This window comes from Synechococcus sp. Minos11, assembly GCF_014279855.1.
Classification (GTDB): Bacteria; Cyanobacteriota; Cyanobacteriia; order PCC-6307; family Cyanobiaceae; genus RCC307.
In genome coordinates this window covers 1,994,906-2,047,171 of the sequence record NZ_CP047953.1, presented here as the reverse complement: position 1 = coordinate 2,047,171, position 52,266 = coordinate 1,994,906, and the positions used below count along the sequence as shown (strand labels likewise).

General features: G+C 63.2%; 62 protein-coding genes and 1 pseudogene (2 of these 63 only partly in view). 29 read left to right on the top strand and 34 right to left on the bottom strand.

Annotated features, from left to right (window positions below; genetic code table 11):
- Positions 1–341 carry the 3' end of a CAF17-like 4Fe-4S cluster assembly/insertion protein YgfZ gene (ygfZ, locus tag SynMINOS11_RS11580; RefSeq protein ID WP_186548659.1) on the top strand. Its footprint begins 499 nt before the window's first position, so the window shows 341 of its 840 coding nt (coding positions 500–840); its start codon lies off the left edge, out of view; the stop codon is at positions 339–341.
- Here ygfZ and SynMINOS11_RS11575 read toward each other — a convergent pair.
- A complete protein-coding gene (locus tag SynMINOS11_RS11575) occupies positions 278–1,717 on the bottom strand; it encodes a TM0106 family RecB-like putative nuclease (protein WP_186548658.1) in 1,440 nt (479 codons plus the stop codon). The two genes, ygfZ and SynMINOS11_RS11575, sit on opposite strands and share 64 nt — an antisense overlap.
- 40 nt (positions 1,718–1,757) lie before the next feature.
- Here SynMINOS11_RS11575 and SynMINOS11_RS11570 point away from each other — a divergent pair, with 40 nt between their 5' ends.
- From SynMINOS11_RS11570 to SynMINOS11_RS11540, 7 genes are all read left to right on the top strand, one after another.
- Complete coding sequence (locus SynMINOS11_RS11570; protein ID WP_186548656.1) at positions 1,758–2,501, top strand: MBL fold metallo-hydrolase; 744 nt, start codon at positions 1,758–1,760, stop codon at positions 2,499–2,501.
- A complete protein-coding gene (locus SynMINOS11_RS11565; RefSeq protein WP_186548654.1) occupies positions 2,501–3,952 on the top strand; it encodes a phosphoglucomutase/phosphomannomutase family protein in 1,452 nt (483 codons plus the stop codon). Before SynMINOS11_RS11570 ends, SynMINOS11_RS11565 begins: the two co-directional genes overlap by 1 nt.
- Positions 3,949–4,551: an RdgB/HAM1 family non-canonical purine NTP pyrophosphatase gene (rdgB, locus tag SynMINOS11_RS11560; protein WP_186548652.1), complete on the top strand. Its 603-nt coding sequence runs from the start codon at positions 3,949–3,951 to the stop codon at positions 4,549–4,551. Before SynMINOS11_RS11565 ends, rdgB begins: the two co-directional genes overlap by 4 nt.
- A gap of 77 nt (positions 4,552–4,628) precedes the next feature.
- On the top strand, positions 4,629–5,669 hold the full coding sequence (locus SynMINOS11_RS11555; RefSeq protein WP_186550869.1) for an SAM-dependent methyltransferase: 1,041 nt from the start codon (positions 4,629–4,631) through the stop codon (positions 5,667–5,669).
- Complete coding sequence (locus SynMINOS11_RS11550) at positions 5,666–6,721, top strand: Glu/Leu/Phe/Val dehydrogenase dimerization domain-containing protein (RefSeq protein WP_186548650.1); 1,056 nt, start codon at positions 5,666–5,668, stop codon at positions 6,719–6,721. The genes SynMINOS11_RS11555 and SynMINOS11_RS11550 overlap by 4 nt, the downstream gene beginning before the upstream one ends.
- Positions 6,718–7,905: an FAD-dependent oxidoreductase gene (locus SynMINOS11_RS11545; RefSeq protein WP_186548648.1), complete on the top strand. Its 1,188-nt coding sequence runs from the start codon at positions 6,718–6,720 to the stop codon at positions 7,903–7,905. Before SynMINOS11_RS11550 ends, SynMINOS11_RS11545 begins: the two co-directional genes overlap by 4 nt.
- Complete coding sequence (locus SynMINOS11_RS11540; RefSeq protein ID WP_011936705.1) at positions 7,889–9,430, top strand: BCCT family transporter; 1,542 nt, start codon at positions 7,889–7,891, stop codon at positions 9,428–9,430. Before SynMINOS11_RS11545 ends, SynMINOS11_RS11540 begins: the two co-directional genes overlap by 17 nt.
- Here the strand turns inward: SynMINOS11_RS11540 and SynMINOS11_RS11535 are convergent, their stop codons facing one another.
- From SynMINOS11_RS11535 to fabI, 4 genes are read right to left on the bottom strand one after another with little or no spacing between them, the layout of a single operon-like run.
- Positions 9,431–10,891, bottom strand: a complete 1,461-nt coding sequence (locus SynMINOS11_RS11535) for a carotenoid oxygenase family protein (RefSeq protein WP_186548646.1) — start codon at positions 10,889–10,891, stop codon at positions 9,431–9,433.
- 22 nt (positions 10,892–10,913) lie between these two features.
- On the bottom strand, positions 10,914–11,234 hold the full coding sequence (locus tag SynMINOS11_RS11530) for a YciI family protein (RefSeq protein ID WP_186548644.1): 321 nt from the start codon (positions 11,232–11,234) through the stop codon (positions 10,914–10,916).
- 3 nt (positions 11,235–11,237) lie between these two features.
- Complete coding sequence (gene hisB / locus SynMINOS11_RS11525; RefSeq protein ID WP_011936702.1) at positions 11,238–11,849, bottom strand: imidazoleglycerol-phosphate dehydratase HisB; 612 nt, start codon at positions 11,847–11,849, stop codon at positions 11,238–11,240.
- A gap of 51 nt (positions 11,850–11,900) precedes the next feature.
- The gene (gene fabI, locus SynMINOS11_RS11520) at positions 11,901–12,683 is read right to left on the bottom strand and encodes an enoyl-ACP reductase FabI (RefSeq protein WP_011936701.1); all 783 of its coding nucleotides are present in this window, start codon (positions 12,681–12,683) and stop codon (positions 11,901–11,903) included.
- Positions 12,684–12,765: 82 nt separating this feature from the next.
- On the opposite strand from fabI, the gene SynMINOS11_RS11515 reads away from it, so the two are divergent.
- Entirely contained in the window at positions 12,766–13,632 is an 867-nt protein-coding gene (locus SynMINOS11_RS11515) for an FAD-binding domain-containing protein (protein ID WP_186550867.1), read from the top strand.
- Complete coding sequence (locus SynMINOS11_RS11510) at positions 13,632–14,066, top strand: hypothetical protein (RefSeq protein WP_186548643.1); 435 nt, start codon at positions 13,632–13,634, stop codon at positions 14,064–14,066. Before SynMINOS11_RS11515 ends, SynMINOS11_RS11510 begins: the two co-directional genes overlap by 1 nt.
- Here the strand turns inward: SynMINOS11_RS11510 and SynMINOS11_RS11505 are convergent.
- Complete coding sequence (locus SynMINOS11_RS11505; RefSeq protein ID WP_011936698.1) at positions 14,056–14,589, bottom strand: hypothetical protein; 534 nt, start codon at positions 14,587–14,589, stop codon at positions 14,056–14,058. The two genes, SynMINOS11_RS11510 and SynMINOS11_RS11505, sit on opposite strands and share 11 nt — an antisense overlap.
- 61 nt (positions 14,590–14,650) lie before the next feature.
- Here SynMINOS11_RS11505 and SynMINOS11_RS11500 point away from each other — a divergent pair, with 61 nt between their 5' ends.
- Positions 14,651–15,199 (top strand): thioredoxin family protein, encoded by a 549-nt coding sequence (locus SynMINOS11_RS11500; protein ID WP_186548641.1) that lies wholly within the window; start codon positions 14,651–14,653, stop codon positions 15,197–15,199.
- Between the two features lie 20 nt (positions 15,200–15,219).
- Positions 15,220–16,446, top strand: coding sequence for a DegT/DnrJ/EryC1/StrS family aminotransferase (locus tag SynMINOS11_RS11495; RefSeq protein WP_186548639.1), 1,227 nt, complete (start codon positions 15,220–15,222; stop codon positions 16,444–16,446).
- On the opposite strand, the gene SynMINOS11_RS11490 is transcribed toward SynMINOS11_RS11495, so the two are convergent.
- The 10 genes from SynMINOS11_RS11490 to SynMINOS11_RS11445 form a co-directional block, all read right to left on the bottom strand.
- Entirely contained in the window at positions 16,434–16,604 is a 171-nt protein-coding gene (locus SynMINOS11_RS11490) for a hypothetical protein (RefSeq protein WP_011936695.1), read from the bottom strand. The two genes, SynMINOS11_RS11495 and SynMINOS11_RS11490, sit on opposite strands and share 13 nt — an antisense overlap.
- 37 nt (positions 16,605–16,641) lie before the next feature.
- Complete coding sequence (locus SynMINOS11_RS11485) at positions 16,642–17,139, bottom strand: CYTH domain-containing protein (RefSeq protein ID WP_186548637.1); 498 nt, start codon at positions 17,137–17,139, stop codon at positions 16,642–16,644.
- Between the two features lie 3 nt (positions 17,140–17,142).
- Positions 17,143–18,090 (bottom strand): NAD(+) kinase, encoded by a 948-nt coding sequence (locus SynMINOS11_RS11480; RefSeq protein ID WP_186548635.1) that lies wholly within the window; start codon positions 18,088–18,090, stop codon positions 17,143–17,145.
- A 10-nt stretch (positions 18,091–18,100) separates the two neighbouring features.
- The gene (nuoK, locus tag SynMINOS11_RS11475; protein WP_011936692.1) at positions 18,101–18,421 is read right to left on the bottom strand and encodes an NADH-quinone oxidoreductase subunit NuoK; all 321 of its coding nucleotides are present in this window, start codon (positions 18,419–18,421) and stop codon (positions 18,101–18,103) included.
- A gap of 3 nt (positions 18,422–18,424) precedes the next feature.
- Complete coding sequence (locus tag SynMINOS11_RS11470) at positions 18,425–19,024, bottom strand: NADH-quinone oxidoreductase subunit J (protein WP_011936691.1); 600 nt, start codon at positions 19,022–19,024, stop codon at positions 18,425–18,427.
- Complete coding sequence (gene ndhI / locus SynMINOS11_RS11465) at positions 19,024–19,623, bottom strand: NAD(P)H-quinone oxidoreductase subunit I (protein ID WP_186548634.1); 600 nt, start codon at positions 19,621–19,623, stop codon at positions 19,024–19,026. Before ndhI ends, SynMINOS11_RS11470 begins: the two co-directional genes overlap by 1 nt.
- A gap of 71 nt (positions 19,624–19,694) precedes the next feature.
- A complete protein-coding gene (nuoH, locus tag SynMINOS11_RS11460; protein ID WP_186548632.1) occupies positions 19,695–20,819 on the bottom strand; it encodes an NADH-quinone oxidoreductase subunit NuoH in 1,125 nt (374 codons plus the stop codon).
- A gap of 23 nt (positions 20,820–20,842) precedes the next feature.
- Positions 20,843–22,012 (bottom strand): citrate synthase, encoded by a 1,170-nt coding sequence (locus tag SynMINOS11_RS11455; protein WP_186548630.1) that lies wholly within the window; start codon positions 22,010–22,012, stop codon positions 20,843–20,845.
- A 49-nt stretch (positions 22,013–22,061) separates the two neighbouring features.
- Positions 22,062–22,565, bottom strand: coding sequence for a SixA phosphatase family protein (locus SynMINOS11_RS11450; RefSeq protein ID WP_011936687.1), 504 nt, complete (start codon positions 22,563–22,565; stop codon positions 22,062–22,064).
- A 10-nt stretch (positions 22,566–22,575) separates the two neighbouring features.
- Entirely contained in the window at positions 22,576–24,132 is a 1,557-nt protein-coding gene (locus SynMINOS11_RS11445; protein ID WP_186548628.1) for a DUF3352 domain-containing protein, read from the bottom strand.
- A 33-nt stretch (positions 24,133–24,165) separates the two neighbouring features.
- Here SynMINOS11_RS11445 and SynMINOS11_RS11440 point away from each other — a divergent pair, with 33 nt between their 5' ends.
- Both SynMINOS11_RS11440 and SynMINOS11_RS11435 read left to right on the top strand, forming a co-directional pair.
- Positions 24,166–24,510 (top strand): rhodanese-like domain-containing protein, encoded by a 345-nt coding sequence (locus tag SynMINOS11_RS11440; protein WP_186548627.1) that lies wholly within the window; start codon positions 24,166–24,168, stop codon positions 24,508–24,510.
- Between the two features lie 33 nt (positions 24,511–24,543).
- Positions 24,544–25,536 (top strand): HrcA family transcriptional regulator, encoded by a 993-nt coding sequence (locus SynMINOS11_RS11435; protein ID WP_186548625.1) that lies wholly within the window; start codon positions 24,544–24,546, stop codon positions 25,534–25,536.
- Here the strand turns inward: SynMINOS11_RS11435 and trpB are convergent.
- The 3 genes from trpB to SynMINOS11_RS11420 are packed head-to-tail and all read right to left on the bottom strand — an operon-like array spanning position 25,517 to position 28,008.
- Positions 25,517–26,773 (bottom strand): tryptophan synthase subunit beta, encoded by a 1,257-nt coding sequence (trpB, locus tag SynMINOS11_RS11430; RefSeq protein WP_186548623.1) that lies wholly within the window; start codon positions 26,771–26,773, stop codon positions 25,517–25,519. The genes SynMINOS11_RS11435 and trpB overlap by 20 nt on opposite strands.
- A gap of 24 nt (positions 26,774–26,797) precedes the next feature.
- Entirely contained in the window at positions 26,798–26,989 is a 192-nt protein-coding gene (locus tag SynMINOS11_RS11425; protein WP_186548621.1) for a hypothetical protein, read from the bottom strand.
- 41 nt (positions 26,990–27,030) lie between these two features.
- Positions 27,031–28,008 (bottom strand): class I SAM-dependent methyltransferase, encoded by a 978-nt coding sequence (locus SynMINOS11_RS11420; protein ID WP_186548619.1) that lies wholly within the window; start codon positions 28,006–28,008, stop codon positions 27,031–27,033.
- A 28-nt stretch (positions 28,009–28,036) separates the two neighbouring features.
- Here SynMINOS11_RS11420 and SynMINOS11_RS11415 point away from each other — a divergent pair, with 28 nt between their 5' ends.
- Together SynMINOS11_RS11415 and cysC are read left to right on the top strand one after the other, a co-directional pair.
- On the top strand, positions 28,037–28,363 hold the full coding sequence (locus SynMINOS11_RS11415) for a translation initiation factor (protein ID WP_186548617.1): 327 nt from the start codon (positions 28,037–28,039) through the stop codon (positions 28,361–28,363).
- A 33-nt stretch (positions 28,364–28,396) separates the two neighbouring features.
- Positions 28,397–29,020 carry an adenylyl-sulfate kinase gene (gene cysC / locus SynMINOS11_RS11410; RefSeq protein WP_186548615.1) on the top strand — a complete coding sequence of 208 codons (624 nt, stop codon included), beginning with the start codon at positions 28,397–28,399 and terminating at the stop codon, positions 29,018–29,020.
- Here the strand turns inward: cysC and SynMINOS11_RS11405 are convergent.
- Positions 28,977–30,047: an AI-2E family transporter gene (locus SynMINOS11_RS11405; RefSeq protein WP_186548614.1), complete on the bottom strand. Its 1,071-nt coding sequence runs from the start codon at positions 30,045–30,047 to the stop codon at positions 28,977–28,979. The two genes, cysC and SynMINOS11_RS11405, sit on opposite strands and share 44 nt — an antisense overlap.
- Positions 30,047–30,565, bottom strand: coding sequence for a 5-(carboxyamino)imidazole ribonucleotide mutase (purE, locus tag SynMINOS11_RS11400; protein ID WP_011936677.1), 519 nt, complete (start codon positions 30,563–30,565; stop codon positions 30,047–30,049). The genes SynMINOS11_RS11405 and purE overlap by 1 nt, the downstream gene beginning before the upstream one ends.
- A 38-nt stretch (positions 30,566–30,603) precedes the next feature.
- Here purE and SynMINOS11_RS11395 point away from each other — a divergent pair, with 38 nt between their 5' ends.
- On the top strand, positions 30,604–31,752 hold the full coding sequence (locus tag SynMINOS11_RS11395) for an N-acetylglucosamine-6-phosphate deacetylase (RefSeq protein ID WP_186548612.1): 1,149 nt from the start codon (positions 30,604–30,606) through the stop codon (positions 31,750–31,752).
- Positions 31,753–31,778: 26 nt separating this feature from the next.
- Positions 31,779–32,489, top strand: a complete 711-nt coding sequence (gene bchM / locus SynMINOS11_RS11390) for a magnesium protoporphyrin IX methyltransferase (protein WP_186548610.1) — start codon at positions 31,779–31,781, stop codon at positions 32,487–32,489.
- Here the strand turns inward: bchM and SynMINOS11_RS11385 are convergent.
- Genes SynMINOS11_RS11385 through SynMINOS11_RS11375 form a run of 3 tightly spaced genes read right to left on the bottom strand, consistent with a single transcriptional unit; the run spans position 32,437 to position 34,723 of the window.
- Positions 32,437–33,408: a pseudouridine synthase family protein gene (locus tag SynMINOS11_RS11385; protein WP_186548608.1), complete on the bottom strand. Its 972-nt coding sequence runs from the start codon at positions 33,406–33,408 to the stop codon at positions 32,437–32,439. The two genes, bchM and SynMINOS11_RS11385, sit on opposite strands and share 53 nt — an antisense overlap.
- A 5-nt stretch (positions 33,409–33,413) precedes the next feature.
- A complete protein-coding gene (locus SynMINOS11_RS11380; RefSeq protein ID WP_011936673.1) occupies positions 33,414–34,148 on the bottom strand; it encodes a response regulator transcription factor in 735 nt (244 codons plus the stop codon).
- Between the two features lie 29 nt (positions 34,149–34,177).
- Positions 34,178–34,723, bottom strand: a complete 546-nt coding sequence (locus tag SynMINOS11_RS11375) for a hypothetical protein (RefSeq protein ID WP_186548606.1) — start codon at positions 34,721–34,723, stop codon at positions 34,178–34,180.
- Between the two features lie 3 nt (positions 34,724–34,726).
- Here SynMINOS11_RS11375 and SynMINOS11_RS11370 point away from each other — a divergent pair, with 3 nt between their 5' ends.
- Positions 34,727–35,893, top strand: a complete 1,167-nt coding sequence (locus SynMINOS11_RS11370; protein ID WP_186548604.1) for a cysteine desulfurase family protein — start codon at positions 34,727–34,729, stop codon at positions 35,891–35,893.
- Here the strand turns inward: SynMINOS11_RS11370 and rsmH are convergent.
- Positions 35,865–36,764, bottom strand: a complete 900-nt coding sequence (gene rsmH, locus SynMINOS11_RS11365; protein ID WP_186548602.1) for a 16S rRNA (cytosine(1402)-N(4))-methyltransferase RsmH — start codon at positions 36,762–36,764, stop codon at positions 35,865–35,867. The two genes, SynMINOS11_RS11370 and rsmH, sit on opposite strands and share 29 nt — an antisense overlap.
- Before the next feature lie 62 nt (positions 36,765–36,826).
- On the opposite strand from rsmH, the gene SynMINOS11_RS11360 reads away from it, so the two are divergent.
- Both SynMINOS11_RS11360 and SynMINOS11_RS11355 read left to right on the top strand, forming a co-directional pair.
- Positions 36,827–38,011: an NAD(P)H-quinone oxidoreductase subunit H gene (locus SynMINOS11_RS11360; protein ID WP_011936669.1), complete on the top strand. Its 1,185-nt coding sequence runs from the start codon at positions 36,827–36,829 to the stop codon at positions 38,009–38,011.
- Entirely contained in the window at positions 38,008–38,439 is a 432-nt protein-coding gene (locus tag SynMINOS11_RS11355) for an acyl-CoA thioesterase (protein ID WP_186550864.1), read from the top strand. The genes SynMINOS11_RS11360 and SynMINOS11_RS11355 overlap by 4 nt, the downstream gene beginning before the upstream one ends.
- Here the strand turns inward: SynMINOS11_RS11355 and SynMINOS11_RS11350 are convergent.
- Genes SynMINOS11_RS11350 through menA form a run of 3 tightly spaced genes read right to left on the bottom strand, consistent with a single transcriptional unit; the run spans position 38,430 to position 41,442 of the window.
- The gene (locus tag SynMINOS11_RS11350) at positions 38,430–39,554 is read right to left on the bottom strand and encodes an AMP-binding protein (protein WP_186548600.1); all 1,125 of its coding nucleotides are present in this window, start codon (positions 39,552–39,554) and stop codon (positions 38,430–38,432) included. The two genes, SynMINOS11_RS11355 and SynMINOS11_RS11350, sit on opposite strands and share 10 nt — an antisense overlap.
- The gene (gene menC, locus SynMINOS11_RS11345) at positions 39,551–40,507 is read right to left on the bottom strand and encodes an o-succinylbenzoate synthase (protein ID WP_186548598.1); all 957 of its coding nucleotides are present in this window, start codon (positions 40,505–40,507) and stop codon (positions 39,551–39,553) included. Before menC ends, SynMINOS11_RS11350 begins: the two co-directional genes overlap by 4 nt.
- Positions 40,507–41,442 carry a 2-carboxy-1,4-naphthoquinone phytyltransferase gene (gene menA, locus SynMINOS11_RS11340; RefSeq protein ID WP_186548596.1) on the bottom strand — a complete coding sequence of 312 codons (936 nt, stop codon included), beginning with the start codon at positions 41,440–41,442 and terminating at the stop codon, positions 40,507–40,509. Before menA ends, menC begins: the two co-directional genes overlap by 1 nt.
- Before the next feature lie 61 nt (positions 41,443–41,503).
- Here menA and SynMINOS11_RS11335 point away from each other — a divergent pair, with 61 nt between their 5' ends.
- Positions 41,504–42,886: an isochorismate synthase gene (locus SynMINOS11_RS11335; protein WP_186550862.1), complete on the top strand. Its 1,383-nt coding sequence runs from the start codon at positions 41,504–41,506 to the stop codon at positions 42,884–42,886.
- On the opposite strand, the gene gshB is transcribed toward SynMINOS11_RS11335, so the two are convergent.
- On the bottom strand, positions 42,858–43,781 hold the full coding sequence (gshB, locus tag SynMINOS11_RS11330) for a glutathione synthase (protein WP_011936663.1): 924 nt from the start codon (positions 43,779–43,781) through the stop codon (positions 42,858–42,860). The two genes, SynMINOS11_RS11335 and gshB, sit on opposite strands and share 29 nt — an antisense overlap.
- Before the next feature lie 18 nt (positions 43,782–43,799).
- On the bottom strand, positions 43,800–44,057 hold the full coding sequence (gene grxC, locus SynMINOS11_RS11325) for a glutaredoxin 3 (protein ID WP_011936662.1): 258 nt from the start codon (positions 44,055–44,057) through the stop codon (positions 43,800–43,802).
- A 64-nt stretch (positions 44,058–44,121) separates the two neighbouring features.
- Here grxC and prfB point away from each other — a divergent pair.
- From prfB to SynMINOS11_RS11290, 7 genes are all read left to right on the top strand, one after another.
- Positions 44,122–45,247 (top strand): peptide chain release factor 2 gene (gene prfB / locus SynMINOS11_RS11320; protein WP_186548594.1). Its coding sequence is split into 2 segments (ribosomal slippage): positions 44,122–44,196 and positions 44,198–45,247, totalling 1,125 coding nucleotides; the frame shifts between segments, so codons are not numbered across the junction.
- On the top strand, positions 45,244–45,420 hold the full coding sequence (locus SynMINOS11_RS11315) for a DUF3285 domain-containing protein (RefSeq protein ID WP_011936660.1): 177 nt from the start codon (positions 45,244–45,246) through the stop codon (positions 45,418–45,420). The genes prfB and SynMINOS11_RS11315 overlap by 4 nt, the downstream gene beginning before the upstream one ends.
- Positions 45,417–45,899 (top strand): rRNA maturation RNase YbeY, encoded by a 483-nt coding sequence (gene ybeY, locus SynMINOS11_RS11310; protein ID WP_186548592.1) that lies wholly within the window; start codon positions 45,417–45,419, stop codon positions 45,897–45,899. Before SynMINOS11_RS11315 ends, ybeY begins: the two co-directional genes overlap by 4 nt.
- A gap of 53 nt (positions 45,900–45,952) precedes the next feature.
- Complete coding sequence (locus tag SynMINOS11_RS11305; protein WP_011936658.1) at positions 45,953–46,423, top strand: diacylglycerol kinase family protein; 471 nt, start codon at positions 45,953–45,955, stop codon at positions 46,421–46,423.
- Positions 46,423–47,016: an anthranilate synthase component II gene (locus SynMINOS11_RS11300; protein ID WP_186548590.1), complete on the top strand. Its 594-nt coding sequence runs from the start codon at positions 46,423–46,425 to the stop codon at positions 47,014–47,016. Before SynMINOS11_RS11305 ends, SynMINOS11_RS11300 begins: the two co-directional genes overlap by 1 nt.
- Before the next feature lie 48 nt (positions 47,017–47,064).
- Positions 47,065–47,784: an MBL fold metallo-hydrolase gene (locus SynMINOS11_RS11295; RefSeq protein WP_186548588.1), complete on the top strand. Its 720-nt coding sequence runs from the start codon at positions 47,065–47,067 to the stop codon at positions 47,782–47,784.
- 27 nt (positions 47,785–47,811) lie between these two features.
- Entirely contained in the window at positions 47,812–47,991 is a 180-nt protein-coding gene (locus tag SynMINOS11_RS11290; RefSeq protein WP_186548586.1) for a hypothetical protein, read from the top strand.
- Here SynMINOS11_RS11290 and SynMINOS11_RS13035 read toward each other — a convergent pair.
- The 4 genes and pseudogenes from SynMINOS11_RS13035 to argS form a co-directional block, all read right to left on the bottom strand.
- Positions 47,914–48,126, bottom strand: a pseudogene (locus SynMINOS11_RS13035) (histidinol-phosphate aminotransferase); the annotation flags it as partial. The gene SynMINOS11_RS11290 and the pseudogene SynMINOS11_RS13035 sit on opposite strands and share 78 nt — an antisense overlap.
- Before the next feature lie 37 nt (positions 48,127–48,163).
- The gene (locus tag SynMINOS11_RS11285; RefSeq protein WP_186548584.1) at positions 48,164–49,144 is read right to left on the bottom strand and encodes a hypothetical protein; all 981 of its coding nucleotides are present in this window, start codon (positions 49,142–49,144) and stop codon (positions 48,164–48,166) included.
- 260 nt (positions 49,145–49,404) lie between these two features.
- On the bottom strand, positions 49,405–50,514 hold the full coding sequence (locus SynMINOS11_RS11280; RefSeq protein ID WP_186548582.1) for a pyridoxal phosphate-dependent aminotransferase: 1,110 nt from the start codon (positions 50,512–50,514) through the stop codon (positions 49,405–49,407).
- A protein-coding gene (gene argS, locus SynMINOS11_RS11275) for an arginine--tRNA ligase (RefSeq protein ID WP_186548580.1) crosses the window boundary here: on the bottom strand, positions 50,514–52,266 show its 3' portion. 20 nt of this gene lie beyond the right edge of the window; only the last 1,753 of its 1,773 coding nucleotides appear in the window; its start codon lies beyond the right edge, outside the window; it ends in the stop codon at positions 50,514–50,516. The genes SynMINOS11_RS11280 and argS overlap by 1 nt, the downstream gene beginning before the upstream one ends.

Below are 52,266 nucleotides of genomic sequence, written 5' to 3'. Positions count from 1 at the left end.
CAGGTGCGGAACTCCGCGAAGAGTTCAACCCATTTGAGCTGGGGTTGCGTCAGCGGGTCAGCCTCGAGAAGGGCTGCTATCTGGGCCAGGAAACCCTGGCCAAGCTGCACTCACGCGATGGCCTCAAGCAGCAACTGCGGCGTTTTGTGGTGGCTGATGGAGCGGATGCACCGGAGCCAGGTCAGCAGCTGCGCACCACCAGCGGGGAGCGCGGCGCTCTGGTCACCTCAGTCCAAGGGGGGCGCGGGCTGCTGCTCTTGCATCGCCGCTGCTGGGATCAATCGGAGCTTGCTGGGCTGGAGTTGTCGTTGCCCGAGGCGGCAGCGTTCGACAGCCACTGAGCCACCGCCCAGGTGGCAAGGCAGTCGTCGCGGTTGTAGCGAAGGATTTGATCGAGTTGGTGTCGCTGGTGGCGTTCACGCCATTGGCGCCACCACAACACGCAGCGGGCCCCTTCTGCGGTGGGTTGGCTCCAGCGAAAGCCCCGCCAGCTGGCCACGGCTTTGAGGCCGTAGCTGTCGACGGGCAGCCGCCAGTGCTGCCGAACGCGCTGGTGCAAATCCACCAAGCCTTGAGGTGGTTCGCTGTTTTGGCGCTCGGCCATCCGCTTTAAGGCGATCGCTTCGGTTTCGCCGTAGTGCAGCACCGGCCAGCCCGGGTGTGCGGCAAGCAGGCGTTGCAGCCGCTGCCAGAGGCGATCTTCGCCATGCTCCCGCAAGGCCAGGATCGGCCGGTAAGGGGCGCTGCCAGCGTCTTCAAAACGGCCATCGGCTCCGCGGCTTAAGGGCAGAAAGCCATGCAGGAAATCGTCTCGAGCATCGGGATCCGATTCGATGTCGTAGAGCAACACCCCGGGTGCCCCATTGAGCTCGGGTAAGGGGTCGGGGTTGTCCGCCTGCAGCGGCTCAGCGATGCCGCGCTGCTGAACGATCGCTTGGGCAATCAGCTCGGTGGCGAGTTCCGGTTGTTGGATGCCGCGCTCCTCCAGCTGTTGCAGCAACCAGTCGCCTGGGGCATCTGCGAGGGCTTGGCGATCCGCGATTCCCAGCTCTTGCAGCAGTTCCTGGCGTTTGCCGCCAATGCCGCTCACGGTGCTCAGTTCGCCTTGTGCTTCGGCCACCGCATCACAGCTGCGGCGCCAGCTGCAGAGCGTGCATTTGCGCCGGTCGTGGGTCAGTGGCGGCGGGTTGCGGCGTTTGAGGTCCTGCTGCAGCCGCGTTAAGGCGGTTTGCATTTGGTGGTTGAGGCCGCTGTGGAGGTTGAGCCGTTGGCGTTGTCCGCGGGGATTGACCAGCCAGCCCTGGCTGGCCGCAGTGCCTTGCACCGGCTCCAGCAGCCAGCCCCATAGCGCCAGGGTGAGGCGGTGCTCCCGGGTGCCGTGGCGACCCGGTTGCAGCAGTGCGGGCTGGTAGCTGAAGGTGCCCAGCTGGCTGGGTTGCGGTTTGCGCAGCAACAAGGTGGGCCGGCCGCAGATGCCGTCCCGCCGCAGCAGCAACAAACGCACCGCTGGTTCGCCCCGTTGCAGGGCCTCCAAGCCGGTGCAGTGCTCGAGCGGCTGATCAATGCATTGCTTCAAGCGCTTCTCGCGATCGGCCAGCTGCAGAGCGCGGTGCGGGTTCCAAAGCCGCTCGGCTGGATCCCCATGGCGATCCAGCCAGGCTTTGCGCCGGCAACGCAGCCAGCTGCGCAGCAAGCGGTCACTGAGCGGATGCACCATCGATTCAAGCTAGAAGGGTGCTCCGCCTGGGCCACTCGCTATGCAGCTCACCTATTTCGGCGCCAATGGCTGGTTGCTTGAGCTCGCTGGCCAGCGCCTGTTGCTGGATCCCTGGTTGGTGGGTCCACTGCGCTTCGGTGGGGCGGGCTGGTTATTTGAAGGCACGCTGCCCCGCGAGTGGCCGATTCCAGGCGATCTCGATTGTTTGTTGCTGAGCCAGGGCCTGCCAGACCATGCCCATCCCGCCACCTTGGAGCGCTTGCCCAAGGCGCTGCCGGTGGTGGGATCTGCTGCAGCGGTGCAGCAAGCTCGCCGCTTCGGTTTCACCCAGAGCGAAACCCTGCGTCCTGGCGAACGCCTGCAGCGCGGTTCGCTTGAGATTCAGGCCACCGCTGGTGCACCGGTGCCGCAGGTGGAAAACGGGTATCTGCTGCGTGGCTCAGGGGAAAGCCTCTATGTCGAGCCCCATGGCTTCTTGGATCCGGCCTTGCCGGCCGAGCCCCTCACGGCGGTGATCACACCGGTGATGGATTTAGGCCTGCCTGTGGCAGGGGCTTTTGTGAAGGGTCGTGCGGTGGTGCCGCAGCTGCTGGAGCGGTTTACACCGGCCCACCTGCTGGCCAGCACGGCGGGCGGCGATGTGGCCTACAGCGGACTGTTGCAGCAGGTGCTGCAGGCCAAAGCCAACAGTGATCAGGAGCAAGCGCAGCTGGCTGGCCGGCACCCGCACACCCGCTTCATTGATCCCGATCCAGGACACTGCTATCAGCTCAGCGCTGACTGATGTCGTCCTCACCCCTGCACCTGGAGCCTGCAGCCATCGCCTTTGGCACCGATGGTTGGCGTGGTGTGCTCGGGGTCGACATCACCATCGAGCGCCTGTTGCCGGTGGCAGCCGCTGCCGCCGCGGAGCTTGCCCATTCCGCCCCGCCTGAGCTCGAAAGCCGCACCGTGGTGATCGGCTACGACCGCCGCTTTTTGGCGCCGGAATTGGCAGCCGCCATTGCTGCAGCGGTGCGCGGAGTTGGCTTGGAACCACTGTTGGCGCAAGAACCCTTGCCCACCCCCGCCTGCAGCTGGGTGGTGGTGGAGCGGCGTGCCCTCGGCGCTCTGGTGATCACTGCCAGCCATAACCCTCCCGAGTGGCTTGGCCTCAAGATCAAGGGCCACTTCGGCGGCTCGGTGGAAGGCGATTTCACCAAGCGGGTTGAGCGGCGCCTACAGGCTGGTGGAATCACCGTGCCCGAACCCGGGGAAACCGAATGCTTTGACGGCTGGGCTGAGTACCTCCATGGCCTGCGCGGTGCGATGGACACCAATGCGCTGCGCCATGGGCTGCAGAGCTTGGGTCTCAAGGTGATCGTGGATCCGATGCATGGCTCGGCCGCTGGTGGTCTGCCGGCGCTGCTCGGGGAGGCGGTGAGCGAAATCCGCTCGCAGCGGGATCCCCTCTTTGGCGGCCATCCACCGGAGCCGCTTGCTCCTTACCTCAGCGAGTTGATTGCCCAGGTGAAAGCCAGCACAGCCGCTGGTCAGCCTGCGGTGGGCATTGTTTTTGATGGCGATGGCGATCGCATTGCCGCCATCGACGAGCAAGGGCGTTACTGCAGTACTCAATTGCTGATGCCGCTGCTCATTGATCATTTGGCCCGGGCCAGGAATCTGCCCGGCAAGGTGATCAAGACCGTGAGCGGTTCGGATTTGATGCGGCATGTTGCTGAAGACCTTGGCCGTGAGGTGGTCGAAAAGCCGGTTGGTTTCAAATACATCGCCAGCGAAATGCTCAGCGGCCAGGTGCTGGTGGGTGGTGAGGAATCGGGGGGTGTGGGCTTTGGCATGCACTTGCCCGAGCGTGATGCTGCTTTTGCAGCGCTGCTGCTGCTGGAGGCCTTGGTGGAGGGCGGCCAGCCCTTGGGTGCGCGCCTCGAGGCATTGCAGCAGCGTTGCGGCGGCGGCAGCCATTACGACCGCTTGGATTTGCGTTTGGCCGGCATGGACAGCCGCCAGCGCCTCGAGCAGCAGTTGGCTGACGCGCCTCCCAGCAGCGTTGCTGGCCTAGCGGTGCAGGAGGTGATTCGCACCGATGGCGTCAAGCTGCGGTTGGGACCCAGCCACTGGCTGATGCTGCGGTTTTCCGGCACCGAGCCACTGCTGCGCCTCTACTGCGAAGCCCCCAATGCTGAGCGTGTGGCCGAAGTCTTGGCCTGGGCCAGAGAGTTAGCGGAAGCAGCATGAGCATTCCTCATGGCCGCAGCCGAACGCTGGTGATTGCCAGCGGTAATGCCGGCAAGGTGCGCGAATTTCGGGAGCTCCTGCAGCAGCTGCCATTGGAGCTGCAGCCCCAACCCGATGGGATGGAGGTGGAGGAAACAGGACTCACCTTTGCTGAGAATGCTCGGCTCAAAGCCTTGGCTGTCGCCGCGGCGAGTGGGGCATGGGCTTTGGCGGATGATTCCGGTCTGTGCGTGATGGCTCTTGGGGGCGCTCCTGGGGTGCATTCCGCTCGCTACGCCGCCACTGATCCAGAACGGATTGCGCGGCTCTTGAGCGAGCTGGGCGACCAGGACGATCGGCGCGCCGAATTTCGCGCTGCGCTCTGCCTTGCCGATCCATCCGGGCAGGTGCTGCTTGAAGTGGAGGGTTGCTGCGCGGGTGTGATCACCACGGCCCCGCGGGGTGATTCAGGCTTTGGCTATGACCCCATTTTTGAAGTTGAGGGCTCCGCGTTGACCTTTGCAGAAATGTCGCCGGATCGAAAGCGAGCTGTGGGTCATCGCGGCCGCGCTTTTGCCCTGCTCCAGCCTGAGCTGCACAAACTTCTTAATGATCAGTAGCGCTGATCACAAAACAAGACAGTCGGCGGCGGGATTGAGGACCAATCTTTAGGTTGGCAATTGCCGCTGACGACATCATGGCCATCGCCATGACGACGGGTTACAGCGCGCAGACCGAAGGCGCATTGCGCTGCATCGAAGCCGCTTCGGACTGGGCCTTAGCTTGCGTTGATGCTCTGCCACAGCAGAGCGCTTACACCTTGATTGATTACGGCGCGGCCGATGGGGGCACAGCCGTTGGGCTGTGGAACTCCGTGTTGGACCGCCTCCACGAGCGCCAGCCCCAGGCCCACTACACGCTGGTGGGCAATGACCTGCCCAGCAACGACAACCTTGCTCTGGCCGCCAATGTGGCGCTGCAGTTGTCGCGCCCTCCCAGCCCAACGGTGCTGGTGAGCTGCCGCAGCTTCTACGAGCCGTTGATGGCGCCCGGTTCGGTCAGCTTTGGCTTTACGGCCACCGCTATGCACTGGTTGTCTCAGTCGGCAGGCGCTCTCGATACCCACACCCACGTTCAGGCCTCTGGCGATGCTGAGGCCTTGAGTCGCTTCACGGCGCAGGCCATGCGCGACTGGAATGCCCTGTTGGAGCTGCGCTCCAAGGAACTGCAGGTGGGTGGCCGTTTGTTGACGGTGAACCTCTCCCGCGATGAAGCTGGTCTCTACTTGGGTCACAACGGCGGCCGCACCCGCAATGTGCACGACCAGTTGCATCAGATCTGGCGCGAGATGGCCGATGAAGGTCGCATCAGCGCCGATCACTACCGCGCGGCCACGGTCATGAACTTCTACAAGTCACCCGATGAGTTCATGGCTCCGCTGAAGGACAGCACTTCAGCGGCTTATCGCAACGGTCTGCGCCTCATTGATCAGCGCACGGTGTATGTGGAGTGCCCCTACCGCCGGCGCTGGAAGGAGACCGGTGATACGGCCTCCTTCGCCTCTGGCTTGATGGCCACCATCCGCAGCTGGAGTCGCCACAGCTTTGCGTCAACCGCTGGCGATGCCGCCGCTGATGAGCTCTACGGGCGCCTGGAGAAACGCATTGCTGCGGCTCCTGATGAATGGAGCCTCGATTACGTCGAGCACCATCAAATGATGGAAAAGGTGGCCGCATGAGGAGTGCCGATTCCAGCAGTCCACAGGTGCGCGTGCTGGCGGAGCACATCTCTGATCACCTCTCGGTTTTTGTGGTGGCCGAGAACACCGATGCTGAGCGGCCGGCCAATGGCGGCCTGAGGCTGCTCTCCTACGACAGCGACGCCACCTGCAAAGCCGATGGCCATCGCTTGGCCAGCTTGATGACCAACAAGCATTCCTTGTATGGCACAGGCTTTGCCGGCGGCAAAGTGGTGGCTCGCGCTGCCAATCCGGCAGCGGTGAAAGACGAGCTGATCAATGTGACCGCTGAGCTGCTGGAGTCGCTCGGTGGGGCGATGATCACCGGCTGCGATCTCAATACCAGCCTTGAGGACATGGAGCGGCTGACCGCTCTGACGCCCCATGTGTTGGCCGCTGTTGGCAGCCCCGTCGATGCCAGTAGTGCCACCGCGTTCGGCACGATTGGTGCCGTGGAAGCGGTGCTACAGGACAGCCTGGATCAGGCGCCCGCTGGTCGGGCGTTGGTGCATGGCTGCGGCGCCGTTGGCGGACCGGTGGCAAAGGCCCTCATTGCCAGCGGTTGGCAGGTCTTCACGGTGGATATGGATTCGGCTCGGGCCCAGATCAGTGGGGCGACCCCCTTGGATCCAGGCTCGGCCTGGTGGACCCAGGAGCTCGACTTGCTGCTCCCTTGCTCGATTTCTGGTCTGATCACCGCTGAGATCAGTGCTGCCTTGCAGGTGAAGTCGGTGGTCCCAGCGGCCAATGCACCCTTCGCCGATCCAGACTTGGCCGAGCAGATGCGGCTGCGGGGAGTGCGGGTGTTGCCTGATCCCTTGGTCAATGCCGGAGCGGTGATCGCTGACTCCATTGAGCGCTTTGCCCCAGAGGCTTGGAAACAGGCCAGTCCAGAGCAGGTGTACGCCTTTGTTCGCCAGGCTGTTCGCGATCGCGCTAGCGATTTCCTGGCCCAACGGGATCGGGGCCTCAGTGTTGGTGAAGCATTGATGCATGTGGCTGCCGGCAGTAGCCAGGACCCCATTGGCCTCAGTTTTGTGTTGCCCGCATGAGCACCCAATCCCTTCCCAGCCGCGCTGCGGTGGTGATCATTGGCGGTGGCATGGCTGGACTCAGCTGTGCCTCGTCCCTGGCCCAGCAAGGGGTCAATGATGTTGTGTTGCTAGAGGCCAAAACCCTGGCCCACGCCGGAGCCAGCAGTTTCGGCGAATCCCGCATGTTCCGGGAGATGTATTCAGATCCGGTGCTTTGCCGGCTGGCCCAAGAGGCCAACCGCCTCTGGCGCGAGGAGGAGCAGCGCTCAGGCGAAATCCTGCGCCAGACCCACGGCTTGCTCTTCTACGGCGAAAGCTGGGATGAGGAGACGATCGAAGGTTCGATCCCGGGGGCACGCCGGGTGATGGATGACCAGGGCATTCCCTATGAAGCCCTGACCGCTCAGCAGATTGTTGAGCGGTTCCCGCTCAAGCCCAGGGCTGATTTCAGCGGTTTGTTTGAGCCCACGGCCGGGGCTGTTCGCAGTGATCGGGTGATCGCCCACTGGACGCGGACAGCGCGCGCCGCAGGACACCAGCTGATCGAGCATTGCCCTGTTCAGGCCGTCGATCCCAGCTCAGGGCGGGTCAGCCTCCAGAGCGGTGAGCAGATCGAGGCTGACCAGGTGGTGGTGGCCTGCGGCATTTGGAGCCAGCTGCTGCTCGCTCCCCATGGCTTGGCCCCCAAGCTTGAGGTGTGGCCCATGCTGTGGGCCCACTACACCGTTGACCCGGCCCTGGCCGATCGCTATCCCCAGTGGTTCTGCTTCCAGAAGGCCCAAGGTGATGACGGAGGCCTGTATTACGGCTTCCCGGCGTTGAGCCGCACCGAGGACGGCCGCCCCAAGATCAAGGCCGGCATCGATTGGGCTCCCGAAGAGCTGCGGGTGGCCGAACCCAATGCCATGCGCAAGGACCCTCCGCCGCGGTTGGTGCAGCTGCTCGATGACTTCCTGTTCAACAACCTCAGCGGTGTGCAGGAGCGCGTTGAAACGGTGATCAGCCCCTATTCGATGGCTTCTGATGTGAATTTCGTCCTTGATCGTCTGGCGCCGCGGCTGAGTTTGTTCAGTGGCGGATCCGGTCAGGCGTTCAAGTTCGCGCCTCTGATTGGCACCTCCCTCGCCCGTCTGGCCATGGGCTTGGCCCCCACCGTTGATCTGTCCTGCTGGAGCCGAGAGCGTGATGCCGTCCGAATCTGATCGTCACTGGCTGAAGCAGCCGCCGCTGTGGGTGGGCGCTGGTCCCCTGCTGGTGTTTTTGGTGATGGCCGCGGTGGATCTCAAGCTGGCCACCGCCTTCACCGAAGGTGGTAAGGCCATCATCAGCAATTGGCTGGGCAGCACCTGGCAATGGATGGTGGCGCTGCTGTTCTTGATTGCAGCGGCTCTGGCCATTAGCCCAGTCGGCCGGCTCAAGCTGGGCGGAGCCGAGGCCAAGCCAAGCCTCAAGTTGTTTGATTGGTGCGCCGTGCTGATCTGCACGCTGCTGGCCGGTGGCGGGGTGTTTTGGTCGGCCGCGGAACCGCTGTTCCATTTCCAATCCCCGGCCCCCTATTTCGAAGGGGTGAGCGGCAGCACCGAAGCCGCCGTTGATCCAGCCCTCGCGGTGAGCTTTTTGCACTGGGGCTTTTTGGCCTGGGCGCTGGTGGCCACCACGGTCACGATCACCTTTTCGGTGCTGGAGCGCCGCGGTGAACCCCTGCGGCCCCGCAGTTTGCTGGTCCCCCTGGTGCCTCGCGGTTGGGTGGATGGGACCCTCGGCCATCTCTGCGATGGTCTCTCTGTTGTGGCGGCGATTGCAGGCACCGTCGGCCCCCTGGGTTTCCTCTCCCTGCAGCTCAGCAATGCCGCGGGGCAGTTGCCGGGCTTGGCTGATAGCGCTGGTTTGCAGTCGCTGGTGGTGCTGCTGCTGACAGCAGTGTTTGCCACCTCAACGGTGAGCGGCATCCAAAAGGGCATCAAATGGCTCTCGGAGCTCAACGTTTGGCTCACCCTCGGTTTAGGTGCGGCGTTGTTGGTGCTTGGCCCTGGGGTGTGGTTGGCTCAGCACTTCTTCAGCTCGTTTGGGCTGTACCTCAGCCGTTTGCCCCAGATGGCGCTGGCTTCCAATGACGGCAGCAGCAATTGGGTCAATGGCTGGACGGTCTTCTACTGGGGCTGGTTTTTGGGCTACGCCCCGCTGATGGGGCTGTTCACCGCGCAAGTGAGCCGCGGGCGCAGCGTGCGCGAGCTGGTGCTGGCGGTGGCGATTCTGTGCCCGCTGGTCACCAACATCTGGTTCACCTTGCTGGGTGGGAGCGGCCTCTATCTGGAGCTGGCCAATCAAGGCTCCATCACCGGACCGTTGGCGGAGAGCGGTGCTGCTGCGGCTCTGCTGGCGATCCTCACCCAGTTGCCCCTGGCCTGGTTGTTGATTCCCGCCGGGTTGTTGCTGGTGGTGCTGTTCATGGCCACCAGCGCTGATTCGATGAGCTATGCCGCTGCGATGGTGGTCAGCGGTCAGAGCCAGCCGCCTGCTGTGTTGCGCTTGTTCTGGGCGCTGATGATCGGCAGCCTCACCTTGGTTCTGCTTCGCATTGGCACCAGCCTGGGCGACAGCACCAGCATCAATGCCTTGCAGGCTTTCATCGTGATTGCGGCGGTTCCTGTCACCCCGCTGGTGCTCACCACGCTGTGGACAGCACCGCGCTTGGCTTGGCGGGAATGGCAGCGGCAGCAGGGCTGATCAGCTGGCCTGCACCCAGCTGCCGTGCAGGCCGTGGGGAATCGCTAAGGGCAGCTCGAAAACGGCCTGCTCGTTGAGTGTGCTGGCATCAAGGATCACCAGATCGCTTGCGCAGCGGGCCCCATTCCAGACCAGACACAGCACCCAGCCATCGTCTTCGGCTGTAGCGCCAGGGTTGGCCACCATGACCGGTTCACTGACAAAGCCCCGAGGGGCGGCGCTCCACACACGGCTCTCGCCGCTGGCCAAATCCAGCTTGCGAATCGCTTGCAGCGGATCGTTGCCCTGCTCGCGCTCGGCCACGGCCATCCAGCTGTAGCGAGCCTGGAGGCCCACCCGGTTGGGATTGACCATCGCAAATTCGCAGCAGCGCTCGCTGAGCCGCTCCCGCTGAGCTGTCGCCGTTTCGGTGTCGATGCGGCAACGCTCCAGCAGGCCTTCGGGGATCTGCTCAAAGTCGACTTCGCGGAAGTCGACCCCCGGTCCGATCGAGGGGAAATCGTCGTAGACGATGCTTTCGAGCACCACCGTGTTGCCCTCTTCCCATGCGTTGAGGTGATGGAAGACAAAACCTTCCGGCGCGTCGATGACCTTGGCGCTTTGGCCGGCGAAGGCTCCGCTATCGCGCGGAACCAACCAGAACTTGGCCTGTCCTTTGGGGTTGGATTCCAGGCACTGGGCGGCACCCTTTTGCCCCAAAACAAACGGCAGCGGGTTGAAGTTGATTGCGTTTTGCCAGAACACAGCCCAGTTGGGCGTGATGGCGAAATCATGCAAGAAGGCAAAGCCGTTGAAGCTGTCGCGGCGGTCATGCAGGAGGCTGCCGTCGGCCGCGAATTCCATCAGCCGCACCGTGCTGCGTGGTCCGGTTTTGACGCCGAAGGTCACCATGCGCGGATCGCCGTGGTGGCCGGGATCAAAGCGGGGATGGGCGCTGAAGGCTTCACCAGGCTTGAGCACCCCGTTGAGGCGGCTCAGGCCGCGGGTTTCCAGGCTGTCTGGATCAAGGGCATGGGGTTCGGCGGCTTCCCAGAGGGCCAACAGGTCATCGCCTAAACGCACCACACCGGTGTTGGCAATGTTTTTCAGGCGCAGATCAAAGGCATTGGCCATCACCCCGCCTGGCTTTTGGCTGCCAAATACGCCGCGGTAGAGCACCTTGCCGGCGGCTTCTTCAGCTAGCCAGCCTTCGGTGCGCACAAAGCGGTTGCTCAGCTGCAGCCGGCCACCGGCCAGTTGCAGCGCGGTGATCATGCCGTCGCCATCAAAGGGGTGATGCAGCCATTGGCCGCCACGTTCCAGCCGGCCAGGGCCATTGCGATACAGCACCCCGGCCAGCGCATCGGGGATCTGGCCGCGCGTGGGCTCCAGCACCACATCGCTGAGCTCTTGCCCCACATTGCGAAAGGCACTGGACCAGTCGCTGCGGGTGTAGCTCGGAGCTGCAGGGGCAGCGGTCATGTCGGGCCGGCGGTGGCCCCCATCATCTCGTGAAGGACTGTGAAGGTGCGTCGGTGCCCAATTGCCCCACGCTGCTGATCCATTCCTGCAGCTCCCACTCCACCCCACCACTGAGCAGCATCGGGTCATGCTGGATCAAGGTCAGCGCGGCGTCGTAGTCGCTGGCTTGCAGCAGCAGCAAGCCCCCACCGCCAGGCTTCCCCTCGCCATCGACTAGAAAGCCGCTGCTGATCTCGATTCCCTGCTGGCGGCAGTCCGCCACCCAGCGCTTGTGGGCTGCGATCGCCTGTTTGAGCTCAGCAGCTGGCCGCCGAAAGGTTTCCTGCTTGATGAACCAGCGCACGCCTCAACCTGTGGTGCCGGCTTGCTCGAGCACCCCTTTGCTGCTGGGAATTGCGCTGGCGCGGCGCGGATCGATTTCGGTGGCCATGCGCAACGCGCGGGCGAAGGCCTTGAAGCAGGCTTCAACGATGTGGTGTGAATTCACCCCATCGAGTTGGCGGATGTGCAGGGTCAGCCCAGCGTTGTTGGCCACGGCAACAAAGAATTCTTTGACCAGCTCGGTGTCGTAGCTGCCAATTTTTTGCGCTGGGATGGCCAGGGAATAACTCACGTGCGGCCGGCCGGAGCAGTCGAGCGCCACCTGCACCAAGGCCTCATCGAGGGGGGCCACAAAGTGGCCAAAGCGGTGGATGCCGCGGCGATCGGCAAGGGCTTGCCCGAGCGCTTGGCCCAAGGCAATGCCCACATCCTCATTGGTGTGGTGATCGTCGATGTGGGTGTCACCAGTGGCGCTGATCGTCAGATCAAACAGCCCATGGCTGGCCAGTTGATGGAGCATGTGATCGAGGAAGGGCACGCCGGTGCTCACCTCGCATTGGCCACTGCCATCCAGGCCGATGGCCACACGGACCTCGGTTTCTCCGGTGACGCGATGGATGTTTCCTTGCCGGCCCATGCCCGATCGCCATTCACCCCATGCTGACAGGCCTGGGCGATCGGTCCAGGCTCACATGCCGTTGACGCAGTAGCCGGCATCCACATAGATGGTTTGCCCGGAGATGCCACTGGCCAGATCACTCAGCAGGAAGGCGGCGGTGCCGCCCACTTCCATCTGGGTCACGGTGCGGCGCAGCGGAGCTTTCTCTTCCACGTTGTGGATCATGTCGAGGATGCCGCCGATGGCGGAGCTCGCCAGGGTGCGGATCGGGCCAGCGCTGATGGCGTTGACGCGCACCTGCTTTTCAGGGCCCAGTTCGGCGGCCAGATAACGGACGGACGCTTCCAGGGCGGCCTTGGCCACGCCCATGACGTTGTAGTTGGGGATCGCCCGTTCGGCCCCCAGGTAGGAGAGGGTGATCACGCCAGCTTTTTCGCTGAAGAGCGGCTTGGCGTAGGCGCAGAGCGGCGCCAAGGAGTAGGCGCTGATCTCCAGGGCCCGGGCAAATCCGGCGGCGGTGGTGGCGCTGTAGTCGCCAATCAATTCTTCTTTGCCGGCGAAGGCCAGGCAGTGCACCAGGCCATCCAGCACGCCCCACTTCTCCTTGATTTCGTTGAACACCGCCTCCATCTGGGCGGGGTCTTGCACGTTGAGTGGCAGAAACAGGCTGGGCGCTAGGGGTTCGGTGAGTTCACGAACCTTGGCCTCAAAGCGGCCCTTGTCATCGGGCAGGTAGGTGATGCCCAGCTCAGCGCCAGCGGCCTTGAGTTGCTGGGCAATGCCCCAAGCGATGGAGCGGTTATTGGCGATGCCGGTAACGAGGATCTTCTTGCCGGTGAGATCGAGCAGCATCGGGGCGGTCCTGCAGGGCGGAATCGCGCGATTCTCCCCCATGCCCCGCCAAGATCGGCGTTCAGTCGACCAGCTCGCTCCGGTGCCCGCTGCTTCTTCTTCTCTGGATCCTGGTGATCTGCCGCGCCAATTGCCCAATCGGGAGGCGCTCAACAGCCTGCTGCAGCAGGAATTTCCTGAGGCCTCAGGGGAGCTCAGCCCGATTCGTGGTGGTCGTAAAGCTGCGGAGATGCGGCTGAGCAAGGTGGACCCAGCCCGCTATGCCCGCAGCCGCAACCACTTGGAAGGAATGGTCACCGGCCTCTCGCCCTACATCCGCCATGGGGTGTTGAGCCTGGCGGAGGTGCGTGAAGCGGTGTTCCGGCGGATTCGTCACCGCGATGAGGGCGGCAAGTTGATCAATGAATTGGGCTGGCGCGATTTTTGGCAGCGCATGTGGCTTGAGCTCGGCGATGCCATTGCTGAAGACCAAGAGGAGTACAAAACCGGCCATCCGGCGTCGAGCTACAGCCGCGAATTACCGCAGGACGTGCGCGATGGCTGCACCGGGCTGGCCTGCATGGACGGGTTTCGTGAGCAGTTGGTCACCACCGGTTGGCTGCACAACCACGCCCGCATGTGGCTGGCCGCCTATGTGGTGCACTGGCGCCGGGTGCATTGGCGGGCTGGAGCCGATTGGTTCCTCGAGCATCTGCTCGATGGTGATCCTGCGAGCAACCACTTGAGTTGGCAGTGGGTGGCCAGCTGTTTCAGCCACAAGCCCTACTTCTTCAATCGCGACAACCTCGAGCGCTACAGCAATGGCCGCTACTGCCGAGCCTGCAGTTGCGCCGATCGCTGCCCCTTAGAAGGCAGCTACGAAGCCCTTGAGTCGCAGTTGTTTGCTGTCAGCCAACCAGTGCGAGCGGTGCCCGCCCGCGGCAAGAGCAAAAGCAAGAGGAAACGCTGATGGATCTCACCAATCCGATTGTTTGGGTTCACGAGGAGGCCCTTGGCCCGGCCAACCCCGCCCTGCAGGACCACCCCAAAGCCCCGGCCCTGTTTGTGTTTGATCAGGCCTGGATTGAGGCGCAGAACATCAGCCGCAAGCGTCTTGGCTTTCTGTATGAATGCGCGCTGGAGTTGCCACTCACCTTGCGCAAAGGCGATGTGGTGCAGGAGGTGTTGGCGTTTGCCCAGCGCCACGGGGCCGACGGGGTGGTCACCAGCGCGCCTGTGGCCCCGCGCTTGAACCGCTTCGCCACCCGGATCAACCGCGAACTGCCGTTGTGGATCCTCGATGGAGATCCGTTTGTGGAGCTGCCACGCACGCCCCGCTTGGGCCGTTTCAGCCGCTATTGGCGTGAGGCAGAGCCCGTGGTTTGGGAGAGCTTCAGGGGGTAGTTGGCGGCGCGTTTTGCAGCATCTGCTGTTCATCGCTGCGCAGCTGGCTGGGGTCAGGCCAGAGGTCTCTGGCCCCAAGCGGCGGGAGTTCCTCGACCACCACTTGATCGGCTTGCTTGGGCGGCTCACGCCACTGGAAGGTGGCCTTCGGCGCACGGGTTTTGCAGAGGGCTTCTGTTTCGCTGCGCAATTGGCGCATCACTTCGCCGTTGCTCACCACCTCGAAAAACTCGTCTCGACTGGCCAATCCTGAGCTGAAGGGGGCGCTGCCATTGCCGTTGAACAGGCGAGCCGGGTCGGCATTCCAGAGCGGTTGGCAGACCCCGGCTTGGCGGGTATCGGTATCAAGCCAAATGTGCACCCCATAGCCATCCGGTTGGTTCACCACCGCCAGCCCGTCGTGGGGCTGCGTGCGGCTGAGGGGATAAACCCGCATCCCTTGGCTGATGTTGGTTTGGCAGCTCACCAACGCGAGCATCAGGCCAGTGGTGGTGAGCGGGCGGAGCAGCCGCAGGGGAACCATGCGGGAGTGACCAGTCGGCTGGAGGGTTCCTCTAGCTTGCCGAGATCTGGCGATTTTGCTTGTGGCACTCACCGCTTCGACGATGCTGCCGCTGGGAACGCCGTTGCCGCCGTTCAGTCTTCCCACGGTGGAAGGAGGCACCTGGTCAACGCAGCAGCTCGATCGCCGGCCGCTGCTGGTGCTGTTCATCTGCGCCCACTGCCCCTACGTCAAACACGTGGAAGCCAGCCTCAGCGCCATGGCGCAGGACTTCAGCGCTGAGTTGCAAATGCTGGCCATCAGCAGCAACAGCGTGATCACCCATCCGCAGGATGCACCGGAGCATTTGCTGGCTCAAAAGCTACGCTGCGGCTGGGATTTTCCCTACTTGCACGATGTGGATCAGCAGGTGGCGCGGTTGTTCCAGGCCGCCTGCACCCCTGATCCCTATCTGTTCGATGGCGATAAGCGCTTGATTTATCGCGGGCAGCTGGATGCCAGTCGCCCCAGTTCGGGCCAGGCCAGCGATTGTGCGGATCTGCGGACCGCTTTGGCAGCCTGGAAGGCTGGACAGCCGCCGTTGCTGCAGCAGCATCCAGCCATGGGCTGCAATATCAAGTGGCAGCCCTAAAGCCGCTTAAGCTTTCCTGCATGACTGTCCCCCCCTTTGACCTCAGCGTCCAGCTGTCAGATCTGGGGGACGAGCTCGAACACGCCGTACTCGACGTCCTGCGCAGTGGCCAGTACATCGGTGGTCCAGTAATTCAAGGCTTTGAGAAGGCCTTCGCCAGTTTCTGCAGCAGTGAGCACGCCATTGGCTGCAACAGCGGCACCGATGCTCTGGTCTTGGCCCTCAGGGGCCTTGGCGTGGGCCCAGGCGATGAGGTCATCACCGCCTCCTTTAGCTTTTTTGCCACAGCCGAAGCCATCAGTGCTGTTGGCGCCAAGCCGGTGTTTGTGGATGTTGATCCAAAGACCTACCTGATCGATCTGGAGCAGATGGAGGCGGCCATCACGCCGGCCACCAAGGCGCTGCTGCCGGTGCATTTGTTTGGTCGTCCTGTGGACATGGAGGCGCTCAGCGCCATCGCCCGGCGCCATCAGCTGCTGGTGATTGAGGATTGCGCCCAAGCCACTGGCGCGAGCTGGGCCGGCCGGCCCGTGGGCAGCTGGGGTGATGCCGGTTGCTTCAGTTTTTTCCCCACCAAGAACCTGGGTGCCGCTGGTGATGGTGGTGCTGTGACCTGCCAGGACGCTGAGCTGGCTCAGCGCATTCGCGAGCTGGCTGTGCATGGCATGCCCCGCCGCTATCTCCACACCAACCTTGGCTACAACAGCCGCTTGGACGCTCTGCAGGCGGCGGTGTTAACCGTCAAATTGCCTCGCCTGAACGGTTGGCTCGAGCGTCGCCGCGCGGTGGCTGCGCGTTACCAAGACGCCCTTGCAACCCGGCAGGGTGTGCAGCTGCCTGATGCAGGCCCTGAGGGCCACAGCTGGAATCAGTTTGTGGTTCGGGTGCCAGCGTGTGATGCCGGCTCCGTTGCCTGTGGGGGAAGTTGCGCGCCATGTCCGTCGAGCGCTGAGCATGGCTTGCCGGAAGGCCGTTGCCGCAACTGGCTGCAGAGCGATCTGCGCGAGCGCGGGGTCAACACGATCATCTACTACCCCATTCCCATTCACCGTCAGCCCGCCTATGCGGATCTGGGGTATGCGCCCGGCAGTTTGCCGATCACCGAACATCTCGCCGCTGAGGTGTTGAGTCTGCCGATCTTCCCGGAGATCACCGCAACCCAGCAGGAGCAGGTGATTCAAGCTCTCGGCGGCGTTAGCCGCGTGATTCCTTTGGGTGCAACGGAAGACGCAGCTCAGGCGGCCTGAGCCGTTCCACTGCCGTTGCCATCGGCTTCATCCACCAAGGTGACCAGGGTGAAGTCGTTTTCCTCGAAGCCAAACAACTCGGCGTAGGCCAGGCATGCGGAAGCATCGCTGCCGGCGTAGCGCAGGACCCCCTGGTTGTCGTAGAGACCGGTGGTCACAGCCGTTGCTCAGCCAGATGTAAGGAACCACGCAATCTTAAGAGAATCTGTTGCCTCTTGAATAGGCCTCCAGCTCGCTCCACGGCCGCATGGCTAAGGCGGCATTGCTGAGCTCGCCGCGACCGGTGATTTCCTCGCCGCACCAGGACGGGATCGTCAGCTGGGCTTCGGGGTCGGAGCGTTCCACCTCGGCGATCACGAGCGGCGCATTGGCTCCGGCAAAGACATCCACAACCCAGTCACCGCCTGGGCAGTTCAGATGGTGCCGGGTTTTCTCCACCCGCCTGGGGGTGAGGGCGAGCAAGGCCTCGGCATCAGCTGCCGGGATCGTGTACTCGAACTCCTGGCGAATTTCCGGGTTGTTGGTGGGTGCTTTCAAGGTCAGCCAGGCGTGTTGTTGGCTGCGCCGCACCCGCACCACTACCGCCCCTTGGCCTTCGCTGAGGTAGCCCTGGTCGAGTTGTTCGTGCTTGACGCTCAGCTCCTGCCAGGCCTCTGAAACCACGAAAAAGCGCCGTTCGATCTCAAGGGCCATGGCTTAGTTCTGCGATGGCATGGCATCGGTGAGGCTGCCGGCCCAATGAAGCTTGCGGCTCAAATTGCTGAAGTAGGAGGGCTGTTGTTCCAAGGCCACCAGCCGGGCATGGTGATCGGCCTGCTGCACGATGCAGCGATCACCTGGCTCCAATTCGCCGGCCAGGGCTCCGTCTTTCCACAGTTTCACCCGCCGGGCGCTGTCGCCCACCGGCCAGATCGCCAGGATCGACCTAGGCGGCACCACCACCGGCCGGCTGGAGAGGCTCATCGGGCAGATCGGATTGACAACGATGGCATCGATGGCTGGGTGCAGGATTGGCCCACCCGCTGCCATGGCGTAGCCGGTGGAGCCCGTGGGTGAGGCCACGATCAAGCCATCGCCTTGGTATTGCCCCACCACTTCGCCATCGATCTCCACCTCCAAGCGGCAGGTGGGTGTGGCTTCTTCCTGGGCGGGCCGCAGATAGAAGTCGTTCAGCGCCAAATGGCAGAGCTGGCCCTGCTTGTCGTGGTGATCACCGCTATCGGGGATTCCATCGCCGCGGTCAATGCTGGCTTGCAGCATCAGCCGTTGGGTGAGGGCGTAATGGTGGTCTTCCAGGCGCTGCCATAGCCCCGAACCATCCCCACTCAACAGCGATTCCAGCAGCACGAATTCGTGGGTCAGAAAGCCCAGGTGGCCCCCCACGTTGAAGCTCAAGATCGGCACATCCAGTGCCGCCAAATACCGGGCAGCACTGAGAACTGTGCCATCGCCCCCCAGCACCAGCACCAGATCGGGAAGCCGGTCATCAGCCAATAGGCCTGGATAGGGGTTGGTCGTGAGCCCACTGGTGGCGCAGATCACCGCGCATCCGCGGGCTTCCAGCTGCTCGCGGCAGCGGCTGGCAATCCGCTGGGCGGTTTGGCTACCGCTGCGGACAATCACCCATACCCGCCGCAAGTCCATGGGTTACTGGCTACCAGCGCAGCAGGTTGAAACGCTCCATATCCACTGTGTCGCGGTTGCGGTAGAGCGACAACAAGATCGCCAAGCCAACAGCGGCTTCCGCTGCGGCAACGGTGATCACAAAAATGGCGTACACCTGGCCGCGGATTTCAGTGCCATCGAGATAGCTGGAGAAGGCCATCAAGTTGATGTTCACGCCATTGAGCATCAGCTCGATGCTCATCAGCACCCGCACCGCGTTGCGGCTGTTGATCAGACCCCAGACCCCGATGCAAAACAGGGCAGCAGCAATGGTGAGGTAGGCCTCGAGGGGGATATCAATCGACGACATGGCTTAGGGCTTCTCCATCAGTAGGGGAGTGCGGGCTTTTTCGATGAGGCCCTGATCAACGCTTTCACCGGTGCCGATATCGGTGGCCAGAACATCGCGCCGGGCCAGAACAATGGCGCCGATCATCGCCATCAACAGCAGCACCGAAGCCAGCTCAAAGGGCAGTAGGTAATCACTGAAGAAGTGCTCACCCAGTCGGATCACAGCGTCCTCGCCGATGGCAGCAGGTCCCGGTGTGGCCCAGGGGGTGCTGAAGGCCACGCGGAGCAGCAGAGCAAATAAGCCAATGCAAACCCCAGTCGAGAGCACCCTTCGCAGGCCAACGCCGGGGGATGCTCCCATGGCTTCTTTCTTGTTCACCAGCATGATCGCGAAGAGGATCAAGACGTTGACCGCTCCCACGTAGATCAGGATCTGGGCGGCAGCAATAAAGCTGGCGTTGAGCATCAAATAGAGCCCTGCCACCGAGAGGAACACCCCTCCCAACAGGAAGGCGGCGTAAACGATGTTGGGCAGCATCACCACACCCAGGGCGCCCACCACCACGGCCAAGGCCAGCACGCCGAACACGATCAGCTGGGTGATTTCAGCAAGGGGGGGCATTAGTTGGTCTCCTCCGACTTGGGTAGGTCTGCCAAGACATGCTCAGGCAGTTTGCCGGCCCGCGGGCGATTGGGGTCCACACCATGGGGGTCCATCTCGCCTTTCGGCAGGTAAGCCAACTCCCGCAGAGCCACCACAGCAGGGTCGGTGGTGACGTTGGTGGGCAAACGGCCCAGGGCAACGTTGTCGAAGTTCAGGCTGTGGCGATCAAAGGCCGCCAGCTCGTATTCCTCTGTCATGGAGAGGCAGTTGGTGGGGCAGTACTCCACGCAGTTGCCGCAGAAGATGCACACCCCGAAATCGATGGAGTAGTTGCGAAGCTCCTTTTTCTTGGTGGCCTTGTTCATCACCCAATCCACCACGGGCAGGTTGATGGGGCAGACCCGAACGCAAACCTCGCAGGCGATGCACTTGTCGAATTCGTAGTGGATCCGCCCGCGGTACCGCTCCGAGGGAATCAGCTTCTCGTAGGGGTACTGGACCGTGACCGGTCGGCGCCGCAGGTGATCAAAGGTGACCGAAAGACCGCGCGCGATGTTCTGACTCGCGCTGACGGCGTCTTTGGTGTAATCACCGACCTGCTTGAGAAAGCCGAACATGGAGGCGAGGAGGGGCGGAGCGGATAGGCGTTGGGTCAATCATGACCCGCTTTGGGCTGGCTTGAGGGCGCTTAGCCGCCAAAGACGGCAGGAAAAGCAAGTTTTAAGGCGGCGGTCACCAGCAGGTTGACCAGGGCGATCGGCAGCAGAAACTTCCAGCCGAAATCCAGCAGTTGGTCGATGCGCACGCGGGGCACGGTCCAGCGCAGCAGGATCGCGGTGAAGACCAGGACATAGGCCTTCAGCACCGTCATCACGATGCCCACCGATCCGGTGATGACTTGCACCAAGGGGGCATCAATCGGCTGACCTAGCCAGCCGGCCAGGGTTTCCACCGGCAGGGGGAAGCCCCAGCCGCCCAGATAGAGCACAGCCACCAGCAGGGCTGAGAGCACCAAGTTGATGTAGCTGCCGAGGTAAAAGAGGGCAAATTTCATGCCCGCGTACTCGGTCTGGTAGCCGGCCACCAGCTCTTCTTCCGCTTCAGGCAAGTCGAAGGGGAGGCGTTCGCATTCGGCCAGGGCGCAGATCCAGAAGATCAAAAAGCCCACCGGTTGGCGCCAGATGTTCCAACTCAAAATTCCAGCACCGGTTTGCTGATCGACGATGTCGACGGTGCTGAGCGAGTTGGTCATCATCACCACCGCCAGCACCGCCAGGGCCAGGGGGATTTCGTAGCTGATCGATTGGGCTGCAGCCCGCAGGCCGCCCAGCAGCGAATACTTGTTATTGCTCGAGTAGCCACTCATCAGCAGGCCAATGGGCTGAATGCTGCTGAGGGCCACCCAGAGGAAAATTCCAACTCCCACATTGCTGATCAGCAGGTTCTGGCCAAAAGGCACGATCAGCCAGGACAGGATCACCGGGACCACCACCAGCACCGGTCCGAGGGTGAACAGCAGGCCATCGGCCCGTGCCGGGACGATGTCTTCTTTAACCAGCAGCTTCAGGCCATCTGCCAGGGGCTGGAGGATGCCAAGGGCACCGGCGTATTCAGGGCCAATGCGCTGCTGAACCGCAGCGGAAATCTTGCGCTCCAGCCACACCGTCACCAGCACGCCAACTACGGCAGCCACCAGCACCAGCAGCATTGGCAGGGGCAGCCAGATCAGCCGGCTGAGCCCAGGGCTAACGCCGCCAGCTTCCAGCAGGCCCCGGAAGCCAGTTTCTAAATCGAGGGTGAACGCGGTGCTCATCAGCGCAGACCGTTGCAGGCAACCTACCCAGTCGGCTCGCCATTGTGCCCGCTTCTCTGCTCAGTAGGAAGCCAGCTGCGGGTTTCGAGGCCCGTATAGATCTGCGTTGGCCTGTAGATCCGGTTGGCACCCAGCTGCTCTTTCCAGTGGGCCAGCCAGCCGGCGGCCCTGGAGAGTGCAAAGACTGGCGTGAACAGGTCGGTGGGGATGCCGAGCTTGCGATAGACCAGCCCGGAATAGAAATCCACATTGGGGTAGATCCCCTTGGGGCCGAGCTTTTCGGCAGCCAGGCTCTCCAGTCGGCGCGCCACGTCGTACATGCGGTCGTGGCCAAAGCGGCTGAACAGGGTTTCGGCTAACCCCTGCAGGATCGTGGCGCGGGGGTCTTTGACCTTGTATTCCCGGTGGCCGAAGCCCATGATCTTGCTCTTCGAAGCGATGGCTTGATCGAGGTAGGCCTCGACTCGCTCTTCGCTGCCGATCTCCTCGAGCATCAGCAGCACATCCTCATTGGCTCCGCCATGCAAGGGACCGGCCAAGGTGCCCACGGCAGATGCCACCACGGCGTAGGGGTCGGTGAGGGTGCTCGCGGTGACCCGGGCGCTGAACGTGCTGGCGTTGAGGGTGTGCTCGGCATGGAGCACTAGGCAGGCATCAAAGATCCTGGCCGCCAGTGGATCGGGCTCCCGCTCGGTGAGCATGTAGAGGAAATTCGAGGCGTAGGGCAGGTCATCCCGTGGCTGGATGGGGTCCTGTCCGCGGCGAATCATGTGGAACGCCGCAAGCATCGTCGGGATCTTGGCCAGCACGCGCATCACGGCGCCGCGGATGTAGTTCTCGTCGTCGAGGGCGCGGTTGGAATAGAAGAGCCCCAGCGATGCGGCACTGGATTGCAGGGCATCCATTGGGTGCCCCCCCGAGGGGAAGCACTTGAGCATGTCGCGGATGCGGAAACTCACCCGCCGGTGCATCTGCACGTCGTGCTGGAACTCGCGGAGCGCCTCTGCACTGGGCAGTTCTCCCCAAATCAGCAGATAGGCCGTTTCCAGGAAGGTGCTGTGGGCGGCTAGATCCTCAATGCGGTAGCCGCGGTAGCTGAGGATTCCGTGCTGACCATCGATGTTGCTGATCGCCGACTGGGTGGCAGGAACCCCCTCCAATCCAGGGCGAAAACCGGTGGGAGCCTCGCTCATCGCTTTGCCGGTATTGCACACCAGATCGAGGCTACGCGGCGAGCTTCAGTCACTTTTTGCCCTCAAGCAGCACTTTGGGGCTGAGTAGCAGCTTCAGCTGGCCGTTGCCGGGCTCGAGCTGCGGCAGCCCTGGCTCCAGCTCGACGAGGGCAACCCCAGCTTTCTTGAGCTGCAGGCTGTTGGTGCTGCAACCCAGCAGATGGCACGCCAGCTGACTGAGATCGGGCTCATGGCCAAAAACCGCCACCCGTTTCCACTCCTCCGCCAGCAGTTCTTGCAGCAAGGGCAGGGGGTCTTGGCCTGGCGCCAGCTCATCGCGCACGTTGAGGGTGTCTCCCAGCCCCAGTTGCAGGGCTAATTCAGCGGTTTGCCGGGCGCGGATGAACGGGCTACTGAGCAGGCTGTCCGAGTGCAACTCCAGGCGCAGCAGCCGCTTCAACACTTGCCGTGTGCGCGCACGCCCTTCGGTGGTGAGGGCGCGTTCCTCATCGGTGGCGGTGCTGCCGCGCTCGACAGCAATGCCGTGGCGGATCAGCAGCAGTTCTCGAGCCATGGGCCCATCGTCAGTGGAACGTCAGCAGCGCATCGAGCTCCGCGCTGCTCTGATCCTGTGATAGCGCCAAGGCCGCCCCTTGGAGCGAAGGCCCCAGGCGTTGGCCAGCGAGCAGCTGCAGACCGCGCCACAGGGGCCAGGGTTTGAGCAACTCGGCGGTGCTGCGGCCATCGGCGCCCAACAGGGCAATGGCCTCACTGGTGGGATTGAGCCGCTCCAAGAGTTCGCTTGGCACTCCGCCTGAGCCATGGCCCTGCAACTGGGCGCGCAAGCCATCGAGGCTGTTGCTCCACCAGCGATTGGACTGCGCCACTCCGGTGGCGCCGGCCATGGTGGCCTGCAGTTGGCCCTGGCGATCGCTTTGGCCCGTCAGATGGCTCCACACCTGCAAACCATCGAGATTGTTGGCGTCAAAGCCTTGCTCGGCCAGCGCTTCATTGAGGCTTGCGGCTGGTGGAGCGCTCTGGCTGCTACCGATCAACCAGGCTTTGCTGTCCTGCAATTGCGCCTCCAGTAGAGGCTGCTCGCCCTCCAGCAGAGCCGGCAGCAGGATGTCGTCGCTCGCGGCTGTCAGATTGAACAGCGGGGCCAGGGGGCCGCTGGGGCGGCTGAGGCTCAGCCGCTGGACCGGCTGGTTGAGGTTGCCGAGCACTTGCTGATCCCGGCGACTCAGTGGGACGATCGCCTCCCCAGAGCTGGTTTGCAGCTGAGCAGCCAGGCGAACCCCAGCGCCATCAAGTTGCAAGCTGCCGACAAATTGCTCGATCGGTTGATCGGTGCTCCAGCTCGCTGGCAACCTCAGCAGTTGTTCGATGCCCTGGCGATCACCCCGCAGCAGGGCAATGCCCTGGCGGCCTGCATCCAGCCATTGCGCCAGCAGCGGATCTCCCGCCAGGTTCCTGGCCTCTTCCTGGGATGCATCGAGGGCATCCTCGAGTTGGCCGCGGCTGGAGGCCAGCAGCACCAGTTGATCGTTGATTAGGGCCGAAGCCAGGGGCGGGTGTTCCGCTTGTGGGCTGCTGGTGGAGGGCCGGCCCTGGCTTTGTTGGCCGCGGCTGCTGATCACTCCCAGGCCGCGGTAGCGGGTGATGTCGAGGTCCCCGCCCGCCAGGCTGCGCGATTGCCAGAAGCGCTGCAGGAATTGCCGGCCGCCATCGTCGTCGCGGCTGGAGAGGGCCAGCACCCAGCCAGGGGTGTCGCCGCTTGTCACAGCCAGAGCACTTTCATCACCCAGCCAGTCGGCCAATTCGGTGGCGTAGTCCAGCCCTGCAGCCGCGAACAGGGCATCACGCAGATGCTCCAACTGATCGGCCGCCTGACGGCGCTGACGCATGGGGGCCACCGCTCGCCCGTAATCGGGCAGACGCCCTGGGTCGGCTTCCAGGATCAACGTCAGGTTGGCGTCGGTGGGCAGAAAGCGTGTGGTGGCAGGTGTTGTGAGGCTCTGGTGTTGCAGCTTCAGCGGGCTTTGACTTTGTAGCCACCACCAGCCAGCGGCACCGAGTCCCACCAAGCTGATGGCGATCGCCACCACAGCTGCCGTCGATTGCTGCAGAAGCTTCTGCACCCAGCACTCCCTGCCGTGATTTACAAATCATCCATGGCAAACGCACCAACGTCGATCTCTGCGCCCGAGTTGCAGCGCTGGATGTCTTCCACGCAGCCGCCGCAATTGGTGGATGTCCGCGAGCAGCAGGAGCTGGAGCTGGCTGCTTTGCCCGGCGTGGTTCACCTGCCGCTGAGCGGATCACAGCAGTGGCTGCCGCAGCTCTGGGACCGCTTGGACAGGGGCCGCGATCTGGTGGTGCTCTGCCATGCCGGCATCCGCAGTTGGCAGTTCGCCACTTGGCTGATGGAAACCCAACAGGTGCCTCAGGTTTGGAACCTCGAAGGCGGCATTGATGCCTGGAGCGTGTTGGTGGATCCGGCGGTGCCCCGCTACTGAGCTTGCGTACGATCGGAGTCTTCGCCCAGGGTTGTGCTTCCTCTGCCTCGCCGCCAGCAGCAGGTGTTGCAGGCCACGGTGCAGCACTATGTCGACACGGTCGAACCGGTGGGTAGTCGCACCTTGGTGCGGCGTTTTGGCCTGGATGCCTCCCCTGCCACGGTGCGCTCGGCCATGGGAGCGCTGGAGCAGAAGGGGCTCTTGACCCAGCCGCACACCTCCGCCGGTCGTGTGCCAAGCCCGAAGGGCTATCGCCAATTTGTGGATGCCTTGCTTCCTGAGCCGGGTGCTGCGGTGGTGCAGCTGCAGCGGGAGCTGGCCGAACTGAGCCTGCAGTGGGCGGCTCTCGATGATTTGTTGCACCACTTGGCCCGCCGCTTGGCCGATCTCACCGGGCTGATGAGCATCATCACGCGCCCGCAACGGCAGGAACCCCGGCTCAAGGCCCTGCGATTGGTGCGCAGTGGGGATCGTTTGCTGGTGTTTTTGGTTGAGAGTTCGGCGGCGAGCAGCAGCCTCAATTTGCGTTTGCCGCCAGACAGCAGCGCCCAACTGCAAGCGCTGGAGCATTGGCTCAACGATCAGCTCTCCAAGAGCGCCATCAACTGGAGTGGTCTGCCGTCCCACTTGCAGAGCGTGGGTGCTCCGCTGAAGCAGGCCTTGGCCAGCCACAACCGCGGCCGCAATCGTCAGGCTGAGGGAGCGTTAACCACAGGCCTGGCCGGCTTGCTCTGTCAGCCTGAATTCCAGCTCACCACTAGCTTGAGGCCCCTGCTGCAACTGGTGGAGCAGCAGCCCTATGAATTGCTCAATCCTGCGGCCGCCACAGCCAGTGGTGGCGTTTGGATTGGCCAAGAGCATCCCCACCCCGCCTTGAGTGGCTGCGCTGTGGTGCAAGCCCCCTATGCCACCGCCTCCGGTGGTGAGGGCAGCGTGGCGTTGGTGGGGCCGATGCGGATGGCGTATGCCACGGCCTTGGCCGCCGTTGAGGCGGTGGCTGGAACCCTCAGCCGTCTGCTGGCTTGAGTTGATCGCCGAGGCGCTCGGCCACGGTGTTCACGTCTTTGTCCCCGCGGCCGGAGAGGTTGATCACCACCTCAGTGCCTGGAGCCAGAGTTGGGCACAGGCTTTCGAGCCAAGCAAAGGCATGGGCAGTTTCCAGGGCCGGGATGATCCCTTCCAGTTGGCTGAGGCGCTGCAGGGCATCGAGGGCTTGCGTGTCGGTTACCGCGGCGTACTCCGCGCGCCCGATCTCTCGCAGGTAGCTGTGCTCAGGTCCAACGCCGGGGTAATCAAGGCCAGCGCTGATGGAGTGGGCCTCCATCACCTGGCCATCGCCGTCCTGCAGCAGCAGGCTCATGGCCCCATGCAGAACGCCGGTGCGCCCTTCGGTGATCGTGGCGGCATGGCGACCACTGGCGACCCCTTCACCGGCGGCTTCAACGCCGATGAGGCGAACGCTGGTGTCGCCCACAAAGGGGTGGAAGAGCCCCATGGCATTGGAACCGCCACCCACGCAGGCCAACAACACATCAGGAAGCCGGCCAAAGGCGTCTTGGCACTGCTGGCGGGTTTCCCGGCCAATGCAGGCGTGGAAGTCGCGCACCAGCATCGGATAGGGATGCGGGCCAGCCACCGAGCCAAGGATGTAGTGGGTGCTCTCAACGTTGGTCACCCAATCGCGGATGGCTTCGCTGGTGGCGTCTTTCAAGGTGGCGGTGCCTGCTGTCACCGGTTGAACGGTGGCGCCCAACAGACGCATGCGGAAGACGTTGAGGGCCTGACGACGCATGTCTTCCGCGCCCATGTAGATGACGCACTCCAGGCCGAAGCGGGCGCAGACGGTCGCGGTGGCCACGCCGTGCTGGCCAGCGCCGGTTTCAGCAATGATCCGCTTTTTGCCCATGCGTAGCGCCAGCAGCGCTTGGCCAAGGGCGTTGTTGATCTTGTGGGCGCCGGTGTGATTGAGGTCCTCGCGCTTGAGCCAAATGCGGGGTCCGCCTTCAGCGCGGCGGTAGTGCTCGCTGAGGCGCTCGGCCTCATAGAGGGGGCTGGGCCGGCCCACGTAATCGCGCAGCAGCGCGTTTAAGCGATCGGTGAAGGCCTTGTCTTGCCAGGCTTCAGCGGCGGCGGCTTCCAGCTCAGCCAGCGCTGGCATCAGCGTTTCAGGAACGTATTGACCGCCAAAACGGCCGAAGCGGCCCAAACCGTTAGGGCGAGAGGCGGCATCCAGGGCCGCGGAGTTGGGCAGCGTGCTGGTCACCGGCGCAATTAAGTTGGCGTCAGCCTAGGGAGCCGGTGGGGCCAAGGGAGGCCAGCCGTAGGGCTCAAGGATTTGGATGCGGCCCTGCTCCCCCCGGCAGCGGTTGGCGCTGGCATCAGCCAGGTTCAGCCCCACCTCGGCGCAGGTCTGCTGGCTATGGGGATCGCTGAAGCGCACCTCCAGCATCTGCACATTCAGTGGTGGAGAGGCGTCCAAGGCAGCGGCAGCCGGTCCCACTCAGCTAAGCGTTTGGTTCTCTAGGGGCAAGGGGGCGTGGAGCGCCGGCAAGCGATCACCCGGTGCCTGGGGTCGCAGGCCGCGATCTGCAACTCCTCGAAGCCAGTAGCCGTCAGGGCTTCGGGCATGTCGAGGGCGAAATATTGCTCGATGTAGGGCTCGGTGCTCTTAAGCAACGTCGCCACTGCTGCTGGCAATCGCTGCAGCACCGCTGAGCCAGGGTCTTGATCCACCATCAACAGCACCCCGCCCGGGCGCAGCAGCCGCGCTGCTTCGCTGAGCACCTCTGCTGTGGCGCTTTGGGGCAGCTCATGGCAAACGAATTGCAGGCTGATCAGATCCAGGCTCATCGACTCCAGCCCGGTGGCCTCAGCAGCGCCATGGCGCCATTGGCTCACGAGCCCTTGCTGATCGCGCACCCGTGCCACCGCCAACATCTCCGCGGAGAGGTCAAGTCCAATCACCTCCGGTTTGGCCACACCTTCCGCCTCAGCGCGGGCATTCAGCCACTGGGCCAGCGCCTGGGTGCTGACGCCAACGGAACAGCCAATGTCCAACACCCGCTCAATGGCTTGATCCAGTAGCGGCTCGGCGCAGCGGTGGATCGCCTGACGCAGACGCTCTTGGGCTTGCTGAGGGCTGAGTTGTTCCTCGGGCCACACCCGCAGCGCCATGGCATCGGTGGCCTGCTCCGCTTCAGCCGCGGCTTGCCAGCAGAGATTGCCCTGCTCGTAGGCATGGAAGCGAACCCGGTAGTACTGCGGAATGCTCAGATCAGCTGTGCGGCTCTGCTCGAGCAGTGGTTCGGCGGCTTGCTGCAGCTGTTGGCGGCGCGCACGCCAGGGAATGCCATTGCGCTCGGCGGTGCGAATGATCAGTTGCCGCGCCTGAAAAAACAGCGGACGCCGCAGCAATCCAATGCTGATCAGCGACTCGATCAGCCGGCCCAGTCCGCGGCTGGAATCCGCCCACTGGGGCGCCTGGGAGGCGGTGTTCATCGACAATGCGGGGGATTGCGGGAGGTCCATGCCCAAGGGGGGCTGGCAGGAATTCAGTAGTGACGCCAGTTTGCAGCGCCCAGCTGCCGCTGCCTCGGAGCCAGTGCCCAAGGCCCAGCAAGTGGTGCGGGTGCAATCCACCCGGGGGGGCAAGGGCGGCAAGACCGTGACGCTGATCCGCGGTTTGGAGCTCGATGGGGCCGGCTTCAAGGCGCTGCTTAAAAAGCTCAAGACCCGCATCGGCAGCGGCGGCACGGCCAAAGATGGTGTGATTGAGCTGCAGGGTGATCAGGTGGATCTGGCCCTGGAGTTACTGGCCAATGAGGGGTATCGCCCGAAGCGGGCCGGCGGCTAGGGGACAATGGGCCCCCCACTTCACCCCGTGGTCATGACCGCAACCACCCCCAAGGCCACCAACATCGTTTGGCATGAAGCCTCGGTGGATCGTCAGGCCCGGGCCAGTCAGCGCGGTCACAGCAGCTCCATCCTCTGGTTCACCGGCCTGTCGGGATCGGGCAAAAGCACCTTGGCCAACGCGGTGAATGCGGCCCTGTTTGAGCGTGGCCTCGCCACCTACGTGCTTGATGGCGACAACATCCGCCATGGCCTCTGCAAAGACCTGGGCTTCTCGGATGCCGACCGCGAGGAGAACATCCGCCGCATCGGTGAGGTGGCCAAGCTTTTTCTTGATGCCGGCGTGATTGTGCTCACCGCCTTTGTCTCACCCTTCCGCGCCGACCGTGACAAGGCCCGCGCCCTGGTGGCCGATGGGGATTTCCTCGAGATCCACTGCGCCGCTGACCTCGCGGTGTGTGAATCCCGCGACCCCAAGGGCCTCTATGCCAAGGCCCGCGCTGGACAGATCAAGGAGTTCACCGGCATTTCCAGCCCCTACGAGGCGCCGGAGAAGCCCGAGCTTTGCCTCGACACTGGCGCCCAAAACCTGGAGCAGTGCGTGGCTGCTGTGATCAACCTGCTGGAGGAGCGGGGGGTTCTGAAGGCTGCAGCCTGATGTAGACCTCATCGAGGATGGTCTTGAGCACGCTGGCCAGCGGCACCGCGAGCAGCAAGCCCAGCAGTTGCCCGCAGCCCAGCAGCGCGCCCAGCCGTGAGCCCACCGGCAGGCTGAATAGCACCCAGGCTGGATGAAGCCCCACGATCGTGCCCACCAAGCGCGGGGCGATCACTTGATCCACCACCTGGCCCACGGAGATCGCTGCTGCCAGCACTTCCAGGCCCGTGCGCAAATCTTCCACGGTCAACACGATGCTGATCAGGGTGATCGTCAGGGCGCTGGCGTAGGGGATCAGCGTTGTGAAGCCAATCAGCAGGGCAAACAAAATCCCGTAGGGAATCTGCAGCAGCGTGAACACCACCACCTGCAGGCCGCTGAGAATCAAGGCCAGCAGCACTTGGCCGGCGAAATAGCCGCGGAAGGTGCGGTTCAAGCTGCCCACCACCAACTCGCGCCAGTCAGCGGGGACCCAGCGCGCCAAACCGGCAGAGATGGTTTCGCCGCCGAGCAGTAGGAACACCGCCAAGACCAGCACGATGATGCTGTTCACCGTGAGGCCAAGGGTGGCGCTGAGTAGGCCCAGCAGCTGCTGACTCAGGCTGCGTGCCAGGCGCGTGCTGCGGGCGAGCAGATCGTCGGTGAGTGGGCTGAGGTCGGTGGGGATGCCCCGCTCCAAGGCCTTCTCTTGCAAGACATTGAGCTGGTTTTGGGCTTGCTCCAGCCAGCCGGGGGCGGCGTTGATCAGTTCGCCGAGCTGTTCAATCAGCCGCGGCACCAGCCACAGGCCGCTGAGCACCACCACCCCAACGGTGACGCCCAGCACCAGCACCATCGTCAGCGGCCTCGGCACGCCCCGGTGCTGCAACCAGCGGCGCGGAATATCCAGCAGGAAGGCGATCAGAGCCGCGCTGATGAACAGAGCCGGAAAAGGCGCTAGGCGGAGCAGCGCCTGGCGCAGCACAAACAGGTTCAAGCCCAGTAAGGGCAGGATCAGGCTCAGGCGAAACCAGCGCGGCAGGTTCATCACTGCGCCAGATAGTTGCTGCTGCCCAACTCCTGAAGCCGGGCATCTTTGGCGGTCACCATCTCGGCCAGGCCTCGGCGGTAGTTGTGGAGTTGCTCGCGCAAGGCTGGATCACTAATGGCCAGGATTTGCAGGGCCAAGAGCCCTGCATTGGCAGCATTGCCGATGGCCACGGTGGCCACGGGGATGCCGGCGGGCATCTGCACGATCGAATAGAGCGAATCCACCCCGGAGAGCGCTTTGCTGCTCACTGGCACGCCAATCACCGGCAGGGTGGTGAGGGCCGCCACCATCCCGGGCAGGTGGGCGGCGCCGCCAGCGCCCGCAATCACCACCTGCAGGCCCCGCGCTTCGGCTTGTTGGGCGTACTCGGTCATGGCGAGCGGAGTGCGGTGGGCGGAGAGCACCCGCACTTCATGGGCTACGCCGAAGGTCTCCAGCATCTCTACAGCCTTGTGCATGCAGGGCAGGTCGGAATCGCTTCCCATCACCACTCCCACCCGTGCCGGGGCTGTCATCGGCAGACTGCAACTGCGGGCATTTTCACCACATCGGCATGCAGTGGCACACGAATCTGCGCTTGCCCGAACCGATCGGTGTGCCGGAGCGGCGCTGGCGCCTGGCTGTTGATGACGATGGCCGCATTGCGGCATTGGAGCCTTTGGAGGTCGGGACCAGCGCCCGCGGCTTGAACTGGCAGGGGGATTGGCTCTCTCCAGCGGGCGTTGATCTGCAGATCAATGGCGGCTTGGGGCTGCCCTTCCCTGAACTGCAGAGCGAGCAGTTGCCGCGTTTGCTTGAGCTGCTGGATCTGCTCTGGCGCGACGGGGTGGAGGCGATTGCCCCGACGCTGGTGACCTGCGGTGTGGAGCCCCTGCGGCAGTCGTTGGCTGTGCTGGCCGAAGCGCGCCGGCAGCACCACCCCGGGCGCTGCCTCCTGTTGGGTGCCCATTTGGAAGGCCCGTTTTTGGCGCCTGAAAAACGCGGTGCCCACCCCAGTGAGCATTTGTGTGCGCCTTCGCTTGCTGAATTGGCGCGCCGCATCAGCGGCTTTGAAGACGACATTGCTCTAGTCACCCTGGCGCCGGAGTTGCCTGGCGCTGAGGAGGTGATTGCGGCGTTACGCCAGCGCGGCGTGGTGGTGAGCCTCGGCCACAGCGCCGCTGATGAACGGACGGCGCGCTTGGCCTATCAGCAGGGCGTGGGGATGATCACCCACTGCTTCAACGCCATGGCTGGCTTGCATCACCGGGCGCCGGGTCCTGTGGGGGCCTTGCTCGGGAGCCCGCCGGTGGCCCTGGGTGTGATTGCTGATGGCATCCATATCGCACCGGCCATGGCGGCCTTGCTGCAGCGGTTGTTCCCTGAGCAGGTGGTGTTGGTGAGTGATGCCCTGGCCCCCTATGGCCTGCCGCCCGGCACCTACCCCTGGGATGAGCGCAGCATTGCGGTGGCTGATGGCACCTGCCGTTTGGAGGACGGCACCTTGGCGGGCACGACGTTGACGCTGCTAGACGGTGTTGTGCGCCTCGCCAGTTGGACCGGTGCCGTTGGTGCTGCCATTCGTTCGGCCACCGTGCTGCCCCGCCAGGTGCTCGGAGATCAACGCTTGCTCACGCAGCAGCTGTTGGGTGTGAAGTTCCAGCACACGTTGCGCTGGCACCAGAGCCCGGGTGCGCCATTGGCCTGGCAGCGGAACGGGTAAGGTCCGGGCCTGTTTCGCTGCAAGCGATGAGTGCTGCCCCGAGCCAAGACGCCGCACAGGAGAAGAGCGAGGTCAAGGGCTATTTCGAGACCACGGGCTTTGATCGCTGGAATCGGATCTACAGCGAAAGCGACGACGTCAATCGGGTGCAGCGCAACATCCGCATCGGCCACCAAAAAACGGTGGATAACGTGCTGGCTTGGCTCCGCGAAGACGGCGATGTGGCCAACCGCAGCTTCTGTGATGCCGGCTGTGGTGTGGGCAGCTTGAGCCTGCCGTTGGCTGAGCTCGGCGCGGCATCGATCGCCGCCAGTGATCTCTCAGAAGCCATGGTGGCTGAGGCCGCTCGTCGGGCGCAGAGCGCCGGCTTGAACGATGGCCGGTTGCAGTTTCAGGCCAGTGATCTGGAGCGTTTGGAAGGTCGCTTCGACACTGTGATCTGCCTGGATGTGTTCATCCACTACCCCCAGCCCCAGGCCGAGCTGATGGTGGCTCACTTGGCGGGGATGGCTGAGCAGCGCTTGATCGTGAGCTTTGCCCCCTACACGCCGCTTTTGGCGCTGCTCAAGGGGATTGGCCAGCTGTTCCCCGGCCCCAGCAAAACCACGCGTGCTTACACGCTCAAAGAGAGCGGCATCGTGGCGGCCGCCAAGGCCCATGGTTTTGTGCCCAAGCGGCGGCAGCTCAACCAAGCCCCTTTCTATTTTTCCCGTCTGATTGAGTTTGTGCGGGGTTGAAGTCCTGCGGCGGGCTTGCCATCAGCTTCAGCGTTTGCCCGTTGTGCTCAAGCCCGCTGAGCTGTTGGGCATGCAGCCGGTAACCGCCATCGCCTGGGGTGGCATGTTCAGCGATGCGCTGCTCGGCCAAATACAGCGGGTCGCCCAGCAGAGGACTGCCGATTTGAGCCAAGTGGATCCGGATCTGGTGGGGCCGGCCGGTGTGGATCACCACGTCCAGCCGGTCGCCAATGGCGGCGCGCTCTAGCAGGCGGATTTCTGAGTGGGCGCTGAGCTGCCGGCGGAGCGACTCCAGATCGTCAGCTCGTGGTCCCCAGATCCAGCCCAGGAGGGGATGTTGACGTTCGACAACGGCGGTTGTGATCGCAAGGCATTGCCCTACATCCAGAGCGGGCACGCGCTGCGCCCAGGCTTGGTAGAGCTTGCGGCAGCCGCCCCGAGGCTGCATCTGCCGGCTCAGTTGCGCCCGCGTTTCGGGCCTGCGGGCACACACTTGCAGCCCTGAGGTGAAGCGGCCTAAGCGGTGCACGGGCTTGGCGCCTGTGGGCTCCAGCAGGGCAGTGAGCGTGTGCTGCAGAAATCCACCGCCGGGCATCACCGGCAGTCCGGAGGGCTTGTTGATGACCAGCAGGTCGCCGTCATCAACGATCGTCTCCCATTGGTCGGGGATGGCGGGCTCAAGCCAAGGCGGCCGCTGCCAGAGCAGCTCATCGTCCCGTTGCAGCACCTGCTCGGCCTGCACGGGTGCGCCATTCAGTTGGCATTCACCGGCCTGCAGCCGCTGCGCCCAGGTGGCCCGATCGGAGTGCTGCCAGCGCTGCACCAATAGCTCCAGGGCAGCTTGGCCAGCTTCGGCTGGCTGCACCCGATGGCGGTAAGTCCAGCCTTGGTTCAGCGCGGCCTCTCGCCAGCTCTGCACCGCAGCTAGTGCACCAAGCCGTGCTCAAGGGCGTAGCGCACCAGCTCCGTGCGGCTCGCGGTGCCGGTCTTGGCAAACAAACGGCTCACATACTTTTCGACATTGCGGATCGATGTCTCCAGCTGGCGGGCGATTTCCTTATTCATCAGTCCTTCTGCCACCAGCTGCAGCACGCTGGCTTCCCGCGGCGTGAAGGAATGCTCCACGCTTTGGCCTGCGGCCTTGCCGGCACCGCCTTGAAGCATCGTGCGAATTTCACCGATTTGTTTGGCCATTTGGCCCAGGTCGGTATCGGCATAGCGGGCCGCTTCTTTGAGCAGGCGCTCCTGGCGCTGCACGACGTTCCGAACCCGCGCCACCAATTCATCGGGGTCAAATGGCTTGGGGATGTAGTCGTCCACCCCTGCCCGAAAGCCGGCGATGCGGTCGGCCGTCATGCCCTTGGCGGTGAGGAAGATCACCGGGGTTCCGCCCAGACGTTCGTCTTCGCGCAGCAACTTGAGCAGCCCAAAACCATCCACCCGCGGCATCATCACGTCGCTGAGCACAACGTCAGGCACTTCGCTCTGAGCCTTCTCCCAGCCCTCTTCGCCATCGGCGGCGGTGCTGACGATGAAGCCTTCATCTTCGAAGTAGGCCTGCACAGCTGTGCGCAGGCCGGGCTCGTCATCCACCAGCAACACCCGCGGCGGGGCATTCAGCAGTTCTTCGGCGTGGTCCTTCTCCTGAGAGCCATCCATGGGCAGAGATCTCACGCAGCGCCTGGACTTTATCGAGGGCGTCCAGGCAAGACATGCTGACGTTCGATCAGCAGCCCGCTGAAACCCAGCTCTTGGGCGATCGCTTGCAGGGTGTTCGGGTCGTTGCCGGTCTGCTCAGGCACGCAGGCAGCCCACCAGATCAGATGGGATTCCTCGTTGTGGGGCCCAACGGCTCCACCAGGGTTGAGCTCCAGCATCAGCATCTGGTCGCCACGGCCGGTGATCCGCATCGGCGCGGTGGTGTCGCAGCGGATGGTTTCGTTGGCGACCTTGACGTCATTGGCGCGCTCACGCCAAATCTTGATGCGCTTGCCATCAGGGATGTCCTCGGCGTCGCGAATGGCATAGATGCCCACCACTTCTTCGCCGTAGGGAACGGCGCGCTGGCTGAGGATCTTCAGGCCAGGGGGGCGGTAGTTGGCTGGGTTTTGTTGCCTGGTTTCAAACACAAAGCCCTGAGCCAGTGCCGCACTCGAGCTCAACAGACCGGCAAGTGCTGCCAGCAGCCAGGCGGGGCGCACCATCACTGAAATCCAGCGGAGTCCCGCCAGCATGGGATGGTTTGCGTTGGATGGGGAGCATCCGTGGCCGCTGCGCCGATCTACCTCGACCATCAGGCCACCACGCCCTGTGATCCGGCGGTGGTGGAGGCCATGGCGCCCTTATGGAGTGATGGCTTTGCCAATCCTTCCAGCCGCAGCCACCGTCCTGGCCTAGAGGCCGCAGCCCAGCTGACCCTCGCCCGTGAGCGTCTGGCCCGTTGCTTGGCGGTTCCTGCCGACGCGGTGGTGTTCACCAGCGGGGCCACCGAAGCCAACAACCTGGCCATCAAGGGTCTGTGTGAGGCGCGGCTCACGCGGGGGCGGCACATCGTCACGGTGGCCACCGAGCACCGGGCGGTGCTCGACCCATGCCGCTACCTGCAAAGCCTCGGCTTTGAGCTCACGGTGCTGCCGGTGCAGCCCGATGGTTTGCTCGATCTCCATGCCCTGGCGGCTGCCCTAAGGCCTGACACGGTGCTGGTGAGCGTGATGGCTGCCAACAACGAGATCGGCGTGCTGCAGCCAATCGCCGACATTTCTGCCCTGTGCCGGCCTCAGGGAATCGCGGTGCATGTCGATGGCGCCCAGCTGGTGGGCCATCAACGGGTTGAGCCCCTGGCCTTGGGCATTGATCTGCTCAGCCTCAGCGGCCATAAGTTCTATGGCCCCAAGGGCGTTGGCGCTCTGCTGGTGGCACCTGGTGTGGAGCTCAAGCCCCAGCTCCATGGCGGTGGCCAGGAGGGGGGGCTGCGCAGCGGCAGTGTTCCGCTGCCGTTGGCCGTTGGGCTGGCCGAAGCCCTGGAGCGTGCGCTTGCCGATGCCCCCCAGCGCGCCGAGCGGCTTGCGGGCTTGCGCGATCGCCTCTGGCAGGGGCTGCAACCCCTAGAGGGAGTCGTGCTCAACGGCTGCTTGGATCAGCGCTTGGCCCACAACCTCAACGTCAGCGTTGAAGGGGTCGATGGCGCGCGGCTGCACAGCGCCCTGCGGCGCCGGTTGGCGCTCAGTGGCGGTTCAGCCTGCAGCAGCTCCAGCGGTAAGCCTTCCCATGTTTTGCTCGCCTTGGGCCGCAGCCGGCAGCAGGCCGCAGCGTCGGTTCGGTTTGGTTTGGGGCGCGCCAACACGGCCGAGCAGATGGATCAGGCCCTGGCTTGGTTCACTGAGCAGGTTCAAGCTCTGCGCTGAGGCGCTGGGCGACGCGCAACTTGGCGGAGCGGGCCCGGGGGTTGGCCTCGGCTTCCTGCTCTGAGGCGATCAAGGGCTTGCGGCTGATCACCCGCAGACGCTCATCAGCCTTAAAGCGGTTTTTGACCAGCCGATCCTCGAGCGAGTGAAAGCTGATCACGGCGATCCGCCCACCGGGCTCGAGCCAGTTAGGAGCGTCGTTGAGCAGGGTTTCCAGCACCCCCAGCTCATCGTTCACCGCAATCCGTAAGGCCTGGAAGCTGCGGGTGGCGGCATGGATGCGGCCATGGCGTTGCTTGGGCGGGTAGCAGCCGGCGATCGCATAGGCCAGCGCTGCGGTACCCCGTTCCCCGTCATCCCAGGGGCCTTCAGTTTTGAGCCGGCGCGCAATCCGCCTCGAAAGTCGCTCCTCGCCGTAGTGAAACAGCAGATCGGCTAGGGCGTTTTCCTCCAGGCGGTCGATCAGCGCTGCGGCAGTTTCTCCGTCGCCTTCGGTGTTCATGCGCATGTCCAGAGGGCCATCGGCGCGGAAGCTGAAGCCGCGCTCGGGCACATCGAGCTGATGGCTGCTGACGCCCAGATCAGCCAGCACCGCCACCACCGGTTGATTTGGGGTGTAGGCCGCAAAGTTGCTGGCCACCAGCTGCACCCGCTCGCCAAAACGCTCCAGCTGTTGGGCCGCTGCCGCGCGGGCGGCGGGGTCTTGATCCAGGCCGATCAGCTGCCAGCCGGGGTGGGCATCCAGCAGCAGGCTGCTGTGTCCGCCGCCGCCCACGGTGGCATCGAGCAGCACGCCTTCATCGGGCAATTCGGCTAGTGCTTCCAGCAACTGTTGCGGCAGCACCGGCTGGTGATGAAAGGAACTGCTCAAGTCCGCAAGGGGATGGCACAGGGTCCTTCCTAGGATCAGCGCAGCTTCGGCCCCCGGCCCCCATGACGCAGCTGGAAACGCGCACCGAGCCGATGGTGCTCAACTTCGGGCCCCATCACCCCTCAATGCACGGGGTGTTGCGTCTGGTGGTGACCCTCGATGGGGAAGACGTGGTGGATTGCGAACCGGTGATTGGTTATCTCCACCGGGGCATGGAGAAGATCGCCGAGAACCGCACGAATGTGATGTTCGTGCCGTATGTCAGCCGCTGGGATTACGCCGCTGGCATGTTCAATGAAGCCATCACGGTGAATGCACCGGAGCGGCTGGCTGATGTGAAAGTTCCGCGCCGCGCCAGCTACATCCGCGTGATGATGCTGGAGCTCAACCGCATCGCCAATCACCTGCTGTGGCTTGGCCCATTCCTGGCAGATGTAGGCGCTCAAACGCCGTTCTTCTACATCTTCCGTGAGCGGGAGATGATTTACGACCTCTGGGAAGCGGCCACCGGTCAGCGGATGGTCAACAACAACTATTTCCGCATTGGTGGAGTCGCCGCGGATCTTCCCTATGGCTGGTTGGAGAAGTTAGACGACTTCTGCAACTGGTTTGGACCCAAGATCGATGAATACGAAAAGCTGATCACCAACAACCCCATCTTCCGCCGGCGAATTGAGGGTCTTGGCACGATCACCCGCGAGCAGGCCATCAACTGGAGTTTGTCGGGTCCGATGCTGAGGGCCTCAGGCGTGGCCTGGGATCTGCGCAAGGTTGACCATTACGAGTGCTACGACGATTTCGATTGGGAGGTGGCCACGGCCCAAGAGGGCTGCTGCTTCGCCCGCTACCGCGTGCGTTTGCAGGAGATGCGCGAATCGCTGAAGATTTTGCGTCAGGCCGCTCAGCAGATTCCTGGCGGGCCCACTGAAAACCTGGAAGCCAAGCGTCAGCTAGAAGGCAAAGACAGTGAGTTCTATGGCTTCGATTATCAAATCGTTGCCAAGAAAGTTGCGCCCACTTTCAAGATCCCTAATGGGCAGCTCTACACCCGCGTGGAATCCGGTAAAGGTGAGCTTGGCGTGTTCCTGATGGGCAACAACGACGTCACCCCGTGGCGCTGGAAGATTCGCGCCGCTGATTTCAACAATCTGCAGATCCTTCCTCACCTCTTAAAGGGGGTGAAGGTGGCCGACATCATGGCGATCCTCGGTTCGATCGACGTGATCATGGGTTCCGTCGACCGCTGAACTCCAGCGACTGGCTAGTGCTGTGCCGCAGCGTGCGTTTCGGTGAAACGGATGCAGCTGGTGTGCTGCATTTTCAGCAGCTGCTGCGCTGGTGCCATGAGGCCTATGAAGAGAGCCTCGAGCGTTTTGGCCTCGAGCCGGCAACGCTGTTTCCCACCCCCGGCCAGCAGCTCGATCTGTTGCTGCCCATCACCCACTGCAGCGCTGATTTTTTGGCGCCTTTGATCTGCGGTGATCCGCTGGCCATTGCGCTGACCCCTCAATGGTTGGATCCCACTGCCTTTGAGGTGGCCTACAGCTTTTCCTCCGCAGGGCGTCCCGTCGCCCGCGGGCTGACGCGGCATCAGTGCATTGCCGCCGCTGATCGCCGCCGTGCACCCCTGCCTGATGGAGTGCAGCGTTGGCTTCAAGCCTCAGTTCAGACCTGAGCCCAAGCCCGCCAGCGCTGGCGCTCCCACTTGCCCTGGGGGTTGGGCGCCAGCTCAGGGCACAGCTGCCATTGCTTGGGCCGTTGCGCTGGCGGCAGGCCGGCGCTGCGCTGCCGCAGCTGTGCCATCACCTCATCACCATTGGCGCCTGGTGACGGTTTGACCAGGCCAATGAGCCGTTGGCCCCATTGCGGATCCGGTAGGCCCACCACCAGCAGCGCGTCCAGCCCGGGCAGGCCGGCCAAGGCCGCTTCAATTTGCTCTGGAAACACCGTGGCCCCGCCGCTGTTGAGGGCGCCATCGAGCCGCCCGAGCAGTTCCAGGCCTGCTGGCCCGAGGCGGCCTGCATCACCGCTGTGCCACCAGCCGCCGGCATCAGCGAAGGGCTGCACCTGCTCTCCCTTCAGCCAGCCGGGGCTCAGCCGCCTGGTTTTCACCTCTATGGCGCCGCTGGTTGGCTCGAGCTGCAGCTCCACATCGCTCAAGGGTTCACCGCAACTGTTGTGCCCTGCCAGAAATTGGGCTGGATCTGCGGCGCAGACCATCGCGGCTGTTTCGGTGCTGCCGTAACAGGGGCTCAGCGGCAGCTGCAGCTGACGGGCTTGATCAGCCAGCTCGGTGCTGAGGGGGCCGCCGCCGATCCAAAGCAGCCGGAATTGCTGGAGCCAGCTGCGGCCTGAGGGATCGCCCAGGAGCCGCTGCAACTGCGTGGGCACCAGCGAGATCACCGCATCGCGGCCGCCGCGGGTGAGGTTGCCGTGTTGCTCCAGCAGCGCGCCAGGAGATTTCATCAGTTCAGGCGCAATGGCCACCAGCGGTGCTTGCCACTGCCGCGCCCTGATCTGGGGCATCAGTCCCCCCATGTGATGGCTGGGCAGCGGGTTCACCAGCCGCACGCTGCTGGGATCAACCCCAATGGCTTGCAACCAGTCCGCGCAGCTGCTGGCCGACTGCTCGAGGTTCTCCCAGCTCTGCAGGCACCACTTGCGCCCGCCGCTGCTGCCGCCGCTGCCGATCACCACGCCGCTGCCTTCTGGCCACCGTTGGCAGCAGGCCATCGCATCGCGGCCCGCTTGCTCTTCCAGCGCAATGGCCCGTAGCTCCCAGCCGTTCATGAGCCGGCGGCCTCCCACACCTGCTGGGGGATCGTGCTGGCGAGATCGCCAGAAGCACCCCAGCCCGGGGCCAGTCCAGCGGCGCATGGTGTGGGGCCGCGGCTGGCCAGAGCCGCCATGTGGGCCACCGCCCGGGCTCCTATGCCGCTCTCCAAGGCACTGCTCACCATCTGCTTGGCGGCCCCTTGTTTGAGCTGCAGCAGCTTGGGCCGGGGATCACCCTCGAGAGCTGGTTTGTGCACCAGCCAGCCGCTCCACCCAGGGGGGAGGCCGCTGGGATGCCGGAGCGATTCATCGAGGGCCACCGGCAGCCGGCGACCCAGGGCTAGCAAGCCGGCATGGTCGCTGGGTGGCAAGGGCTGCTCCAGCCATTGCAGCTTGCCCTCGTGCTGCAAACGCATGGCCCACCGCCCCGCGGTGGCACGGTCCCAGCTGCCATTGGCATCAAGGCGGAGCTGGGCGCCGCTGGGAAGTTGCTCCAAAAGTTGCTCCAGCAGCTGCAGTTCGGTGTCTGGATCCAGCACCCCCACCTTCCACTTGGCTGCGAACTCCGCTGGCTGGCCTGTGGCTCGCTGGAGCGCGCTCTGCAGTGCTGCGATGGCCTCATCGCCAGCTGGCAGCAACACTGCTGACGCCGGAGCCGGCAGCCATTGCCCGCCTTGGAGCCCTTCCAGCTCGGCGAGGGCCAGTCCGATGGCAAAGGCCGCAGGTCCAGGCAGTGCCCTGAGTGCTTGCTCGAGGTGCTCGGTGCTGCACTCAGAAGGCAATGCCGCGAGTGCATCGGCGCACTGGGCGTGCTCAGCCGGCAAGGGTGCGGCTTCTCCCCAACCCACAGAACCGCTGCCTGGGTCCTCGAGCCGCAGCAGCCAGCCGCGCCGCTCGCTCCAGGGCCCGCAGGCGGTGATCAAAGGCGGCTGCAGCGCCCACCGGTATGGGCGCCAGCGCAGTTGCATCAACGTCCCAGCCAAGGTGCAATGCCCAGGCCGATGGCGAGCCCGAGGCCGCTGAGGGCTTGAAAGCGCAAGGCCAAAAACTTGCTGCCGCTTATCCGCTCCGGCTGGTGGTGATGCTCCCGCAGCAGCCGAATCAGCTGCGCTGCAGCGGGCAACCCGATCACGCTCAGCAGCGCGGTGGAGGGCCACTGGCGCTCCAGCACCGGCAGCCATTGCAGGGCCAAGCTTGCCGCCACAAGCCAGGGCACCACGGCCGCGGCTTTGGCCGTGCCCAGCTTCACCACCGGAGAGCGTTTGCCGTGGGCAGCGTCCTCCTCGACCTGATGAAAGTGGGAGCAGAACAACACCAAGGTGGTGGCCAGCGCCGGGCCGGCGCCCAGGCTCAGCGCCACCTGCCAAGGCACAGCAGCCGGCAGGCTCGTTGGTGGCTGCAGCGCCATCAGCGCAGCGGCCGTGGCGAAGGGGCCAAAGGCCAGCCAGCACAGCGGTTCGCCGAGGCCGCGGTAGCCCAAACGAAAGGGTGGGCCTTGGTAGAGGTATCCCAGGCCGCAGCAGATCAGCACTAGCAGCAGCACCACCGGTTGGCTGCGCAGGGCCACCAGGGCCATCAGCAGCAATCCGCCAGCGAGCAGGCTGTGAGCAATCCAAGCAATGCGATCGCGGCGGCCGGTCAGGGCCACCAAGGAATGGGGTTTGCCGAGGGTGTCGACACCGGTGTCGTCATCAAACACGTCGTTGCTGAGGTTTTCCCACCCCAGCAGCAGCACCGCTGCGAGCAGAAACAGGCCGAGCTGGCCCCAGCGAGGGTCTAACCCCTGACTTTGAAGCCAGCCACTGGCCAAAAGCGCTGGCATCACTGCCACGGAGTACATCGGCCATTTGATGGCCGCCTTCCAGAGCGCGTAACGGCTTGCGACGACCTGGGGCTCAGCCATGGCTGCCCGCCACTACGGGCCACGAGAGACCCATACATTTGAGCAGTCCCCCGGTTGTGTGGTGCACCAGGCCCCCCGCTTCACCGACTTGCTCAGCCAGGCTGCCGCCCATGGGCAGTCCCTGGAGGATGGTGCTGTGCTCAGCCTGGCGCTGCCCTTGGCGCCACTGGACCCACTGCAGGCGCTGCCGCAGTTGCCAGGGGGTGATCGCTTCCGGGCGTTGTGGGATAGCCAGCCTGGCCTCTGCTTTGCGGCTACGGGTGTCTCTCAGCAGCTGGAGCTCAGTGGTCCGCGCCGCTTTGAGCTGGCGCAGCGCTTCTGTCAGTTGAGCCTCTCGCGCCTGCAGGACGGCGCGCCTGAGGCTCCGGCGTTGGCCCGCCCGCGTGTGCTGCTCGGGTTTTCGTTTTTTGATGCGCCGCTGCTCGAGGCATCTGAGCCCCTGCCTGGGGTGCGGGCGGTGCTGCCGCGCTGGCAGCTCAGCCGTCAGGGCCGGCAGTGCTGGTTGCGCTTGTCGCGCAGCCTCGGCGGTGAGATCACCCCGCGCTTGGTGGCCGAAGAGCTGTGGGAGCAGGCGCGTGCGCTTCAGCAGGCTGAGCCGTCTGCGCCAGCACCAGCGTTTCCCCGCTTGCTGAGCCGTAGCCCTTGGCATGGGGCCTACCGCCAGGCCATGGATCAGGCCCTGCATCTGGTGGGCGACAACCAGCTACGCAAATTGGTGCTGGCGGTGCGTCAGCAGCTGCAGCTTGAGGCGCCTCTGGATCCCCAGTTGCTGCTCAAGGGCTTGCGCCAACGCCATCGCGGCAGCTGCCGCTTCCTCTGGGGGCTGGCCGATGGCGGCGATCTGGTGGGGGCCTCCCCAGAGCGGTTGTTGGCGGTGCGCCAGGGGCAGCTCCGTTGTGATGCCCTGGCTGGCACGGCGTCGCAGCATCAGCCGCCCGAGCAGTTGCTGCAATCCAGCAAGGATCGCCATGAGCATGAGCTGGTGGTGGAAGCGATCACAGCCGTGCTGCAACAGCAGGGGCTGGTGCCCCGCCAGCCGCGTCATCCCCGCTTGGCCAGCCATGGCCCCCTGCATCACCTGCACACCCCGATCACAGCATCGTTAGCCGGCCAAGACCCTCTGGCGTTGGCAGCGGCGTTGCATCCCACCCCGGCGGTCGCTGGCTTGCCCCGCCGCGAAGCGATGGCCTGGTTGCGGCAGCTCGAGCCCTTTGAGCGGGGCGCCTATGCCGCTCCGATTGGCTGGATCGACAGCGCCGGTGATGCGGAGCTGCGGGTGGCGATTCGTAGCGGCGTGCTGCGGGGCTCGCGGCTTGAGCTCACCGCAGGAGCTGGTTTGGTCAAGGGCTCGGTGCCTGAGCGGGAATTGCAGGAGGTGGCCCTCAAGCTTGAGGTGCTGCAGCAGCAGCTCACCGTCAGCCCTGCAGTAAACGCTGCTGGGTGAGATCAGCCAGGGGAATCTTCCCGAGCTGCTCCACTTCGCGGATGCCGGTGGGGCTGGTGACATTGATCTCGCTGAGGTGACCAGCGATCACATCGATGCCGACAAAGAACAGTCCGGCCTCAATTAAGGCGGGCCGCAACACATCGCAGATCTGCCGCTCGCGGGGGCTGAGGTCGGTGGCTTCCGGTTGGCCGCCCACAGCCAGGTTGCTGCGGAATTCACCCGCCTTCGGTTTGCGGTTGACGGCGCCCAGCGGCTCGCCGTTCACCAGCAAGATGCGCTTATCGCCCTCACTGACCTGGGGCAAAAACGCCTGGATCATCACTGGCAGTTGCTGCTGCTGCGTGACCAGCTCCAGCAGGGCTCCTAGCCCTGGAGCCTCGCCACTGGAGCGGATTACCCCCTGACCAGCGCGCCCACCGAGGGGCTTGAGCACCACCTCTCCATGGGTGGCGGCAAATTGACGCAACAGCTCCACATCGCTGGCCACCAGGGTGGGGGCCATCAGCTCTGGGAACTGCAGCGCCCCCAGCTTTTCGTTCCAGGCCCGCAGGCTGGCCGGGCGGTTGAGCACCTGCACGCCCTGGCGCTCCGCCAGCTCAAGCAAGTGGGTGGCATATAGGTAGGCCTCATCCACCGGTGGGTCTTTGCGCATCCACACCTGCTGGAACTGGCTGAGGGGCTGCCAGCGGGCTTCCCCTGCGCTGTACCAAGGCTCGGCAGTGATCGGCGCGGCCAGCACGCGGGGGCCGCCTTCCCCGGCTGCCAGATCGCTGGGTTGAGCAGCCCAGATCTCTTCGCCGGCGCGCTGTCCGGCCTGCATCAGCGCAACGCTGCTGTCTTTTTCAGGGCGCAGGCGCCCAATCGGATCAATCAGAAAGAGTTGGCGCCCCACGCTGATCTGGCTCCGTGATCAGGCCAGCAGGCCATCCAGTTGGCCGCTGCGTTCAAGGGCATAGAGGTCATCGCAGCCACCCACGTGTTGCCCGTTGATGAACACCTGGGGAACGCTGCGACGTCCGCCTGTTTTGGTCGCCATCTGGTCGCGGGCCGCCTCATCGCCATCGATGGCGTGATCGGTGTAGCTCACCCCTTTGCGGCTCAAGAGGTCCTTGGCCCGGATGCAGAACGGGCAGGCCCGCCAGGTGTAGATCTCGACGCTGGCGGCCATCCGATTGATCTTGGTTGGATGGATCTTACGGGTGGCTACGGTCAAACGATCAAGTCCTTTCGCTGTGCTGGATCTCACCGACTTCAAGCGCGATCTCTCCGAGCTCACTGACCGCCTGGGCCAAGCCCAGGACTGTCTTTGACGTCCCTGCACTGACAGCACGGCAGCAGGATCTCGAGCAACTCGCGGCCCAGCCTGATTTCTGGGATGACCAGAACAATGCCCGCAAGCAGATGCGGCAGTTGGATGACGTCAAAGCCCAGCTCGAGCAGCTCCGGACTTGGCGCGCCAGCGTTGATGACGCTGCCGCCACCCTGGAGCTCTACGACCTCGAGCCCGATGACGCGCTCTTGCAAGAAGCCAATGGCGGCTTGCAGGAGTTGCGCCTGGCGCTCGATCGCTGGGAGCTGGAGCGGCTCCTGAGTGGCACCTACGACCAAGAAGGTGCGGTGATCTCCATCAATGCCGGTGCCGGTGGCACCGATGCCCAGGACTGGGCCTTGATGTTGATGCGCATGTACACCCGCTGGGCGGAAGACCGCGGCATGAAGGTGACCGTGGACGAGCTTTCAGAAGGGGAAGAAGCCGGCATCAAGAGCTGCACCATCGAGGTGGAGGGCCGCTACGCCTATGGCTACCTGCGCAACGAGAAGGGCACCCACCGTTTGGTGCGCATCTCACCGTTCAACGCCAATGACAAGCGTCAAACCAGCTTTGCCGGTGTTGAGGTGATGCCCAAGCTCGAGGAGGAGGTCGATCTCGAGATCCCCGATAAGGACTTGGAGGTCACCACAAGCCGTTCAGGCGGTGCCGGTGGTCAGAACGTCAACAAGGTGGAGACCGCCGTGCGGATTTTGCACATCCCGACCGGCTTGGCGGTGCGCTGCACCCAGGAGCGCTCGCAGCTGCAGAACAAAGAAAAAGCCATGGCACTGCTCAAATCCAAATTGCTGGTGATTGCCCAGGAACAGCGTGCTGCTGAGATCGCCGACATCCGCGGCGACATCGTTGAGGCGGCCTGGGGGAATCAGATCCGCAATTACGTGTTTCACCCGTACCAGATGGTCAAAGATCTGCGCACCAATGAAGAGACCACCGATGTGCAGGGGGTGATGGATGGCGATCTCGACCCCTTCATCCAGTCGCTTTTGCGCCAGGGTGTGGACGCTGTTTCCGACGAGGCCGCATGAGCGACTCCCCTGCACCGGCTGAGGCCAAGCCGAGTTTCGTCAAGCTGGCGATGCGCAACATGGTGCGCAAAGGTCGCCAGAGCCTGTTCCACTTCGGCCTGACCGCCGTTGGTTTCACCGGTGTATTGCTGTTGCTGGCCTGGTTTGGTCGCCCCTCTGTGCCAGGGGCGTGAACCCCTTGGCGGCGATCGAGCTGGATCTGGCCTACTTGGGTCCTGACCCGCTGGGGGAAGACCGCTGGGTTGAGTTGCTGAGTAGCTGGTTGGCGCAACTCCAGGCCGAATTACCCAGCCCTTTAAAAGCCGATGCCTACAGCCTGGGCCTGCAGTTCTGCGATGACGCTGCAATCGCTGAGCTCAACGGTCAATGGCGTCAGCAACCCAAGCCCACCGACGTGCTCTCGTTTGCGGCCCAAGAAGATGCCCCTGAGCCCCTGGAGGGCCTGCCCATTGAGTTGGGCGACATCGTGATTTCCATTCCCACCGCTGAGCGCCAAGCCCCGGAGCACGGCCATTCGCTGCAGCAGGAATTGCTGTTTTTGGCCAGCCATGGGCTGCTGCATTTGCTCGGCTGGGACCACCCCGATGAGGCCTCCTTGGCCGCCATGCTCAGCCGGCAGGGCGCCTTGGTGCAGGGTGCTGCGGCCCACTGATTGGCGGTAAGGTGCCGGAATCCTTCTTCATGGGAGCCTCAGGGCTCCAGCGGATGGCGCCTCTGGTGACCTCAGAGCTCGATTCCAGTGAATCCACTCCCGTCGGTTTCCCGGTGGACGGCCGCGCCCGTCGCCTGCGGGTTGGAGCTTGGCAGGTGGCCCGTGATCTGCCGGCCAGCTTCCGCTATGCGGCCCAGGGGCTGGTCTATGCCTTTGCGAGCCAGCGCAATTTCCGCATCCATGTCGTCACCGGGGTGGTGGTCTTCGCCCTGGGGCTGTGGTTACAGCTCTCTGTCGATCGCTTGGCGGTGCTGGTACTCACCGTCGCGGCGGTGTTGGTGCTGGAGCTGCTGAACACGGCCACCGAAGCGGTGGTGGATTTGTCGGTGGGCCGGCGGTTTCACCCCTTGGCCCGCATTGCCAAAGACTGCGCGGCGGCGGCGGTGCTGGTGGCGGCACTCTCGTCGTTGATGATCGCCCTGCTGTTGCTGCTGCCGCCGCTGATGGCGCGCTTGGGAAGCTGATGCTGCTGGTCCTCGATAACTACGACAGCTTCACCTTCAACTTGGTGCAGTACTTAGGCGAGTTGGCCGCTGATCACCCCTTGGCGGCCAGCTTGCGGGTGGAGCGCAATGACGCCCTGAACATCGAGCAGATCAAAGAGATCAACCCCGCGGCTGTGTTGATCTCACCTGGACCAGGAACACCCGCTGATTCCGGCGTTTGCCGTGAGGTGATCCGCGAGTTGGGCCCAAAGGTCCCCACCCTGGGCGTCTGCCTCGGCCACCAAGCCATTGCCGAAGTCTTTGGCGGGAAGGTGGTGCGTGCACCTGAGTTGATGCATGGCAAAACCTCGCCGGTGCATCATGCCGGAGCTGGTGTGTTTGCCGGGCTGCCCGATCCCTTCACAGCCACCCGCTATCACTCGCTGATCGCTGAACGGGAGTCGCTGCCGGATTGCCTGGAGATCACCGCCTGGTTGGAGAGCGGCATGGTGATGGGGCTGCGGCACCGTGATCACCCCCATCTCCAGGGCGTGCAATTCCACCCCGAGAGTGTGCTCACGCAGCACGGCCATGCCCTTTTGGCCAATTTCCTCACCAGTGCCTCGGCCTGAGTTCGGCTGGGTTTCACTGCTAGGTTCCCGGCTCTGATCTGGCCCCCCATGCTGCGTTCTTCTCTGCTGCCTTTGGCTGCGGCGACGGCTGCATTTGTCCTGCCGGCTGCGGCGTTGGCTGATGGGGTCACGATCACCAGCTATGGCCATAGCGCCCTGTTGATCAATGGTGGTGGCGCCAGCGTCTTGGTGAACCCGTTCAAAGCGGTGGCTTGCGCGGCAGGGCTGAAGGAGCCTCGGATCAAGGCCGATGTGGTCTTGGCCAGCAGCCTGCTGCTCGATGAGGGTGCGCCTGTGGCCCAAGGCCGTTTCCTGGCCAGCCCGGGCGGCTACAGCATCAAAGGTCTGCGCTTTGAAGGCTTTGCGGCTCCCCACGACCGCCTGGGTGGCCGCCGTTTTGGCAATGGCGTGATTTGGCGCTGGCAGCAAGGTGGCTTGGACTTCGCCCACCTCGGCGGCACCGCCGCAACTTTGCAACCGGAAGACAAGGTTTTGCTGGGTCGCCCCGATGTGTTGATCCTCGGCGTTGGTGGTGGCGCCAAGGTCTACGACGGTGTGGAAGCAGCTGACGTGGTGAAGCAGCTCAACCCCAAAGTGGTGATCCCTGTGCAATACGTCCGTAGCGGCGAACCCCCTGCCGAGTGCGATCAGACCAGCGCGAAGGATTTTCTGGAGGCTCTCCCGGGTGTGCCGTCCAAGCCGGTGGGTCGTGTGCTGAAGCTGACACCGCCTCTGGGCGATACAACCCGAATCGACCTCATGCCATGACAATGCGGCTCCTTCGCAGGGGCTGTCATGGGAACGATTTGGCATCAACGTCGAGCAATCGGCCTCTGCCTTGCCCTGCAAGGGGTGCTGACCTTGGCCTGTGTGGGCCTGATCGGCACCGATGCGCGTTCAGCTCAGCCCCTGTTGCGCGCTGAAAGCTTTCCAGAACCGCTTCATTTGTTTGGTGGTTCCGATGCTCACCCGTAGGGACCCATCGATCAGGGGTTTGCCCGCCATCGAACGCACCAGGATTTCTTCCTGCCGCAGCGCAGCCTCACAGCTGGCGGCCCCTTGGCTTGGCCAAATCAGTAGGTAGTTGCCGCCGGCGCTGTGATGGTGAACTTGACGCTTATGTGTTCCGTGGAGCGTCTGTTTGTTTTTAAGGCTTCAGAAGAATTGGGCCTGAGATTTCGGGAATGCCATACCGCTTGCGGAGCTCAACGACGGGTTGTTCGGCAACATCCCAGAATTCCCAGTCTTCGAAGAGGTTGATGTTGCAGCTCACACCCCGCTCGTAACTGGTAAGGACTTCTTCTGGCTCAAAATTTCCAGTCTTGGGTGGGACAATGTCACCAACAGTCGTGAACTTCTTGCCTAGATGAAAATCTAAAATGACTTCAAGGAGTTGTTCAAACCCCATGTCTTCGTCTGAGAGCATTCCAGCTTGAAATCCTGAGACGTCCATTTCTCCTCGAAAATCCGTGTTACAACCAGATAAGATGTGACAGCAATCGTGAGTTAATAATAGGTCGGGTGTGCATTTCTTTTCGCCAGGAAGTGGCCACTTGCGATCTCGATACCAGTGGTAAACAGAGTGCCCCAGGCTATCCACGGGGTATCGCTCAAGCCCTTGAAACTTTGAAGCAAGAATGGGGTCACCAGTTGCCTCATGGATGATTTTGATTACAGCCTTCAGGGCTTTTGGAGCTGTATCAATGCCAAGGACTTGCTCGACTCCACGTCGACCATAGTCAATCAATAGGATATTCATTTTGTTGTCTCGAACTCTATGCAAGTCCTTTAATGTATTGGAGTTGAAATCCAATGCGGCTGCGAATGAATCCACGAGCTGAATCATTGCTGGATCGACTTTCATGTCGATATATGGAAGAAGGATTAATATCTGTAGTAATTGCTCGCGTTTATCGGAATTTGTTATCGTCAAAGCGCATGCATCAGGTTTGACCCCCTGCAAGCTTGAGAGGTCAATACTTGTTTTTAAGATATGGCTCTGAACAGCGCTTATCATCTCGCCGCTGATTGATTCAAGTTTCTCGGAGTCGCCAACGGTTGCTACTTCAAGCATTGCTCCTAAGAAGCTCATGGCTTCTTGGTTCGTCCAGGAAAGCTGAGCAGCCACGAAAAGAACCAGAAAATTAGTATTCTGCATGCTTTGCTCTAATGCGCTGTAGCCAATGCATCTAAAAATATAATCTAAGTGCAATGTATTAACTATTAGTCTCAGTCTGCGCGATCTCTAGTTGTTCTTTGGCTGTGCAATTAAGTGAAAGCTTGTTGTTTTAGAAATAGCTGCATTTTGCAGGGAAAATATTGTCAGGTGTGTTTATATGATATTTTTGATGGCGTTGATTAAGCTGATATAGTGTAAATTTCTAAATATTACTCTGCTTGCTGAGTTCTGTTATTCACTCCGCTTTGTTTGAATACTTTCCAGAACTCCTTCATTTGACCTTTGGTGCCAATGCTCACTCGCAGGGATCCATCGATTAGTGCCTTGCCTGTCATTGACCGCACCAATATCCCCTCATTGCGTAGTGCTACTTCGCATGCTGAAGTGTCAGAGCTCGGCCAGATCAGCAGATAATTTCCTCCATCACAATGATGTTTGACGCCAGCTTTTTTGAGCTTCTCAACCAACCAGCTCTTAGCGGCTAAGACCTCTTGGACATAGCTGTTGACATAGCCCTGATCCTCTAAGGCTGCCCTGCCAGCGACCACTGCAAAGCTGTTGATGTCGTAGGGGCCAGTAACACGGCTGATCCTGTCCACCACAGCTGCATAACCCACGGCAATGCCAAGCCGTAATCCAGCAATTCCAGCTGTTTTCGATAAAGAGCGCAACACCACCAGGTTTGGGGTCTCGGAGAAGTCAGCGATCGGCAGAACGCTGTCTCCTGTAAAGGCCTCATACAGCTCATCAACGACCACCAGCGTTCCTGGAGCGGTGGCAGCCAGACGGACGATGGCCTCGGCATCCAGCCTGGTGCCCGTTGGGTTGTTGGGATTGCAGAGCAGCAGCAGCCGTGGGTTGAGTTGCGCTAGGGCCCGTTGGGTGGCCTGCAGCGGGAAGCGGAAGTCCTCGCCTTCATAAGGAATGGCGTTGACCACCATTCCTTGCATGCGAGCACAAGGCTGGTAATACCCAAAGGTGGGGCTGGTGGTGAGCATCACATCGCCGGGGTTGCCATAGGCCTGGCAGATGGCATGCAGGGCCGCGTCAACGCCGTTGAACAGCCCGATCTGGTCGCACGGCAGTCCGCCGAGGGACTGACTGAAGGCCTCGCGTAGGCCGTCGTATTCGGGGTAGATCGCGTAGTGCTCGGCTGGAATGCTGCGGATCGCCTCCACCACCTTGGGGCTCGGGCCGACGCTGTTTTCGTTGAAGTCCAGGCGCAGCATGCCCCGGCGTCCCTCCAGTGGGGCGCTGTAGCTCTGCAGTTGCTCCACCTCGCTGCGGGCCGGGGGGAACTGTGGGCGTGGATCCGGCATCACATCCGCTCCAGGCTGGGAATGCCCAGCAGGCTTAGCCCCAGCTTGAGGGTGTCAGCCGCTAAACGGCAGAGGGCCAGCCTCGAGCTGCGCATCGGTTCATCAGCCTTCAACACAGGCACCTGGTCGTAGAAGCGGTTGAAGCTCTGGCTCAGTTCAAACAGATAGGTGCAGAGCCTGTTCGGCAACAAATCACTCTCCACTTCGCTGATCACCGCATCGAGTTGCAGCAGTTGGCGAATCAAGGCCCATTCCTGTGGCTCTTCAAACACCAACCGCTCGGGCAGCTCGCCATCGAGGGCGCCCCCCTTGCGGGCGATGCCGCTGATGCGCACCACGGCATAGAGCAGGTAGGGAGCTGTGTTGCCGGTTAAGGCCAGCATCCGCTCAAAGCTGAACTGGTAGTTGGTGATCCGGTTGGTGCTCAGATCGGCGTATTTCACCGCCGCCAAGCCAACGGTGGTTGCCACTTGATCGATGAAGCTCTCGCTTTCCTGGCGCTCTTCTTCTTCCAGCCGCCGGCGCAGATCAGCCTGGGCCCGCTCAACGGCTTCATCCAGCAGATCTTTGAGCCGCACGGTGTCGCCGGCGCGGGTCTTGAGCTTTTTGCCGTCGTCCCCTTGCACCAAGCCGAAGGGCACGTGCTCCAGGCTGGCCGCCGCTGGCACCCAGCCCGCCCGCTTGGCCACTTGGAACACCCCAGCGAAGTGCGAGGCCTGGCCAGCATCGGTGACGTAAATCACGCGTCCTGCGCCATCGCCGGCGGAACCCAAGCGGTAGCGAATCGCCGCCAGATCGGTGGTGGCGTAGTTGAAGCCTCCATCGCTTTTTTGCACGATCAAAGGCAGGGGTTTGCCTTCTTTGCCCACCACGCCTTCTAAAAACACGCAGCCCGCTCCCTCGTCGGTCACCAGCAAGCCGCTGGAGCGCAGGTCATCGACAACCGCCGCTAGCTGTGGGTTGTAGAACGACTCCCCCCGCTCGTTGAGGCGAATGTCGAGCCGGTCGTAGATCTTCTGGAATTCCCGCCGCGATTGGTCGCAGAGCAGGCCCCAAGCCTTCAGTGAAGTGGCATCGCCACCTTGCAATTTGACGACTTCTTCGCGGGAGGTGGTTTGGAACGCTCCGTCGTCGTCAAAGCGCTTTTTGGCTTCCCGGTAGAAGGCCACCAGATCGCCCAGATCGATGGCATCAGCGGTGTTGAGCGCATCGGGGGCCACCTGCTTGAGGTGGGTGATCAACATGCCGAACTGGGTCCCCCAGTCACCGACATGGTTGAGCCGCAGCACCTGGTGGCCGCGGAATTCCAGAACGCGGGCCAGGCAGTCGCCAATGATCGTGGAGCGCAGATGCCCCACATGCATTTCCTTGGCGATGTTGGGGCTGGAGAAATCAACAATGACCGGCGCTTCGGCCTGCTCAACCGCGGCAACGCCCAGGCGCTGATCGCCGATGCGTTGGCGCACTTCAGCGGCCAGCACCGAGGGTTTCAAGGTGATGTTGATGAACCCCGGTCCGGCGATTTGTGGTGCTTCTGCCAGGGCTGAAAACTCTGGGTTGTTTTGCAGCTGTTCAACGATGGCTGCGGCGATCTGCCGCGGGGCCTGCTTGAGCGGCTTGGCCAAGGCGAGGGCGCCGTTGGCTTGGAAATCACCAAATTCCGGCTTGCTGGCTGGGCCCAGGGCTGGATTCAGCTCGCCGTCGGCCTCAGGAAACGCCTGCTGCATGGCTGCGCGCAGCTGGGCCTCCAGG

Excerpts from the sequence above, each read along its gene's own strand:
- SynMINOS11_RS11290 (WP_186548586.1), top strand. The coding sequence starts at position 47,812 with ATGGGAACGATTTGGCATCAACGTCGAGCAATCGGCCTCTGCCTTGCC.
- nuoH (WP_186548632.1), bottom strand. The coding sequence starts at position 20,819 with ATGAGCACCGCGTTCACCCTCGATTTAGAAACTGGCTTCCGGGGCCTG.
- SynMINOS11_RS11555 (WP_186550869.1), top strand. The coding sequence starts at position 4,629 with ATGGCCATCGCCATGACGACGGGTTACAGCGCGCAGACCGAAGGCGCA.
- SynMINOS11_RS11380 (WP_011936673.1), bottom strand. The coding sequence starts at position 34,148 with ATGGATGGCTCTCAGGAGAAGGACCACGCCGAAGAACTGCTGAATGCC.
- SynMINOS11_RS11440 (WP_186548627.1), top strand. The coding sequence starts at position 24,166 with ATGGCAAACGCACCAACGTCGATCTCTGCGCCCGAGTTGCAGCGCTGG.
- fabI (WP_011936701.1), bottom strand. The coding sequence starts at position 12,683 with ATGCTGCTCGATCTCACCGGCAAGAAGATCCTCGTTACCGGCATCGCC.
- SynMINOS11_RS11305 (WP_011936658.1), top strand. The coding sequence starts at position 45,953 with ATGGCGCCTCTGGTGACCTCAGAGCTCGATTCCAGTGAATCCACTCCC.
- SynMINOS11_RS11350 (WP_186548600.1), bottom strand. The coding sequence starts at position 39,554 with ATGAACGGCTGGGAGCTACGGGCCATTGCGCTGGAAGAGCAAGCGGGC.
- menA (WP_186548596.1), bottom strand. The coding sequence starts at position 41,442 with ATGGCTGAGCCCCAGGTCGTCGCAAGCCGTTACGCGCTCTGGAAGGCG.
- SynMINOS11_RS11395 (WP_186548612.1), top strand. The coding sequence starts at position 30,604 with ATGCAGTGGCACACGAATCTGCGCTTGCCCGAACCGATCGGTGTGCCG.
- SynMINOS11_RS11510 (WP_186548643.1), top strand. The coding sequence starts at position 13,632 with ATGGATCTCACCAATCCGATTGTTTGGGTTCACGAGGAGGCCCTTGGC.
- SynMINOS11_RS11450 (WP_011936687.1), bottom strand. The coding sequence starts at position 22,565 with ATGGCTCGAGAACTGCTGCTGATCCGCCACGGCATTGCTGTCGAGCGC.
- SynMINOS11_RS11405 (WP_186548614.1), bottom strand. The coding sequence starts at position 30,047 with ATGAACCTGCCGCGCTGGTTTCGCCTGAGCCTGATCCTGCCCTTACTG.
- SynMINOS11_RS11535 (WP_186548646.1), bottom strand. The coding sequence starts at position 10,891 with ATGACCGCTGCCCCTGCAGCTCCGAGCTACACCCGCAGCGACTGGTCC.
- SynMINOS11_RS11295 (WP_186548588.1), top strand. The coding sequence starts at position 47,065 with ATGCTGCGTTCTTCTCTGCTGCCTTTGGCTGCGGCGACGGCTGCATTT.
- purE (WP_011936677.1), bottom strand. The coding sequence starts at position 30,565 with ATGACAGCCCCGGCACGGGTGGGAGTGGTGATGGGAAGCGATTCCGAC.
- SynMINOS11_RS11415 (WP_186548617.1), top strand. The coding sequence starts at position 28,037 with ATGCCCAAGGGGGGCTGGCAGGAATTCAGTAGTGACGCCAGTTTGCAG.
- SynMINOS11_RS11485 (WP_186548637.1), bottom strand. The coding sequence starts at position 17,139 with ATGGCCCTTGAGATCGAACGGCGCTTTTTCGTGGTTTCAGAGGCCTGG.
- SynMINOS11_RS11495 (WP_186548639.1), top strand. The coding sequence starts at position 15,220 with ATGACTGTCCCCCCCTTTGACCTCAGCGTCCAGCTGTCAGATCTGGGG.
- nuoK (WP_011936692.1), bottom strand. The coding sequence starts at position 18,421 with ATGTCGTCGATTGATATCCCCCTCGAGGCCTACCTCACCATTGCTGCT.
- cysC (WP_186548615.1), top strand. The coding sequence starts at position 28,397 with ATGACCGCAACCACCCCCAAGGCCACCAACATCGTTTGGCATGAAGCC.
- SynMINOS11_RS11470 (WP_011936691.1), bottom strand. The coding sequence starts at position 19,024 with ATGCCCCCCCTTGCTGAAATCACCCAGCTGATCGTGTTCGGCGTGCTG.
- SynMINOS11_RS11575 (WP_186548658.1), bottom strand. The coding sequence starts at position 1,717 with ATGGTGCATCCGCTCAGTGACCGCTTGCTGCGCAGCTGGCTGCGTTGC.
- SynMINOS11_RS11455 (WP_186548630.1), bottom strand. The coding sequence starts at position 22,012 with ATGAGCGAGGCTCCCACCGGTTTTCGCCCTGGATTGGAGGGGGTTCCT.
- ndhI (WP_186548634.1), bottom strand. The coding sequence starts at position 19,623 with ATGTTCGGCTTTCTCAAGCAGGTCGGTGATTACACCAAAGACGCCGTC.
- SynMINOS11_RS11360 (WP_011936669.1), top strand. The coding sequence starts at position 36,827 with ATGACGCAGCTGGAAACGCGCACCGAGCCGATGGTGCTCAACTTCGGG.
- SynMINOS11_RS11540 (WP_011936705.1), top strand. The coding sequence starts at position 7,889 with ATGCCGTCCGAATCTGATCGTCACTGGCTGAAGCAGCCGCCGCTGTGG.
- grxC (WP_011936662.1), bottom strand. The coding sequence starts at position 44,057 with ATGGCCGCCAGCGTCGAGATCTACACCTGGCGGGCCTGCCCGTTCTGC.
- rdgB (WP_186548652.1), top strand. The coding sequence starts at position 3,949 with ATGAGCATTCCTCATGGCCGCAGCCGAACGCTGGTGATTGCCAGCGGT.
- SynMINOS11_RS11280 (WP_186548582.1), bottom strand. The coding sequence starts at position 50,514 with ATGCCGGATCCACGCCCACAGTTCCCCCCGGCCCGCAGCGAGGTGGAG.
- bchM (WP_186548610.1), top strand. The coding sequence starts at position 31,779 with ATGAGTGCTGCCCCGAGCCAAGACGCCGCACAGGAGAAGAGCGAGGTC.
- SynMINOS11_RS11550 (WP_186548650.1), top strand. The coding sequence starts at position 5,666 with ATGAGGAGTGCCGATTCCAGCAGTCCACAGGTGCGCGTGCTGGCGGAG.
- SynMINOS11_RS11570 (WP_186548656.1), top strand. The coding sequence starts at position 1,758 with ATGCAGCTCACCTATTTCGGCGCCAATGGCTGGTTGCTTGAGCTCGCT.
- SynMINOS11_RS11420 (WP_186548619.1), bottom strand. The coding sequence starts at position 28,008 with ATGAACACCGCCTCCCAGGCGCCCCAGTGGGCGGATTCCAGCCGCGGA.
- SynMINOS11_RS11315 (WP_011936660.1), top strand. The coding sequence starts at position 45,244 with ATGAGCGACTCCCCTGCACCGGCTGAGGCCAAGCCGAGTTTCGTCAAG.
- SynMINOS11_RS11505 (WP_011936698.1), bottom strand. The coding sequence starts at position 14,589 with ATGGTTCCCCTGCGGCTGCTCCGCCCGCTCACCACCACTGGCCTGATG.
- SynMINOS11_RS11375 (WP_186548606.1), bottom strand. The coding sequence starts at position 34,723 with ATGCTGGCGGGACTCCGCTGGATTTCAGTGATGGTGCGCCCCGCCTGG.
- hisB (WP_011936702.1), bottom strand. The coding sequence starts at position 11,849 with ATGGGCCGGCAAGGAAACATCCATCGCGTCACCGGAGAAACCGAGGTC.
- SynMINOS11_RS11545 (WP_186548648.1), top strand. The coding sequence starts at position 6,718 with ATGAGCACCCAATCCCTTCCCAGCCGCGCTGCGGTGGTGATCATTGGC.
- menC (WP_186548598.1), bottom strand. The coding sequence starts at position 40,507 with ATGCAACTGCGCTGGCGCCCATACCGGTGGGCGCTGCAGCCGCCTTTG.
- SynMINOS11_RS11370 (WP_186548604.1), top strand. The coding sequence starts at position 34,727 with ATGGTTTGCGTTGGATGGGGAGCATCCGTGGCCGCTGCGCCGATCTAC.
- SynMINOS11_RS11300 (WP_186548590.1), top strand. The coding sequence starts at position 46,423 with ATGCTGCTGGTCCTCGATAACTACGACAGCTTCACCTTCAACTTGGTG.
- SynMINOS11_RS11480 (WP_186548635.1), bottom strand. The coding sequence starts at position 18,090 with ATGGACTTGCGGCGGGTATGGGTGATTGTCCGCAGCGGTAGCCAAACC.
- SynMINOS11_RS11565 (WP_186548654.1), top strand. The coding sequence starts at position 2,501 with ATGTCGTCCTCACCCCTGCACCTGGAGCCTGCAGCCATCGCCTTTGGC.